Genomic DNA, 57,671 nt, shown 5'->3' with positions numbered 1-57,671 from the left:
CGGAATGGTCTTCGCCGAGCGCGGGTAGATCCCGCCGCCCTCGCTGATCAGCGAGCGGTCGTAGTCGTCCCACGAGGACCGCGGCAGGTCGAACAGCCGGCGCCGCTCGGCGAACGAGGTGGCCGCGTCCGGGTCCGGGTCGAGGAACACGTGCATGTGGTTGAACGCGGCGACCAGCCGGATGTGCTCGGACAGCAGCATCCCGTTGCCGAAGACGTCGCCCATCATGTCGCCGATGCCGACCACGGTGAAGTCCTCGGTCTGGGTGTCCTTGCCCAGCTCGCGGAAGTGCCGTTTCACGCTCTCCCACGCGCCCTTGGCGGTGATGCCCATGGCCTTGTGGTCGTAGCCGACCGAACCGCCGGAGGCGAACGCGTCACCGAGCCAGAATCCGTACTGCGCCGAGACTTCGTTGGCGAGGTCGGAGAACTTCGCGGTGCCCTTGTCCGCGGCCACCACGAGGTAGCTGTCGTCGGCGTCGTGGCGCACCACGTCCGGCGCCGGCACGGTGGCACCCTCGACCCGGTTGTCGGTCAGGTCCAGCAGGCCGGAGATGAACATCCGGTAGCAGGCGATGCCCTCGTTCAGCTGCGCCTCGCGGTCCAGCCCGGCGTCGCCGGTCGGCGCCGGCGGCCGCTTCACCACGAAACCGCCCTTCGCGCCCACCGGGACGATCACCGCGTTCTTCACCGCCTGCGCCTTGACCAGGCCCAGAATCTCGGTGCGGAAGTCCTCCCGCCGGTCCGACCAGCGCAGGCCGCCGCGGGCGACCTCGCCGAAGCGCAGGTGCACGCCCTCGACGCGCGGCGAGTACACGAAGATCTCGAACTTCGGACGCGGTTCGGGCAGCTCCGGCACCCCGCTCGGATCGAGCTTGAAGGCCAGGAACGCCCGCGGGTTCCCGTCCGCGCCGCGCACGCGGTAGTTCGTCCGCAGGGTCGCGTTGACGACCGCCATCAGCCTGCGCAGGATGCGGTCCTCGTCGAGGCTGGTGACCTCGTCGATCATCGAGCCGATCTCGGCGACCAGCGATTCCTCGTGACTCGCGCGGTCCACATCGGACAGTTGCGGATCGCAGCGGGTCTCGAACAACCGCACCAGGCAGGTGGCCACCCGGGTGTGCCGGACCACGGTGTTTTCGATGTAGGACTGGGAGAACGGGCTGCGGGCCTGCTGCAGGTACCGCGAATAGGCGCGCAGCACGGCGACCTGCCGCCAGGTGAGCCCGGCCCGCAGCACGAGCGCGTTGAGCCCGTCGACCTCGGCGTCGCCGTGCCAGGAGGCGTGGAAGGCCTCCTGGAAGCGTTCCCGCAGCCGGTCCACCACCGCGTCGTCCGGCTTCTCCAGGCTTTTGCCGTCGATGCGCAGGCCGAAGTCGTAGATCCAGCTGGCGCCACCGTCCGCGCGGAACAACTCGTACGGGCGCTCGTCGACCACCTCGACGCCCATCGCCTGCAGCACCGGCAGCACCTTCGACAGGGTGACGCCTTCTCCGCGCAGGTACAGCTTGAAGCGCCGCTCCCCCGGCTCGGCGTCGGCCGGCAGGTAGAACGACTGCGCGAGATCGCCCTCGTCCACCAGCGTCTCCAGCTGGCGGAGGTCGGCCAGCGCCTCCTCGGCGGTGAAGTCCTCCTTGTAGGCCTCCGGGAACACCGCGGCGAACCGCAGGCCCTGATCGACCGCGGACTCCTCGCCCACCCCGCCTGCTCCGCCGTCACCGTCCCGCTCACGGCGTTCGGCGAGGATCGCCTCCACCAGCCGGTCCTCCCAGCTGCGCACGACCGTGTTCAGCCGCTCCTGGATGCGCAGGATGTCCGGCTCGACCCGGTTCGCCGGATCGGTGTGCACCATGAAGTGCACCTGCGCGAGCGGCGTTTCCCCGATCCGCGCGCTGTACTCCAGCTGCGTGCCCTCCAGCTCCTGAAGCAGCACCTCTTGCATGGCCAGCCGGGAGCGCGTGGTGTAGCGGTCGCCGGGCAGGTAGACCAGGCACGAGAAGAACCGGCTGTAGGGGTCGCGGCGCAGGAACAGCCGCAGCCTGCGCCGGTCCGACAGGGTGATCGCGCCGGTGGTGGTGGCGTACAGCGAATCGGAGTCGGCGGAGAACAGGTCGGCGCGCGGCCAGTTCTGCAGCACCTCCAGCATCCGCTGGCCGGAGAAGGACTCCATCGGGAAGCCGGCGCGGTGGATCACCTCGCGCACCCGCTTGCTCACGACCGGGATGTCGAGCACGTTCTCGTGCAGCGCGGTCGTGGTGAACATGCCCAGGAACCGGTGCTCACCGGTCACCGTGCCCTGGTCGTCGAACGTCTTCACCCCGACGTAGTACGGATACACCGGCCGGTGCACCGTGCTCGGCGCGCTCGCCTGGGTCAGTACGAGCAGCGTCGGCGCGAGCGCGTTGGCGGAGCTGTCCGGACCGGCGGTGAGGCTGCGGGCGGCCAGACTGTCCTGGCGCAGCACACCGAGCCCGGACGCCAGCACCGCGCGCAACGCCGGCTCGTCGGTGTCCGGATGCGGGTTCTCGACCAGCTCGTAGCGGCGGTAGCCGAGGAAGGTGAAGTGGCCGTCGGCGAGCCAGCGCAGCAGCCGGGCGCCTTCCCGCAGCTCGCTTTCCGGCAGCTTCGGCGGGTGCTGCTCCAGCTCCTCAGCGAGCCCGCAGGCGGTCTGCCCCATCCGGTCCGCGTCCTCGACGACCTCCCGCACGTCGCCCAGCACCGAGGCCAGCCGGTTGTCCAGCTCGCGCGCCCGGTTCGGGTCGGTGACCCGGTCGATCTCGACGTACATCCACGATTCCGCGGTCGCACCCGCGGGCGGTTCGGCCGCGTCGGCGTCCAGGTGCAGGCCCTCGAGCTCACCGGTGACGCCGCGGCTCACGACGACGATCGGGTGCACGATGCGGTGCACCTGCACGCCGTCCCTGGCGAACTCCGCGGTGACGCTGTCCACGAGGTAGGGCATGTCGTCGGTGACGACCTGCACCACGGTGGCCTCGCGGGTCCAGCCGTCCTCGGCGGTGGTCGGGTTGAGCAGCCGCACCGCCGGCCGTCCCGGCATCCGCTGCTGGGCCAGCTGCAGGTGCGAGCGCACCGCACCGACGAGCGCGGCCGGATCGTCGCCGACGATCTCGTCGGCCGGGATGTGCCGGTAGTAGTGGCGGATCAGCTCTGCGATCTCGGGCGCGCGTGCCGCGGCGGCGTCGATCAACTCGTCCCGGATCTGCTCCGGGCTGGTGCGGCGGCGTGGCGCGCCGGCGGCGGCATCGGTTCCGGACAGGGACGAGACTCCCGTCGAGCTCATTGAGCAACTCTCCAGTGTGCGAGATCGAGACGTGTCCGCCACCACAACGTGCCGGACACCCTCACCCTAATCCGCCCGCCACCCGGCCCGTGCGGCGCGGGGAAAGACTTAAGGTTTCGGTGATTGCCTTGCCCGCCAGGGGATGTGCGGGATCGGTTCAGCTACCGGCGGGTCGGTCGGGATGGCCGCGGCGGAAACCCCCGGCACGGGACCGGATCGTCTCCGCCCGGGCATCGGAACCCGCTTCGGGATCGGTTCAGACCCGGGGCCGGACAGCGGCCAGGCGACACGCCGGGACGAAGCTCAGTCGGTCGTGCGGTGCCGGTCGGCGGTGGCGTGCCCGTTGACCGGGCGCTTCGGCTCGTCCTGCGGGCCCAGTTGCTTCACCAGCGCGGCCGCGCTGGCCGTACCAGCCTGGTGCTCGGCGAGCGCGCGGGCGAGGAGTTCGGCCAGCCCGGCGTCCGCGGCCGGTTCGTCCTCCGCGATGGCCCGCGCGTAGCTCTCCGGGAACGGCTGCGAGGACGGCGTCCAGTCGTCCACGTCCGTCAGCGGATCCAGCGCCGGGGGCATGCGCAACCGCGGCAGCCACGGATCGGCCACCGGTTCCTCCAGCCGCGGCTCGGCGGCCTTCGGGAGGTACTCGACCGTCGTGGCCGCGGGCCTGTTCGCGGGGTCCGCCTCGGCCTCCCCGGAACCGGTCTTGCCGCGTCCGGATTCCGCCGGCTCGGACTCTCCCGGCTCAGTCTGTCCCGGATCGGACTCCGCCGCCCGCGGTCCCGGCTCGTCCGCCCGCCGCCGGCCGCCCCCGCCTTCCCCCGCGGAGATGCCCAGCCGATCCAGCACGGACCGTGCCGCGACCGACCCGTGTTCGGCGTCGTGCCGCGTCGTCCGGCTGCGGACATCCCGGCGCGCCTGCTCCTCCCGCGCCCACTCGTCGCTCTCCCACAACGGAGCGGCGGGCTCGTCGGCAGGCGCCGGTGCCAACGGCAGCTCCGGCAAGATGTCCGAAAGATCCGGCATACGCAACGAAAACCGCGGCGGCTCCTGCGGCACGGACTCCCGGGCACTCTCCCGCGCCACCGCCTCGGCCGGCTTCCCGGCACGCGCAGTTTCCTCGGTCCGCACAGGCTTTTCAGCGCGCGCAGCTTCCTGCGCTCGCGCAACCTTCTCTGCCCACGCAGCCTCCTCGGCGCGCGCGGCGTTCTGTGCCCACGCAGCCTCCTCAGCCTGCGCAGCCTTCTCCGCCCACGCGGCTTCTTCAGCACGAACGGAACTCACGGCAGGTTCATCGACGCGCGCGGCCGGCTTCCCACGCACCGCAGACGTTCCAGCGTCCCGCGGCGCGGTCTGAGCCGGCGCCGACTCAACCGTGTGCACCTCCGCCGCTTCGCGCGCGCGACGTCGCTCGGTCGCACGCGAAGCGGGTTTCTCGACCTCCGTGGCCGACGGCGTCTGATGCGTACGTCGCGTCTCGCCCGTACGCCGAGACTGCGCGTCGTCACGGCGGAACGGCCGCCCCCACGCGGGCAACGCGGCCGGCTTCCGCGCACGCGGCGCGGCTTCCGGCTGCGAGGACACAGCCGGCAACACCGCAGTCTGCTCGATCTCCTCCGTGGGCCGCCCGAACGACCACGCCGGTGCCTTCTCCGCTTTCTCCGCCGGCGGCTCGTCACGGATCGCCGGCATCACCGACGTGACCTCCGCTTCGACCCGCGGTTCGACCGCCATCGGCACCGCACGGCTGTCCCGGGGACCAGATGCCGCGAGCACCTCGTCGAGATCGAACGAAGCCAGCTCGCTCGCCCCGAACTCCCCGGCCAGCAGACCGCAGGCCTGCCGCCGCGCGCGGGCGTGCACGTGCTCGGCTGCCCGCGACCGGTGCAGGCAGGCGATGGCTTCCTCGGCGCTGCCGAAGCGCTCCTCGATCTGTGACAGCTCCAGCCACAGCCGCGAGGTGACCGCGGGCAGGCCGTGCCGGTCGGTGGCGGCGACTGCTTCGCGCACCAGCTCCGCGGCGGCCTCGCCGGACCCGGCCGGCAGGTGCACCCGCGTCGCCACGGCCAGCCGCAGCCAGGCCGACGGCGCCACCCCCGCGGCCCGCACCGGCGCACGCAGCACCGGCTCCGCGATGTCGTAGGCCATGTCCGCGTCGCCGCGGTCCAGCAGCGTGCTCACCAGCTGCAGCACGAGCCGGGTCCGGACGAGCCCGCCGTCGTCGCCGGGACGGTCCAGCTTCTCCAGGAACCCGAGGCCGGTACGGGCGGCGTCGGCGGCCGCGGTGAGGTCACCGTGCCGGCGCCGGTGCGCGGCGGTCCCGTTGCGCAGCAACGCCCGCAGCAGCAGCCGGGTGTCCGCGTCCAGTGCGTCGTCGGCCACAAGGAGCTTGTCCGCTTCCACCAGCACGCGGTCCAGCTCCGGCTTGCGGCCGAACTGGGCGAGGCAGCCCACGAGGTGGCAGAACGCTTCGGCACGCAACGACGGCAGCACGTCCTTCGAAAGCGCCGGACGCAACGCGGCCAGCCCCATCAGCGGCACGCCGAGGCTGCGCGCGCACACCGCGAGGTCGATGCGCAGCCGCGCCGCGGTGCTCACGTACCCGGCGTGCTCGGCCGCGCGCAGGGCCGCCACCGCACGGCCGACCGTGCCGGTGCGGTCACCGACCCGTACGCGGGCGGACACGACCAGGCTTTCCGCCCGGACCCAGTGCCCGTCCGCGCCGGCCGCCTCGGCGAGTGCCGCCGCACGTTCCCCGAGCACCAGAGCGAGCTCGGGGGCACGCAGGTGCAGCGCCTCCGCCCGGGCGATCAGCCGCCCGAGATCGGCGAGGGTCCCGCCACCGGCAACGGCGGGCCGCCCGTCCGCGGGTGCGGACGGGCCGGGCCGGTTGTGCCTGCTGGTTTCCACTCTCCGACCCCCGCGCCGGTCAGTCGCGCTTCAGCTTGCGGTGGGTGACCCGGTGCGGGCGGGCGGCCTCGGCGCCCATCCGGTCGATCTTGTTCTTCTCGTAGCCCTCGAAGTTGCCCTCGAACCAGAACCAGCGGGCCGGGTCCTCGTCCGTGCCCTCCCAGGCGAGGATGTGCGTGGCGACCCGGTCGAGGAACCACCGGTCGTGCGAGATCACCACGGCGCAGCCGGGGAACTGCTCGAGCGCGTTCTCCAGCGAGCCCAGCGTCTCCACGTCCAGGTCGTTCGTCGGCTCGTCCAGCAGGATCAGGTTGCCGCCCTGTTTGAGCGTGAGCGCCAGGTTGAGCCGGTTGCGCTCGCCGCCGGAGAGCACCCCGGCCGGCTTCTGCTGGTCCGGGCCCTTGAAGCCGAACGCGCTCACGTAGGCGCGCGAGGGCATCTCGGTCTGCCCGACGTGGATGTAGTCGAGCTTGTCCGACACGACCTCCCACACCGTCTTGTCCGGATCGATGCCACCCCGGTTCTGGTCCACATAGGACAGCTTGACCGTCTCGCCGATCTTGACCGTGCCGCCGTCCGGCTCCTCGAGCCCGACGATGGTCTTGAACAGCGTGGTCTTGCCGACGCCGTTCGGGCCGATCACGCCGACGATGCCGTTGCGCGGCAGGTCGAACGACAGCCCGTCGATGAGCACCCGGTCGTCGAAACCCTTGCGCAGCTTCTCGACCTCGACCACGACGTTGCCCAGCCGCGGACCCGGCGGGATCTGGATCTCCTCGAAGTCGAGCTTGCGGTGCTTGTCCGCCTCCGCGGCCATCTCCTCGTAGCGGTCCAGCCGCGAACGGGACTTCGTCTGGCGTGCCTTGGCGTTGGACCGCACCCAGTCCAGTTCGGTCTTGAGCCGCTTGGCCAGCTTCGCGTCCTTCTTGCCCTGGACCTCGAGCCGTTCGCGCTTCTTCTCCAGGTACGTGGAGTAGTTGCCCTCGTAACCGACGACGTGGCCGCGGTCGAGCTCCATGATCCACTGCGCGACGTTGTCCAGGAAGTACCGGTCGTGGGTCACCGCCAGCACGGCCCCGGCGTAGCGGGCCAGGAACTGCTCCAGCCACAGCACGCTTTCGGCGTCCAGGTGGTTGGTGGGCTCGTCGAGCAGCAGCAGGTCGGGCGCGGACAGCAGGAGCTTGCACAGCGCGACCCGGCGCCGCTCTCCCCCGGACAGGTGGGTCACCGGCTCGTCCGGCGGCGGGCAGCGCAGCGCGTCCATCGCCTGCTCCACGGTGGAGTCGAGTTCCCAGGCGTCGGCGTGGTCCAGGTCCTCCTGGAGCTTGCCCATCTCGTCCATCAGCTCGTCGCTGTAGTCGGTCGCCATCTGCTCGGCGATCTCGTTGTAGCGGTCGAGCTTGCGCTTGGTCTCGCCGAGGCCCTCCTCGACGTTCTGCCGCACGGTCTTGCCCTCGTCCAGCTCCGGCTCCTGCATGAGGATGCCCACCGACGCGCCCGGCTGCAGGAACGCCTCGCCGTTGCTGGCCTGCTCGATCCCCGCCATGATCTTCAGCACGGTGGACTTACCGGCGCCGTTCGGGCCCACCACGCCGATCTTGGCGCCGGGGTAGAACGCGGTGCTGACGTCGTCGAGAATGACCTTGTCCCCGACGGTCTTGCGCACCTTCTTCATGGTGTAGATGAACTCGGCCATGCCAGCGATCGTAGAGTGGCCTCTCCGGCGCCCTGACGGCGGTCACCACCGACCTACCGAGGGTCACCCCCGGGTCACGCGGACGACATCACTTTCGGGTCGTCCTCACTCGCTCCGCTTGCCCTGCGCGAGGTTCTTCAGCATCGCGTTGTAGGCGGTCAGCTCCTCGTCGCCGGTGCTCGCCTCCCGCCGATCGCGCCGCTTCGCCTCGCGTTCGTCCGCGCGTGCCCACTGCACCAGCAGCGCGATCAGCACCAGCAGCACCGGCACCTCGCCGGACGCCCACGCGATGCCGCCACCGAGGCGCTGGTCGCTGAGCAGGTCACCGACCCAGGGCAGGCGCAGTGAGGTGTAGAACTCGCGTCCGATCACGGTCTGCATGTTCATCAGGATCACGCCGAAGAACGCGTGGAACGGCATCGCGCCGAACATCATGCCGAGGCGGCCGATCGGGGGCAGCCGCCGCGGTGCCGGGTCGACGCCGATCACCGGCCAGTAGAAGACGTAGCCGACCAGCAAGAAGTGCGCGTTCATCGCCAGGTGCGCCCAGTGGTAGTCGAGCGCGGAATCGAACAGGCCGGAGAAGTACAGCGCGTAGAACGACCCGACGAACAGCAGCAGCGCGACGATCGGGTTCGTCAGGAACCGCGACACCGGCGAGTGCACGGCGGCCAGCAGCCACTCCCGCGGGCCGGGCGCCGCATCGCGCCCGGCCGGCGGAAGCGCGCGCAGCGCGAGGGTGACCGGCCCGCCGAGCACCAGCAGCACCGGCGCCACCATCGACAGGAGCATGTGGTTGCCCATGTGCACGCTGAACATCGCGGGCGCGTACCGGCCGATGCCCGACGACGTGGCCAGCAGGATCACCAGGCAGCCGGCGAGCCAGGCGACGGTCCGGCCGACCGGCCACTGGTCGCCGCGCAGGCGCAGGCGCCGCACACCGGCGAGGTAGACCACCGCGAGAACGATCGCGACGGTGCCGTAGACGAGATCGAACCGCCAGTCGGTGAACAGCCGCCCGAACGTGGGCGAGCCGTCGAGGTTGTAGCCGATGAGCAGTTCGACGGTGGAGGGCTGAGTGACGGCGTCCGCCGGCGGCGACGTACGGGCGAGCCCGGACGCGATGCCGATCGTGACGAACATGATCAGCAGCTCGACCGCGGCGAGCCGCAGCAGCTGGCTGCCGCCCTTGCCGTCGACGAGGTTCGCGACACCGCGCTGCCGTTGCTGGTGACCGAAGACACCCAGCAGCAACAGTGCCACCACCTTGGCGACCACGAGCAGGCCGTAGTCGGTGGTGAACAGGTCACCGAGGTTGATCCGCACCAGTGCGTTGATCACCCCGGAAACGGCCATCACGATCCAGCACACCAGCGCGAGCCGCGAGAACCGCTGCGCCGCGAGCGAAAGATGCTTGCCGCGGCGCCAGCCGAGCGCGAGCAACGCCAACAGCCCGCCGACCCACAGCGCCGCCGCGACGAGGTGATACAGGAGGCTGTTGGTCGCCATGTCGTGCGAACCGCCGCTCGCCGAGTGGCCGGTGACAGCCACCGGCACGAGGCCGGCGACAGCGACGAAGAACAGCACCGCAGTCCAGCCCCAGCTGAGGACGAGACGGCAGCCGAGCGCGAGCAGGACCGCGATCAGCGCCGTCCACAGCCACGCTTTCGGCTGTTCGATCGCGTCGATCAGGTCCAGCAACGTCTGCGGCGAAAGGACTTCCGCGAAAGGCTTTCCCGCGCTGTCCGCGGCGGTGAAGGCGACCGAGAGGATCGAAGCGGCGAACCAGCCCCACGCCGCGATCCCGGCGGCGCGCACCGCGGCGTAGCCCTCGGGCGCGAGCGTGCCGTTCTGTTGCGGCGGAACCAGGAACGCGGCCAGCAGCAGTGAGCCGACACACACCACCGACGCCGCTTCGGCGAGCACCCGCACGACTGTGACGCCGTAACGCGTGACGAGGCCCGGATCGGGTAGCCCCGCGATGACGTAACCGGCACCCCCGGTGAGCGCGACAAGCCCGACCGCGATGACCGCGGCGAGCACGACCCCGACCGCGAGCAACGGCAGCACACTCGTCCGCCGGCGCGCGGGCGCTTCCGGCTTCGACACTTGTTCCGAGGTCACCTGTCGAGACTAGGACGGACTTGCGGGACACGGCACACGGGTCTAGCTCACCGGCGCGTGGTCGCGGCCTGCCGCGCGCGCCGCGCCGAGTGCGGCAGGCACGATCAACGCGGCGATGAGACAGACTATGAGGAAGGACACGGACAACGACGTCGCCTGCGCGATCCCGCCGATCAACGGTGGCCCGGCAAGGAACCCGGAGTAGGCGATCGTCGACACGAAGGCGAGCTCTCGCTCACCGCCACCGCCGTCGGCGCGTTTCCCGGCGTTGCCGGCCAAGCTGAGCGCCAGCGGGAACGCCGCGGCGAGCCCGGCCCCGGCGAGCGCGAAGCCCGCGTACGCGAAGCCTTCCGGCGCCAACGCCGCGACGACGAGGCCGAGTGCGGCGAGCCCGGCGCCACAGGCGAGCGAACGCGTAGCGCCGAACCGTTCCTGAATCCACGCACCCGCCGTCCGCGCGAGCGCCATCGCGAGTGCGAAGCCCGAATAGGCGAGCGCGGCCGGGCCTTCCCCGACGCCGTGCACGGTGACCATGAGCAATGCCGACCAGTCCGAACTCGCGCCTTCGGCGATCGCTGAACACAGCGCGACCGACGCCAGCAACCACAGCACAGGCCGTCTGATCGGCGCGCGCGAAGGCGCCTGTTGCCTCGCTTCGTGCGCCGGCCGTCCACCAGGAACCGCGCGCAGTACGACGGTCAACACGACCAGCGTCACGGCTGCTGCGGCACTCAGATGCCTCGCCGGCGACCATTCCTGCCCAGCCGCCAGCCCGGCGAGCAGCGAGCCGGCGAGCGCGCCGAAACTGAACCCCGCGTGCAACGTCGGCATCACCGCGCGCGCCATGCGCCGTTCGACGAGCACGCCTGCCACGTTCATCGCCACATCCAGCGCACCGACGCTCGCCCCGAGCACCAGCAACGCTCCCGCGAGCAGCGGAACCGACGGCGCGAACCCGACGAGCGCGAGCGCAACCGCCGCCACGACCGTGCTTCCGGCCACTGCCGCGCGTGCCCCGAACCGTTCAGTGAGACGACCGGCGATCGGCGCGCCACACAGCATCCCGACACTCGCACCGAGCAACGCGAGCCCGAAGATGCCCGGCGACGCGTCGACCTGTGCGGCGATGGCAGGCGTACGGGGCGCCCACGAGCCCAGCGCCGCACCGTTGAGCGCGAAGATCGTGAAGACCGCCGTCCGATCGCGCACCGCACCTGCCCTTTCCGCTTGTCGACCCAGCATGACTTAAGCGCTTCAGGAAATCCAGGCCGCGCTATGCTCCGCCGATGAGCAGCACCCGGCGCCGCCGCCCGACGCTCGACGACGTCGCGGAGGCAGTCGGGGTCTCACGCGCCACTGTGTCGAACGCCTACAACCGTCCGGACCAGCTGTCGGCGAAGCTGCGGGAGGAGATCCTGCGCACGGCGGGGGAACTCGGCTACCCCGGCCCGAACCCGACCGCGCGCAGCCTGGCCACGAGCCGTACCGGCGCCATCGCGTTCCTGCTGGACCAGTCCCTGTCCGCCGCGTTCTCCGACCCGGCCCTGTCGATCACCCTGGACGCACTGGCGAAGGCCGTCGATCCCACCGGCCACGCACTGCTGCTGCTCCCCGGCCGCGAAGCCCAGGACGGCCCGCCCGCCGAGCGCGTACTGGCCGCACAGGCGGACATAGCGGTCGCGTACTCCCTGGCCGAAGGCACCGCGGCGCTGGACGCCGTGCACGCCCGCGGACTCCCCCTGGTGATCATCGATCAGCCCCCGCTGCCCGCCACCGCCCGAGTAAGCTGCGACGACCGCGGAGGAGCCGCACTGGCCGCCCGCCACCTGGTGGAACTGGGCCACCGCCGCTTCGGCATCCTCTCCGCACCGCGAGTGCCCCTACCTGCTCCGGCTCCGGCTGTGTCGGCTGGCTCGTCTGTCTCGCCTGGAGCTGCTTTGTCGGCTGGAGCTGTCTCGGCTGGACCTGCTGGATCGGCTGGAGCTGCGGGTCCCGCTTTGTCGGCTGGACCCGCTGGAGCTGCCGGACCGCCTGAACCCTCCTTGCCGACTGGATCCGCTGGGCCGGCCGTACCCGCTGAATCCGCTGAATCCGCTGTATCGGCTGCCCCCGCGGAACCCGCTGTATCGACTGAATCCGCTTTGCCCGCTGTATCGACTGAATCCGCTTTGCCCGCTGTATCGACTGAATCTGCTTTGCCCGCTGGCCCCGCTGGGCCGGCGATGTCCGGGACTGGCGACCTCGCGGATTCGCTCTCCGCGCGCCCGACGCCACCCACCACCGCACAGCCCGATCCAGCTTCTTCGGACCCCGCTGCTTCCAGCCACTCAGCTTCCAGCCCCACGTCTTCCGACCGCGCTACTCCAGGTTCCCCTTCACCGAACATTGCTTTCTCCAGCTCTGCTTGGTCCGGTCCCACGTCGTACAGCGCCACTTCTTCCGGCCGCGAGTCGCCCGCCTCCGCTCCCGCCGACCCCGACGCGACCAGCCCCCCGTCGTCCAGCACCACCCAGCCCGGCACCAGCCTGTCCGGCACCATCCCGCCCGGCACCACGTCCGGCCCTGCCGCGTCCGACTCCGCTCCTGCCAACCCCAACTCGGCCGCCTCCGCATCGTCCGACGCCGCACCTTCGGGCCCCGCCACGCGCAACCCTGCTCCACGCGACTCCGCCACCACCGCCTCCTCCCCCACCCACGCCTCGCCCGACACCGCCCCGTCCGACACCGCCCCGTCCGACACTGCCCCGCCCGACCGTGACTCGCCCACCCCTTCGTCCCCCTCCACCGGACGTACTCCGTCGTCAGAACGCTCCGGCCTCGAATCCGCGCAGGCCAGCGCCTTCCACGGCACTCGCGAACGGCTGGCCGGCTACCTCGGCGTCCTGTCGTCAGCCGGAATCACCGACGTCACCGTCTCCGAGGCCCCTTGGCTCGCCGCGTCGACTGCCCGCGCCAGCGCCACCGAACTGCTCACCGCGCAACCGCGTCCGACCGCCCTGCTGTGCATGTCGGACCAGCTGGCCTTCGCCGCCATCGCCGCCGCGCGCAAGCTGGGCCTCCGCGTTCCGGAAGACGTGTCGATCGTCGGCTTCGACGACACCCCGCAGGCCTCCTGGTCCGACCCACCGCTCACCACCGTCCGCCAGGACCTGGCCGGCAAGGGCCGCACCGCGGGAGATCTCGTCCTGCGCCTGCTCGACGGCGACGCCCCTCCGGCGCCCGTCGAACTGCCGGTGTCCCTCGTCGTCCGGGAGAGCACCGCCGCGATTTAGAGCGTGTCTCACTTGGTTGTTGGTTGAGGTGTGGGCATGATCATGAGCTGTGATGGACGAGTTGTCGCGACGGCTGGTGCCCGACGAGTTGTGGGCGCTGGTCGAACCGTTGATCCCGCCGGGAAAGACGCGCCCGCAGGGTGGCGGCATGTCACGAGTGGGCGACCGGGCGGTGTTCACCGCGATCGTGTTCGTGCTGACCAGCGGCTGCGCCTGGCGACATCTGCCGCCCAGCTTCGGGGTCACCGTGCCGACAGCGCATCGGCGGTTCACCGAGTGGACCAAGGTCGGCCTGTGGCGCGATGTGCACCGGGCGGTGCTGGACGAACTTGGCGGCAAGGGCATGATCGACTGGTCGCGTGCGGTCCTGGACGGAGCATCCGTCAGGGCCAAAAGGGGGGCGGTCTGACCGGTCGGAGCCCGGTCGATCGCGGCAAGCCCGGCTCGAAGATCCATGTGCTGTCCGACCGGGCCGGACTTCCGTTAACCGTTGGGATCTCCGCGGCCAACACTCACGACAGTCACGCGCTCAGACCCTTGGTCAACGCGCTGCCGCCGATCCGGTCTCGCCGCGGACCGCGCCGCCGGAAACCGGCCAAGCTCCACGCCGACAAGGCCTACGACATCCCAGCCCTACGCGACTGGCTCCGCCGGCGCGGGATCATCCCGCGCATCGCCCGCAAGGGCATCGAATCCACCGAGAAACTCGGAAGACACCGGTGGGTGATCGAACGGTCCATCGCCTGGCTGACCAGCTACCGGCGCCTGACCATCCGCTACGAACGCAAACCCAGCCACTACCTCGCCTTCCTCACCCTCGCCGCCACCATCACCTGTTACAAGAAACTCGCCAAATGAGACACGCTCTTAGCAAGACCGTTCACCGATCTGTGGACAACTCGTTCCCATTCGAGTTAAGCACGACTACTTGTCCACAGAAGTAGTATTCCCTGCAGACAAACCCCCTTCCACCCGCCATCGTGGAACCCACACCGATTTCCACCGCGGCCACCCCGGCCGCGCCCAGAGGGGGAGTTATCACGATGTTGCGACGCCTGCGCTCAGCCATTCCCGCGTTCCCCGGCCACCCGGCGATCCCATCGCACCGCACAATGCCCTCGCGCATGCCGCAAATTCTTTCCGTGGTGACCGCCGGACTCCTCGCGAGCGGCGGCATTCTCGCCGGCGCGGGAGCGGCCCAAGCCACCCCGCGCCATCCAGCTGCCGCGTCCAGCCAGCCCACCCCACCCAGCACCGCACCGTCGTGCGCTGTCGGCGAATTCTGCCTATGGGGAGACGAGAACTATTCCGGAACCGCCCAGAACTACGACCTGCGCACCGCCAACCCCGGTGACTGCATTCCCCTTCCGGACGGCTTCGCGGCTCATTCGTTCGGCAACCGGATGAGCCGTGACGTCACGATCTATCAAGGCCCGGACTGTTCGACCGAGGGTGACTTCACCACCTATCCGGGTGGCGGTACGTATGTTCCGCAGGCCCCGTTCGTGGTCCGCGCCGTGAAGATCTGGGAGTAGTCCGAGACCGGGACCGCCGAACCGCCCCGCTCCAGGCCGAGTCGACTCGCGGCCGTTCGCCGGGCCCGGGGGCCGCGCCCCCGAGCGGCCCCAGCCCGTGGGCGCGCTTCCCGCCCCCGCCGCACCCACGGGCACCCAACCCCTCGCCTCTCGGGCCCCGGCCCCCGACCCAGGGCCCGAGAGGCGAGGCCCAGACCACATCCGGCGCGCACCCCGGCTTCACAAGGCTGACTTCCACACGCCGGGCACCGGCAACACCCATACCTTCGCGACCTCACCAAGCCCCTACACCTCGACACCTCACGCCACTCAGCACCCGACGCCGTAGCCGCCCCACCCTCCCTCCAGCACCGGCCCACACCGCCCGGCCAGCCTGCAGCAGTTAGCCGGTCAACCATCGCTCCCCTCAGAAGCCCACGATCCAACCCACTCGAACGAGTACTCAAGCCGACCAGACCACACCGCCGAAGCGCCCACCACGTTCCTTTCGGTCAGCCGCCGGGCACACGTGGTCACCACAGCCCGTCCCAGCCGCTCAGAGGAGGCACCCAGTGCGACCGACCCGCCACTCACTGCACGACACGGCACATTCCCGCGCAGCCGTCGCCCCCGGGTCCACAGCGCGCCACGCACCGGCGCGGCCACGATCTCCCGCGCGAACCGCGAATCCGAAGGCACGAACCTGAAACGATCCGAAGGTGTCAAACGATCGAGAGAATGGCGATGACTAAGCTGGTACAGAGCAGCCGTCGCCAGCCGGGCCCTCGTAGCTCAGCTGGACAGAGCAAGAGCCTTCTAATCTCTAGGTCGCAGGTTCGAGTCCTGCCGGGGGCACAAAGCCCCTGGTCAGAGCAATCTGACCAGGGGCGAACTCGGGCGGCGACGGCCTGCCGGTCCGGATACGGTCCACATTCGGCGACGGCAGCGAAGGCCCCACCCTCTTGGGTCGGACAAGCCCTCGGGTGTACGCCCGATCCGGCGAACGCAGCGTGGTCACCAGCGGAAACGTCGAGCTGCAACGACGGCCACCACCTCGTCACCGCACCAGCTCCCGCTCACCGGGAGGGCGCGACCTGGTGAACATCCCGCGCGATCATCCGCCGGCCCACAGTGGACATCCGCGAGCAGACATCCGCGGACAGAGCCGGAGCAGAAACTCGCCGAGCCCCCCGAACAGTTGAGCGCCACCAGACCGATCTCCACTTGAGACACAGCCGTTATCTCACGTTCCTCAAGCCCCGCAACGGTGCCGCGCCGGTCAGCCCCCAGCAAGGGCCCGGCGTCGGCCATCGAAGCCGGTTGCTCCAGGCAAAGGATCTCGCATGAATCACCCGCAACCACCAGCCGGCCGCCGAGCCCGCAATCGCGCGGCAAGGGCACTCTTCGACGGAGCCCGCCGCGCCGGTCTGGTGCGCCGCCATCTGCTCAAGCGGCAGCACTTCGCCCTGCACCCACCCGCGGTGGCGCACCGAGCACCGCTGCGGTCCGCCGAAAACTCAACGGAAGTCGGTTCGCGACACGACGTCGAGCGCGCAGGCGTCCGTCGCGCACGAGTCCGCCGAAAGGTCGAGCAGCTGCCCCTCGACTTCTCCTGTCCGCAGGATTCGCCCCGGCAGCGGCTGGACGAGGTAGCGTGAGATGCCCGTCATTCGGAAGAAGCACAAACGAATTCGTTGCCGCGCCATGATTTCTGCGTTGGAAGTGCGACCGGGCCCAGGGCGCGGACTGCACCACTCCGGAGACTGTCCCTCAACGCAGAAAGTGCCGTCGCAGCAGGAAACTGCCGCGACGGCACCAGAAGAGAACGGACGTCAGGACTTGGGGTCAAGCACGAACACCGGAATCAACCGGTCGGTCTTGGCCTCGTACTCGGCATACGGCGGGAACGCCGCAACGGAACGCTCCCACCATTCCGCGCGCTCGTCGCCCTCGACCTCGCGGGCCACGTAAGTTTTGGTGACCGTCCCGTCCTGGAGCGGGAACTCCGGGTTGGCCTTGATGTTGTAGTACCAGACCGGGTGCGTGTCCGCGCCGCCTTTGGAAGCGACCACCGCGTAGCTGCCATTGTGCTCCACCCGCATCACCGGGGTGTAGCGCAGTTTGCCGGACTTCGCACCCTTCAAGGTCAGCAGCACGATGGGCAAACCCCCCACGTCGACGCCCTCGGTCGTGCCCTTCTCGAGGATCTTCTTCGTCTGGTCCTGCACCCACTCGGTCGGGCTGAGCTCCACAGAGTTGTCAGTCATGCCGATGGACAACCCACTTCCGGCCGTGAATATTCCACCGATTCGGATGATGTTCGTCTCGTCAGCGACACAGTCCCGACAGCGACGGAGCACCCCACCGACCACCGGCAGGGCCGGAGGAGGCGTTCGTCCACAAGGGACAACTCGGGCCACCGGGGTGTACCGGCCGGCCGGTACACTCCGGTGGCCCGCGCCCCTGTGGCCAGGTCTCCCCTTTCGTGACCACACCTGTCGCGGCAATCTCGTCCTCGCTCGACAATCGGTCTTCGCAATGCGGAAATCGACTTGTCGCTGACCTCGACGAGCCACGGCGAGGCCTTCATCTCCACACGGTCCGTTGCGGCCTGGACATCGTCTCTGTCCGTGGCCTACCGGCCGATCGCGCCGAACCGGCCGGTAGGGTCGGACGCCGAGGAGGTGTCCTGGTGACCGACGATCGGTGGTTACGGCGTTACCACCCGGCAGACGATGCCCTGGTCCGGCTGGTCTGCCTGCCGCATGCGGGCGGCGGGGCATCCTTTTTCCATTCCCTGTCGAAGGAGGTCGCCCCGGCGGCTGACGTCACCGTGGTGCAGTACCCCGGCCGCCAGGACCGATTGTCCGAACCACCGTTGCTGACGGTGCGGGAGCTTGCCGACGGGGCCACCCAGGCGCTGCTGCCCTGGCTCGACCTTCCCGTCGTGCTCTTCGGGCACAGCATGGGCGCCACGATCGCTTATGAGGTCGCTCTGCGCCTGGAAGCCCGCGGAACCGGCCCGAGCGCACTCGTCGTATCCGGTCGCCGGGCGCCGTCCCGGCAAGTTGAGGCCAACGTGCACCTGCAGGACGACGACCGGCTGCTCGCCGAGGTGGAGCAGCTCGACGGAACCGACCCACAGGTGCTGCGGGACGCCGACCTGCGCAGCCTCATCCTTCCCGCCCTGCGCGCCGACTACACCGCCATCGAGACCTACCGGCCGGACGGCGGCGGCCCGCTCAGCACGCCCATCCACGCGCACACCGGCGCAGATGACCAGCATGCCCCGCTCGACGATGTACGCGCCTGGGCAGACCACACCACCGGGACATTCACCATGGAAACCTACCCAGGTGGGCACTTTTACCTGACGCAGCAGACCACCGCGCTGGCCACCTCGCTGCGCCGGCTGATCACCGGCCTGTGACACGCACGGCCGCGGTTCCCCCAGGAAAAGCCAGGAACTCCGCACTCGCCCCGGGCGATCTGGTCATGCCGCACTTCACGATCCCGATCCACGAACGCGTCTCCGGAGCCTCGCCGACCTTCCGCCCGAGGCCTGACCGCACGCTGACAGTTCAGATCCCGGACCGCCGTATCCAGCGAAACACTGGTAACGGACTTCGCCACCCGCCCGTCTACCGACGCCAGCACCCTTCGCGACCGCAAGGCCCACCGACGCTTGTTCGCGACCAGCGACGAGGCACTGGCCGGCCCCTGATCGCGGATGCCCGCGACCTCGCTCACGCAGGACACATAGCCTGCTGCGTTCCATTTTCGATGGAGGCGTCGAAGTAAGCCCACTCGTCGCAACTAAGCCCCCGAACCCGACGGACCCGAAGCCGCCACAGCACGGATCACAAGCCACACGGACCCATCAAGAGCCGATCGCTCCCTCCTGCAAGTCAAGTGCGGAACGCACTCTCTACAAATCAGGCGCGGAACGCACTCCCCGCACTCCCGATGACAGCCAGAGTCCGGCAAACACCCAAGCGGCCGCCCCCGCCCGACTTCAGACCGCGCCGAGTCCCGCCGCCCATCACCGCCTTCCGGCGGTGCAGGCCGCCGCGCCCCGCCGGCAGCCCTTTCACCTCCACACGGCCTTTCACCTCCACACGGGGCACGTCCGCAAAACCGAGTCGAGCCCGAAAATTTCACCACCTCGGACGATCCACGTACCTCGCTGCTGACCGTGGCCACGTAACGGACGAGCATCTTCCGGACATTGGTACCTCGAGCCGACCGGTCACCACCGGCACGCCGCCGTGCACACGCACCACCGCGCTGCCGCCCTGCGGTCCAGAGCACCCAGCGCCTGCGTGTTGACCACCTCCCCAGGAACGCGCGGACCTTCGCGACGTCCCCACACCCGCCCATCACCGACCGCCCGGCCTTCCGGTCCTACCCTCCCCTCCATCCGGGTACATCGTCATCGCCAGCAGCACCTCCGCTTCACCCTCGCCAAGGGACCAGGTTCACCCTCGCCAAGGAGCCAGCTGCCCGACCTACTGCAGCCGAGCCGCGATCCCGTCGAGCAGACAGTCGAGCCCGAGTTCGAACTGCGCATCTTCGGGTGACTCGGCCGGCCATGTGCTGTCCGCTGCCAGTACCACTTCGAGGACCCGGCCGAGCAGCGGGTACGGCCCGGGATCACGTACGACGTCGCCGAACCAGGACTGCGCGAGCTGCTGCGCGTCGTCCGGACTGCCGAAGTCGTCGCGTTGCCACATCGCTCGTTCCTCGGCGCGCTGCAGGGCCTGGCCCGTGACGTAACCCTCGATCAACCGCGTGTACCCCAGCGCCGACGGCAGATCCTGACCCAGCCGATCGAAGGTCGTCAGCACGAACTCGCTGCGCCGGCTCGCGTGCGGACCGGCCGGCGGGCGCTGATGCACCAGCCGGGCGAACCACGGATGTCGTTTGGTCATCTCCCACATCTCCAGCGCCAGCGTGGTGAGTTCGGCGCGCCAGTCGGCGCCCGGCACCTCGGGCGTCGAGACCTCAGCGTTCGCTAGGTCGAGCATCAGGTCGACCAAGCCGTCCTTGCTGTACACGTAGCGGTAGAGCGACATCGGCGTGCCAGCGCCGAGTTCTTTCGCCACGGCACGCATGGTGAGCGCGTCCGCGCCTCCCACATCGGCCAGCCGCACCGCCGCGTTCACGATGTCGATCCGCCCGAGACCCCAGCTGCGCTCCGGCGGCTCGGGCAACAGCCAGATCGGCGGGCTCGGCTCCGCGTCTCCCATGGTCTCCTCCTCGTCGGTTGCCCCACGTCCCGAGTACAGTGTATAAAAAAAATGTACGACGTACAACCGGCGTCGGCGGACCCATGAAGGAGCAGTCGTGACCACTCGAATCCCGGTTCTGATCTGCGGGGGAGGCATCGCAGGACTCACGGCCGCGCTGCTGCTGCACCGTGAGGGAGTGCAGTCGATGGTCGTCGAGCGGCACCCGACCACGTCCCCGCAGCCGAAAGCACGCCGGTTCAACTCGCGCAGCACCGAGGTGTTCCGCCTGCTCGGGCTGGAGCAGGAAGTCGCGAAGGCCAGTGCGCCGCTCGCCGCATTCACCGGAATGCTGACCGGCCCAACGCTCGCCGAGGCAACCTGGCCGGAGATCTCCGAAGGCGCCCGCGCACACGCAGCGCAGCACGAGAAGCTGAGAGAACTGAGTCCGGCGCCCAGCGTGCTGTGTCCCCAGGACGCACTGGAGCCAGTGCTGCGTCACGCTGCCGAAGAGCGGGGCGTCCTCGTCCGATTCTCCACCGAGCTGGTGTCCTTCACCCAGGACAGCACAGGGGTGATCGCCACCCTGCGACAGACGACGGGCGATTCCTACGAGGTGACTGCCGACTATCTCATCGGAGCCGACGGTGCGCGCAGCCCTGTCCGCACCGCGCTCGGCGTGCTGCGCAGTGGCCACGGGCATCTGGCCGACAACCTCGATCTGTGTTTTCGCGCGGATCTGACCGAACTCGTCCGCGACAAGCCGTTCAACCTCTGCCAGATCACCAACCCGGTCGCATCCGGCGCATTCGTCTCCGTCAACGGCACCGACCGCTGGCTGTTCTCCACCTCCGATTTCGCCGGTTCCGACACGCTCGACGCCGTTGCGTGGCGTGAACTGCTACGCACCGTCGTCGGAGTGCCGGACCTGGAGGTCGAGCTCCTCAGCCGGATGCACTGGGAATCGGCCATGCACGTCGCGGACCGGTACCGCGCGGGGCGGGTCCTGCTCGCCGGCGACGCCGCCCACGTCATGCCGCCCCTCGCTGCCGCCGGAGCCAACACCGCGGTCGGAGACGTCGCCAACCTCGCCTGGAAACTCGCCGCGGTCCTCGGCGGAACCGCCGATCCCGCGCTCCTCGACACCTACCACGCCGAACGATACCCGGTCGGCTACGCGACCGCGGAGTTCTCGAGCATGATCAGCGGCCATCTCGGCACCATGGTCGCCTCGGTGACCAGTGACGACGGACCCCGCTTCGACCCGTCGACCACCCTCTTCGGCCTGCAGTACGACGAAGGTGCGTTCGTCCCGGACGGGCGCGAACCCGCGCCCGTGGATCACTACGCCCCGGCGGGACGGCCGGGCACCCGGATCCCGCACGCATGGCTCGGCCCCACCACGTCCCCCCTCGATCTCGCCGGACCCGGCCTGGTCCTGCTGGCCGGCCCCGCCTGCACCGAGTGGACCGCGCAAGCCGAGCGGCTGGGCATCAAGCACCGGACCATCGCAGATCCTCACTGGCTCTCCGAAACCGGACTCCCGGCCGACGGAGCGCTCCTGCTCCGTCCCGACGCCATCGTCGCCTGGCACTCGCGGGCGGACGTGTCCCTCGCCGAAGCCATGGGTCGAGTCCTCTGCACGACCGCGCCGGCTCCGGTATGAACAGCCCTCCCCTGGTCCTCGGAGACCGGACATGTCGTGGTGCCCGACAGGCCGTCGCCGTGGCCTTCCGGATCGGTTCCCCGCCGCGACCAGACCAGGTCCGGCACAGCCAACACACAACAGCCCAGAGAGGTCCTCACACGAGACCCGATCGGCCCGGGCGATCGACCCGTACCTTCACCACCGGGGACGGAGCGGATTGCGACCTGACCAGGCCACCGTGGCGTCCCCGGGGAGGCGGCCGGGCCGGACACAGGCCGACGCGAAAGTCATTCGAACCGCGACGTGTCACCAGCGCCGTGGCGGACGACTTCAGGTTCGCCGGAGGAGAAGTCGATCACCGTGGTCGGTTCCACGCCGCAGTCGCCGGAATCAACCACCGCGTCCAGGACGTGATCGAGTTCCTCCTTGATCTCCCAGCCCTGGGTCAGGGGTTCGCCGGAACCGGGCAGCAGCAGCGTGCTCGAAAGGATCGGCTCGCCCAGCTCGGTGAGCAGGGCCTGGGTGACCAGGTGATCGGGGATCCGTGCGCCGACGGTCTTCTTCTTGGCGTGCAGCAGCCGGCGCGGCACTTCCTTGGTGGCCGGCAGGATGAAGGTGTACGGGCCGGGCGTGCTGGCCTTGACCGCGCGGAACACCGTGTTGTCGATGTGCACGAACTGGCCGAGCTGCGCGAAGTCCTGGCAGACGAGCGTGAAGTGATGCCGGTGGTCCAGCCGGCGGATGCTGCGGATGCGCTCCATGCCCCGCTGGTTCCCGAGCCGGCAGCCCAGTGCGAAGCACGAGTCCGTGGGATAGGCGATCAGCCCGTCCGCTCGCAGCAGGTCGACCACCTGGCCAAGAGCGCGGCGCTGCGGGTTCTGCGGGTGCACGTCGAAGTACCGGGCCATGGACCGAGTTTAGGCGCGTACATCCACCCGGGCGCGCGGACAGGCCGGGCACCGGGCACAGTGACGACCGAGGAGGTACGTCGTGCACGCACTGTGGTCCACCAGCGACCAGTGGTCGCTGCTCCTGCCGGTCCTGGTCGCACTGGTGCTGAGCACCGTGATCGGCCTGGAGCGCGAGGCCGGGAACAAGCAGGCAGGGTTGCGCACACACACCCTGGTCGGCGTCGGGTCAGCGGTGTTCATGCTCGTGTCGAAGTACGGGTTCGCGGATCTCCTCGGACTTGATCACGTCGCGCTCGATCCGTCGCGGATCGCCGCGCAGATCGTGTCCGGGATCGGGTTCGTCGGCGGCGGGCTGATCTTCGTGCGCCGTGACGCGGTACGCGGTCTCACCACGGCGGCCACGGTCTGGCTCGCCGCGGCGGTCGGGGTCGCCTGCGGCGCCGGCCTGCCAGTGCTCGGTGTCGCGACCACCGCCGGGCTCGTCGTGATCACTCGGGGATTCCCGCTGCTGTCCCGCTTCGTGGCGCGGCACCGGCGCCAGCCGCCGATCCTCCGGCTGAGTTACGCCGACGGTCACGGCGTCCTGCGTGCTGTGCTGACCGCGTGTACCGATCGTGGCTGGGCCGTGCACCGGGTCGCCGTCGACCGCGAGACAGTTTCCGAAGAGGGGCAACGAATCGCGGTCGTCACGCTGCTCCTCCAAGGCCGCGGCGACCTCGCCGACCTCACCGCGGAACTGGCTGAATTGCCCGGCGTCCGCAGCACCGCGACCGGCGCGGAGGATCCGCTCGAAGATTGATCGGCCCCCGTTCCCCACTCACGGCCCGACTTCGGGCACACTGGAGGCAGGCGAAAATTCCCCGTGCGGCAAGAAAAACAAGCCGCCGAGGAGAAACCATCCAAATGGGAGGTGAGCGCATGGCCCCCGGCGGTGGCGAGGACCTGATGCCCGCACGACCGGCTTTCGACCGGACGTGGCGCGGCTACCACCGTGGCCAGGTCGAGGAATTCGTGGCCTGGGTCGAAGCGGAGTTTCGACGACTGGCGGCTGAGCGCGACGCCGCGACCCACCATGCGGCCGGACTTGTGGAGCAGAACCACAAGCTGCGCGCGGCGATCGACCGGATCAGCCGCACTCCCATCGAAGCGGATGCACTGCAGGAACGTTCGCGCCGGATGATCGAGCTGACACGTGAGGAAGCCGGCGAGATCACTGCGAAGGCGGAAGCGACGGCAGCACGGATCGTTGCCGACGCGGAGGCGGAAGCGGTGCGGCTCACCGAAAAGGAACGCACCCTGGCCGAGGCGGTCGAGCAGGACCGCGAGCGGCAACAACGGGAGCACGAGGAACTCATGCGCAGCGCGGCCGAAAAGCGCGCAGCTGCTGACGAAGCCGCGGCGAAGGAGAGGCGCCGGATGGACCAAGACGTCACTCGCACGCTCGCCGACCGCCGCACGGAAGCGCTCGCCGAAATCGCCGAACGCACCGCCACCGCACGAGCCGAGGCCGACAACATCATCGCGCAAGCCACCGACAAGGCCGACCGCACCGTCACACAAGCCACTGACCACGCCGACCGGATCGTCAAGCAAGCCACCGACCACGCCGACCGGATCGTCAAGCAAGCCACCGACCACGCCGACCGGATCGTCAAGCAAGCCACCGACAAGGGCGACCGGATCATCACACAGGCCACCGACCACGCCACCAGCACCGTCACCCAGGCCAACGATCGCGCCGCCCGGGTCGTCACGGACGCCGAGCGCCGAGTCGGTGAACTCGCCGCCGTCCGGGAACAGTTGACCGCCGCGTTGCGAGGCACCCGCGAGCTCCTGGCCACCGCGAATGCCGAACTGGACCCGGAAGGCACCCCCGTACCGAGCCAACGCCGCACGTCTGCGCTGACCGAGCCCACTCCCACCGGCTGACGCCCGCGGCCGATACGCCAGGAGGGTATGCTGGAGGTCGAGCGACAGGCCGATGAAGGGGACAGCACACGATGACCGGTTACGGCAGTGAACGAGAGGCCTACCTCAAACGTCTCCGCCGAATCGAAGGCCAGGTGCGCGGCCTGCAGCGCATGGTCGAACAGGACAAGTACTGCATCGACATCCTGACCCAGGTCTCCGCGGCGACGAAGGCACTGCAGTCGTTCTCCCTGGAACTGCTCGACGAGCACCTGGCGACCTGCGTGGTCGAAGCCGCCGCCGCGGGCGGCGAGGAAGCGGAACTGAAGGTCCGGGAAGCCTCCGACGCGATCGCCCGGCTCGTCCGTTCCTGACCTCACGCCCCGACTCATCTGGATAACCAGGCCACCACCCCAGCCACCAGGCCACCCCAGCCACCTCGACCTCCCGCACCGGCAACGGCAACGGCAACGGCAACGGCAACGGCAACGGCAACGGCAACGGCAACGGCAAAACCCCGTGGGCGCTGGCTGGCGAAGGCGCGGTGGTCCTGGCCAAACCACACGCCGGTCCACTGAAGCGATCAAGGTATCCCAGAAACGCGAACTTGAGCCCAGACCACCCAGAACACCCAGCAACCTGCGGCACCAATCTCCGGCATCGGCATCGGCATCGGCCAGGCAAACTCCGCGGGCGCTGGCTGGCCAAGCCGCCGCGGTTGAGGTCAAGCCACACACCGGGCCGCCGAAGCGATCATGGTGCTTGTCTTCGGTGCGTCCTTTCCGTCCGGCCTTCTCTCCCACTGGCTGGCGAACACAGCCCAGACAGCCAACTTCGCCCCGGAGCCAGCGAGACACCTCCCGCACTGACCAGCCGAATTCCTGCAGGCACTGGCTGACCGAGGCGGCCAGTCCGACTCATTGCGCGCATTGCACCGGTGGACTATCCAGCCCGTTTCAGCCCACACGACCACACACACCGCACCGAACCACGTGGCGCTGTCAGGTCGACACGCCACCCCGGACACCGGCTGCTCAAGACGCCGCGGCGAACTCCGCCTGGGCACCTCGGCCTCCGGTGGCGTGCGGTGGCGTGCGGTCGCACGCCACCGGATCGACGCTGTGAGCGCGGGGTCGACCTCGGTCCGGACCACTTCAGCCCGGACCACCCCAGACCGGGCCACCCCAGACCGAGCCACCCCAGACCGAGCCACCCCAGACTGGGCCACCTCGGTCCGGGCCACCTCGGTCCGGGCCGCTGGGCCATCCACCCGGCCCCGCTCACATCCGGGCACCGGGCGGCCGCAGGGCATCGGGCGGGGAAAGCCGGCAAGCCGGCCTGGCCAACCCCCGGGCTGTCGTCGCACCGCGAGCCCACTGTTTCGGTCGCGAGCGCGACGCCTACGCATCCACAGCGTGGGCGGAGTAAGTGCGCTCGACCGTTGGCGGCCCGGTCAGAGAGGCGGGGCGCCGAGGCAAACCGCGCACTCGGTGGTCAACCGAGCGCGACGGCAACCACCCGGTGACCGAGGCACGTCGTCGACGAGCTGGGTTACGCCGCGCTGCGGAAGCGGCGCAGGCGCAGGCTGTTCGAGACGACGAAGACCGAGGAGAAGGCCATCGCCGCACCGGCGATCATGGGGTTGAGCAGGCCGAACGCGGCCAGCGGCAGAGCTGCGACGTTGTAGGCGAAGGCCCAGAACACGTTGCCCCGGATGATGCTCAGGGTGCGGCGGGCGAGGCGGATCGCGTCGGCGGCCGCACGGAGGTCACCGCGGACCAGGGTCAGGTCGCCGGCTTCGATGGCCGCGTCGGTGCCCGTGCCCATGGCCAGGCCGAGGTCGGCCTGGGCGAGCGCGGCCGCGTCGTTGACGCCATCGCCGACCATCGCGACGACCTGTCCTTCGCCCTGCAGGCGCTTCACCACGGCCACCTTGTCCTCGGGCAGCACCTCGGCGATGACCTCGGTGGTTCCCGCGGCGGCCGCGACCGCGTGTGCCGCGCCTTCGTTGTCGCCGGTCAGCAGGACCGGGCGCAGACCGAGCTCACGCAGCTCCGCGACAGCTTGCGCCGACGTCGGCTTGATCGTGTCGGCCACCACCAGCACGCCCTGGGCGGCTCCGTCCCAGGCGACGAAGACCGCGGTGGCGCCCTGCTTCTCGGCAGCGGCCTTGGTGAGTGCGAGCTGATCGTCAACGGGGACGCCCCAGTCCGCCAGGAACGCCTTTCGCCCGGCGCGTACGGCGGTCCCCTCCACGAGGCCGGACACGCCGAGGCCCGCGGTGTTGCGAAACTCCGTGACTGCGGGCAGGTCACCGACACGGTCGCGCGCGCCGTTCGCGATGGCCTTCGCGATGGGGTGCTCCGACAGGTGTTCGACGGCACCCGCATAGCGCAGCACGTCGGCCTCGGTGGTCCCGTTCGCGACGTACACCTCAGCCAGGCTCATCCGTCCCGTCGTGACGGTTCCGGTCTTGTCCAGCACGATCGTGTCGACGCGCCGAGTGGATTCGAGCACTTCCGGGCCCTTGATCAGGATCCCCAGCTGCGCGCCCCGGCCCGTGCCTACCAGCAGCGCGGTCGGAGTGGCGAGCCCGAGCGCACACGGGCAGGCGATGATCAGCACCGCGACCGCCGCGGTGAACGCCTCGGTCGCGTCGCCGCCGGCCGCGAGCCACCCGGCCAGCGTGCCCAGTGCCAGTACCAGCACGACCGGCACGAACACCGCTGAGATCCGATCGGCCAGCCGCTGGACGGCGGCCTTGCCGTTCTGCGCTTGCTCGACGAGCCGCGCCATCTGCGCGAGCCGGGTGTCGGCGCCGACGCGGGTCGCGCGCACGATAATGCGGCCGCCGATGTTCATCGTCGCGCCGGTCACGCTGTCACCCACCGCGACCTCGACCGGAACGGATTCGCCGGTGATCATGCTGACGTCGACCGCGGAGCCACCCTCGGTGACGGTGCCGTCGGTGGCGATCTTCTCTCCGGGCCGGACGAGGAACAGGTCCCCGACCCGCAGGTCACCCACCGGAACGCGCTGCTCACGGCTGTCGCGCAGCACGGCGACGTCTTTCGCTCCAATTTCCAGCAACGCACGCAGCGCGGCACCGGACCGTCGCTTGGACCGGGCTTCGAAGTAGCGGCCCGCGAGGATGAACGTGGTGACGCCGGAGGCGACCTCGAGATAGATGTTTCCGGTGCCGTCGCCCGCGGAGACCGTGAACTCGAAGCCGTGACGAAGCCCGGGCATCCCGGCCATGCCGAAGAACAGCGAGTACAGCGACCACAGTGTGGCTGCGAGAACACCGAGCGAGATCAGGGTGTCCATGGTCGCAGCGCCGTGGCGGACGTTGGTCCAGGCCGCGCGGTGGAACGGCCAGGCGCCCCAGACCACGACGGGTGCGGCGAGCGTGAGGGACAGCCACTGCCAGTTGTCGAACTGCGCCGCCGGCACCATCGCGAGGACGATCACCGGCAGGGTCAGCGCGGCGGAGTAGATCAAACGGTCACGCAGCGCACGGGTTTCGGTGACCTCGGGCTCCCCTTCCGCCGGCGCGGCTGCGCGCGGCTTTGGCGCCTGCGCGGTGTAGCCGGTGGCCTCGACGACACCCAGCAGGTCGTCGACCGAAACGGTGACGGGGTATTCGACGTGCGCCTTCTCCGTCGCATAGTTGACGCTCGCCAGAACGCCCTCGACCTTGTTCAGCTTCCGTTCGACGCGGGCCGCGCACGAGGCACACGTCATCCCGCCGATGACGAGTTCGACCGTCTGCGCGGTGTCGTGTGCCGTCGTGCTCATCTCTGCTCCCTAGGCGACGAGCCGGTAGCCGGCTTCGGTGACCGCGCCGGCGACCGCCTCTCGCGGCAGCGGCTGCTCGCTGGTCACCTTCACGGCACCCGTTTCGAGGTCCACCTCGACCGCGTCGACCCCGGCGAGCTCGCCGACCTCCTCCTTCACCGCCCCCACGCAGTGCGCGCAGGTCATCCCTTCGACGGTGTAGGTCGCCTCTGTCATCGCCGTCCTCCTCTTCAGGCTTCCCGTCCGATACCACTGTTTATACCCCTCGGGGGTAGGGTGTGCCATGCGGCCCACCTGTGGGACGGGTTACCCGCCGAGGCAGACTGCCGGTATGCGGAAGATCTACGCGATCGGGATCGGCGCCGGCGACCCGGAGCACCTGACTGTCCAGGCGATCGACCGGCTCAACCGGGCCGATGTGTTCTTCGTCCTCGACAAGGGGGCCGCGAAGGCCGATCTGGTCCGGTTGCGCAGGCAGATCCTGGACCGCTTCGTGACCGGGCCAGGGTATCGCGTGGTGAGCCCGCAGGATCCGGAGCGTGACCGGAAGCCACTGGATTACCGCGCCGCGGTCGCGGACTGGCACCGCCTGCGCGCGGATGTGTACGAACGGCTGATCCGTGACGAGCTCGGCGAGGACGAGACCGGCGCTTTCCTCGTGTGGGGTGATCCGTCGTTGTACGACAGCACGATCGCCCTCATCGAAGCGGTGCTGGCGCGGGGGACGGTGACCTTCGACTACGAGGTGGTGCCCGGTGTGAGCAGCGCTTCGGCACTGGTCGCACGGCACCGCACGACGATGAACCAGATCGGGCGCGCGGTGCAGTTCACCACCGGCCGCCGGCTCGCCGACGGCTGGCCCACCGACGCCGACGACGTCTTCGTGCTGCTCGACGCGCACACGACGTTCGATCAGTTCGTCGACCAAGGAATGTGGATCTACTGGGGCGCGTATGTCGGAACGCCGGAGGAGATTCTGCTGTCCGGTCCGCTGGACGAGGCGCTGGCCGAGCGCATCCGGACGACGCGGACGGAGGCGCGGGAGCGGAACGGCTGGATCATGGACACCTACCTTCTGCGGCGCCCGCAGTGAGGGAAGCGGTCGGCCACCCGTCTCCGGGCAGCGGTGACGAAGGTCGTCGGCCGGCTTGGGTCGGGCGCGGGGAGTAACCCAGCTGGGTCAGGGGAGCGCGGGCATGACTCGGCTTGGGTCAGGCGCGAGGCACGACTCGGCTCGGGACAGGCGCGGGGCACGACCTGGCTTGGGTCAGGGGGCGCAGGCTCGGCTTGGGTCAGGGGCCTCGCGCATGGCCCTGAGGGACTGGTTTCCGCGGTGGCGCTGCCCGGATGAGGCCGGTTGACGCCGACCGCGGTCGTTGCCCAGCACCGGCTCGTGGGCCTGCGTCCTAACGTCGGCGGGTGAATGTTGCCGCCGGGGGGCGTGTTTCAGCGCCGGCCAGCGGATGTTGCCGTCGGCGGGTGTCTCAGTGTTGGCAGGCGTGCCCGGGGCGGGGGGGGTGCTCGGGCGTTGGCTCGTCGGCGCTGTCCCAGCGGTCAACTCGTGTGCCAGTGCCAGTGCGGCGGGTCGGTGCAGCGGCGTCGGCTCAGGCATCGGCGAGCGTTGCCTGGCGCGGGCGGGCCCTCGGCGCATCCGCGAGTGGTTCCCCACCATCGACAGGGGCGGGCTGCGGGAACAGGGACGCGCGGAGGCAGGCGGTTCCGCGTGTAGGGGGTGCTCGGGTGTCTGGCGTTGGCTTGTGGGTGTGTCGGCGGTGGTGTGCGCGCAGTATTCCGGTGTCGCCCGCCTTTCTGTGCCGGCGTACGTTTCCGTGCCGCTTGGGTGTGTGTGTCGGGGCGGGTGGGGTGCAGGGTGACGTCCGGGCTGTCTCGAGAGACGAGCGTCTTGATGGAAGGGGGTGTGCCGGGGGAGGGTCTGTCGTGAGCGAGGACTGCATCGAGGGCGGGTCCGTGTCGGGGGGCAGGTTTGCTGTGTGCGAGGGGGCGCGCGCTGCGGAAGGAGTGCGTCTCGAGGGAGGGACGCGCCGTGGGAGGGGCGTCCCGTGGAAGGAGCGCGTCCCCGTGGGAGGGGGCCACTTGGGGGTGGATAGCAGGAGGGGCCCCGGGAGAACCCGTTGTGTTGGGTTCTCGGACCGGGGCCCCTGCTACTTCATGTTGGGTTCGGCGGTGTCCTACTCTCCCACAACCCTTCGGTTGCAGTACCATCGGCGCTGTCAGGCTTAGCTTCCGGGTTCGGAATGGGACCGGGCGTTTCCCTGACGCTGTAACCACCGAAACACTCCGAAACAACACCCACCCACCACGCCCCGGGGTGAACCCCGGGAACCTGGGTGGTGGTGTGGTGTTTCAGAACCGTAGAGTGGATGCGTAGCCTCTTCGTGGGCAAGTCCTCGGCCTATTAGTACCAGTCAACTCGACAACACATTACTGTGCTTCCATATCTGGCCTATCAACCCAATCGTCTCTTGGGGGCCTTAACCCACAGGGGGTGGGATACCTCATCTTGGAACAGGCTTCCCGCTTAGATGCCTTCAGCGGTTATCCCTTCCGAACATAGCCAACCAGCCATGCCACTGGCGTGACAACTGGCACACCAGAGGTCCGTCCGTCCCGGTCCTCTCGTACTAGGGACAGCCTTCCTCAAGTATCCTACGCGCGCGGCGGATAGGGACCGAACTGTCTCACGACGTTCTAAACCCAGCTCGCGTGCCGCTTTAATGGGCGAACAGCCCAACCCTTGGGACCTACTCCGGCCCCAGGATGCGACGAGCCGACATCGAGGTGCCAAACCATGCCGTCGATATGGACTCTTGGGCAAGATCAGCCTGTTATCCCCGGGGTACCTTTTATCCGTTGAGCGACACCCCTTCCACCAGGAGGTGCCGGATCACTAGTCCCGACTTTCGTCCCTGCTCGACCTGTCAGTCTCACAGTCAAGCCCCCTTGTGCACTTGCACTCAACACCTGATTGCCAACCAGGCTGAGGGAACCTTTGGGCGCCTCCGTTACCCTTTAGGAGGCAACCGCCCCAGTTAAACTACCCATCAGGCACTGTCCCTCACCCAGATCATGGGCGTAGGTTCAGATTCCCAATCCGACCAGAGTGGTATTTCAACAACGACTCCACCACCACTAGCGTGACGGCTTCACAGTCTCCCACCTATCCTACACAAGCCGAACCGAAAACCAATACCAAACTATAGTAAAGGTCCCGGGGTCTTTCCGTCCTGCCGCGCGTAACGAGCATCTTTACTCGTAATGCAATTTCGCCGGGCCTGTGGTCGAGACAGCCGGAAAGTCGTTACGCCATTCGTGCAGGTCGGAACTTACCCGACAAGGAATTTCGCTACCTTAGGATGGTTATAGTTACCACCGCCGTTTACTGGCGCTTAAATTCTCAGCTTCACCCCCCGAAGGAGGTTAACCGGTCCTCTTAACGTTCCAGCACCGGGCAGGCGTCAGTCCATATACATCGTCTTGCGACTTCGCATGGACCTGTGTTTTTAGTAAACAGTCGCTTTCCGCTGGTCTCTGCGGCCACCCACCCCTGAACCCGCATGGGGCATCAAGGCGTGTGGCCCCCCTTCTCCCGAAGTTACGGGGGCATTTTGCCGAGTTCCTTAACCACAGTTCACCCGATCGCCTCAGTATTCTCTACCTGACCACCTGTGTTGGTTTGGGGTACGGGCCGTGCATGCACTCACTAGAGGCTTTTCTCGACAGCATAGGATCACCCACTTCACCTCAAACGGCTACGCATCACGTCTCAGCCTGTTCAGCGGCGGATTTGCCTACCACTCGGCCTACACGCTTACACCAGTACAACCACTCACTGGCGGAGCTACCTTCCTGCGTCACCCCATCGCTTGACTACTACGGAATCAGATCCCACGCTCCACAACACCCACCCCGTCCGAAGACGACGAAGATGCGCTTCGGGTGGTTAGTATCAACCGCCTCGCCATGGGCGCACATGCTCGGGTACGGGAATATCAACCCGTTGTCCATCGACTACGCCTGTCGGCCTCGCCTTAGGTCCCGACTTACCCTGGGCGGATTAGCCTGGCCCAGGAACCCTTGGTCATCCGGCGGCAGAGTTTCTCACTCTGCATTCGCTACTCATGCCTGCATTCTCACTCCCACACCCTCCACCACTCGCTTCCGCGGCAGCTTCACCGGATGCAGGACGCTCCCCTACCCACCCACACCACTAGACACAACCCCGAAAGGCTGAGCCGATGTATTGTGTGAGTGACACAGCTTCGGCGGTGTGCTTAAGCCCCGCTACATTGTCGGCGCAGGACCACTTGACCAGTGAGCTATTACGCACTCTTTCAAGGATGGCTGCTTCTAAGCCAACCTCCTGGTTGTCTGGGCAATCCCACATCCTTTCCCACTGAGCACACACTTAGGGGCCTTAGCTGGTGTTCTGGGCTGTTTCCCTCTCGACGACGAAGCTTATCCCCCGCCGTCTCACTGCCACACTCTCACACCACGGTATTCGGAGTTTGGTTGATTTCGGTAACCCGGTAAGGCCCCTAGACCATCCAGTAGCTCTACCCCCGTAGTGAAACATGCGACGCTGCACCTAAATGCATTTCGGGGAGAACCAGCTATCACGGAGTTTGATTGGCCTTTCACCCCTACCCACAGCTCATCCCCTCAGTTTTCAACCTAAGTGGGTTCGGCCCTCCACACGGTCTTACCCGCGCTTCAGCCTGGCCATGGGTAGATCACTCCGCTTCGGGTCTAGACCACGCGACTCACACGCCCTCTTCGGACTCGCTTTCGCTACGGCTACCCCACCCGGGTTAACCTCGCCACGCAGCACTAACTCGCAGGCTCATTCTTCAAAAGGCACGCCATCACCCCATCCCCAAAGGGGAACTCAGGCTCTGACGGCTTGTAGGCACACGGTTTCAGGTACTCTTTCACTCCCCTCCCGGGGTACTTTTCATCTTTCCCTCACGGTACTCGTCCGCTATCGGTCTCCAGGAAGTATTTAGGCTTACCGGGTGGTCCCGGCAGATTCACAGCAAATTCCACGAGCTCGCTGCTACTCGGGAACACCACCAAGACCTACAACGACAGCTTTCGCGTACGGGGCTCTCACCCACTCCGGCCGCCCATCCCAAAGCGTTCCACTAACCATCGCGTACATCCGGAGAAATGTCAGTCTCTCCAAGGTGGATCCCACAACACCGCCCACACAACCCCTGACAGGTATCACATGCAAACGGTTTAGCCTCATCCGCTTTCGCTCGCCACTACTCACGGAATCACTCTTGTTTTCTCTTCCTACGGGTACTGAGATGTTTCACTTCCCCGCGTTCCCTCCACACACCCTATATATTCAGATGCGGGTGACACCACATCACTGGTGCCGGGTTTCCCCATTCGGAAATCCTCGGATCACAGCTCGGTTGACAGCTCCCCGAGGCATATCGCAGCCTCCCACGTCCTTCATCGGCTCCTGAAGCCAAGACATCCACCATGTGCCCTTAACAACTTGACCACAAAGATGCTCGCATCCACTCTACAGTTCTCAAACACCACACCAGAAACAACAATGTGTTGCCTCAGAACCCAACAGCATGCCAGGAACATGACTCTCGCCCGACCCCGCACACCCGGCGTTCCACGACCCCGAAAGATCAGTACTAACCGGCGGCAACGCCACCACGAGTCCACATAAACCAGTAGCTCCACAATTCCTTGAGCAACCCAGACAGAAACACAATCGGTCCCTCAGCCTGAGCCACCCCACGCCCGTGATCCGGGTATCCCGGGGAACGTGGATGTGTTGTGCTCCTTAGAAAGGAGGTGATCCAGCCGCACCTTCCGGTACGGCTACCTTGTTACGACTTCGTCCCAATCGCCAGTCCCACCTTCGACCACTCCCCCCCTGACGGGTTGGGCCATGGGCTTCGGGTGTTACCGACTTTCATGACGTGACGGGCGGTGTGTACAAGGCCCGGGAACGTATTCACCGCAGCGTTGCTGATCTGCGATTACTAGCGACTCCGACTTCACGCAGTCGAGTTGCAGACTGCGATCCGAACTGAGACCGGCTTTAAGGGATTCGCTCCACCTCACGATATCGCAACCCTCTGTACCAGCCATTGTAGCATGTGTGAAGCCCTGGACATAAGGGGCATGATGACTTGACGTCATCCCCACCTTCCTCCGAGTTGACCCCGGCAGTCTCCCACGAGTCCCCGCCATCACGCGCTGGCAACATAGGATAAGGGTTGCGCTCGTTGCGGGACTTAACCCAACATCTCACGACACGAGCTGACGACAGCCATGCACCACCTGTACACCAACCACAAGGGAAACCACATCTCTGCAGCTGTCTGGCGCATGTCAAGCCCAGGTAAGGTTCTTCGCGTTGCATCGAATTAATCCACATGCTCCGCCGCTTGTGCGGGCCCCCGTCAATTCCTTTGAGTTTTAGCCTTGCGGCCGTACTCCCCAGGCGGGGCGCTTAATGCGTTAGCTACGGCACGGACAACGTGGATGTCGCCCACACCTAGCGCCCAACGTTTACAGCGTGGACTACCAGGGTATCTAATCCTGTTCGCTCCCCACGCTTTCGCTCCTCAGCGTCAGTATCGGCCCAGAGACCCGCCTTCGCCACCGGTGTTCCTCCTGATATCTGCGCATTTCACCGCTACACCAGGAATTCCAGTCTCCCCTACCGAACTCAAGTCTGCCCGTATCGACCGCACGCTGAAGGTTAAGCCTCCAGATTTCACGGCCGACGCGACAAACCGCCTACGAGCTCTTTACGCCCAATAATTCCGGACAACGCTCGCACCCTACGTATTACCGCGGCTGCTGGCACGTAGTTAGCCGGTGCTTCTTATCCAGGTACCGTCAGTCACCCTTCGTCCCTGGCGAAAGAGGTTTACAACCCGAAGGCCGTCATCCCTCACGCGGCGTCGCTGCATCAGGCTTCCGCCCATTGTGCAATATTCCCCACTGCTGCCTCCCGTAGGAGTCTGGGCCGTGTCTCAGTCCCAGTGTGGCCGGTCACCCTCTCAGGCCGGCTACCCGTCGTCGCCTTGGTAGGCCATCACCCCACCAACAAGCTGATAGGCCGCGGGTTCATCCCATACCGCCGAAACTTTCCACCCACCACCATGCGATGACAGGTCATATCCGGTATTAGACCCAGTTTCCCAGGCTTATCCCAGAGTACAAGGCAGATTACCCACGTGTTACTCACCCGTTCGCCACTCATCCACCACCGAAATGGCTTCAGCGTTCGACTTGCATGTGTTAAGCACGCCGCCAGCGTTCGTCCTGAGCCAGGATCAAACTCTCCAACAATGAACAGTTCCATCCAGACTACAAATGTAATCTCAAAGAAAACCCCACGAGGAGGGGTTCATACAAAAAAGCTCTACTGGCTTAGTTCACTAGCACACTGTTGAGTTCTCAAGCAACACACCCACAACCAACCCGCATCACACGAGCCAACCATCGGCGCTGTTCCAAGCAATTTTGTAGCAGGCCACCCACTCAATCACCCTCAGGGCGAGAGCTTGGTTCGTGTCCCTGCAGCCACCCGGTCTCCCTGGCGACTCGAGAAACTTTACACGCCCCCCAACCACCCGAAACAGGGGGGTACCTTAAGTGGATCTTCGCAGGTCAGCACCGGTGAATCGCGGCTTCCACACAGCAGTGCGCCGGGGTGGCCAGCCTTCCCGCGGACATCGGCTCGGGCCGGGCACCTAATCTGAATCCCGGCGGCCGGGACCGGCCGGGGCTTGGACGGTGGTCCGGCGGAGGCCGGGCCTGTGGTGGAAGAGCGGTGACCGATCGATGAAGACCGTGTTCGTGACCGGGGCCAGTGCGGGGTTCGGGGCGGCGATCGCGCGGCGGTTCGTGGCGGAGGGGGCCCGGGTCGTCGCGGCGGCGCGCAGTGCCGAGCGGCTGACTGAGCTCGCCGGGGAGCTCGGCGACGCTGTGCTGCCGCTGGCCCTCGACGTGCGGGACAGCGACGCCGTCGCGCAGGCGGTGGCCGGGCTGCCCGACGCCTGGAGTGACATCGACGTCCTGGTCAACAACGCGGGACTGGCCAAGGGGCTCGAACCCGCGCACGAGGCGAAACTCGCGGACTGGGACCAGATGATCGAAACCAACGTGACCGGTCTCGTGCACCTCACGCGTGCGGTGCTGCCGCGGATGGTCGAGCGCGGCCGCGGGCACGTGATCAACCTCGGCTCGATCGCCGGCACCTACCCCTACCCCGGGGGCAACGTCTACGGCGCGACCAAGGCGTTCGTGCATCAGTTCAGCCTCAACCTGCGCAGCGACCTGCACGGTACCGGCGTGCGCGTGACGAACGTGGAGCCCGGGCTGTCCGGCGGCACCGAGTTCTCCGCCGTCCGGTTCGGCGACCGGGCGAAGGCGGACCAGGTCTACGCGGGCACGACTCCACTGACCGCGGACGACATCGCGGAGTCGGTGTACTGGGCGGCGAGCCAACCTGCGCACGTGAACGTCAACGTGATCGAGCTGATGCCGGTCGTGCAGAGCTTCTCCGCCCTGCAGGTGGACCGCGAGGGCTAAGCCGGGGCGTAGCGCTCGAGGCCGAACAGCTCGTACAGCGCCTGCTGCCGCGGCGTGCGGTCCGACAGGATCCGGCGGGTGCGCGGGCGGCCGCCGGTCGAGCGGTGCCTCAGCACCGTCTCGCCGATGCCGCACAGCTGGTCGAGCAGCTCGGCCACGGACAGGTTCATCCCGGCCCGGTCGGCCTCGCGCCGCATCAGGTGGGTGACCGTGGCGGCGAGGACCGACACCAGCGTGTGCACCGCGATCCGGTGCGGTGTCCACTCCGCGCGCGCGGACGGGCCCGCGCCGGTCAGCCAGCGGAACGTCGATTCGAGGTGGGTTCGCGCGCGGTAGGCGGTGACCACCTCGGCGACCGGCCAGTCCCGGTCGGTGACCAGTACCTGTTTGCCGAAGAACTCGTCACCGAGCCGGGCGACGGCGGCGTCGTCGACCCGCCGGGTCAGCCGGATCTCGCCCGCGCGGGTGCCCTCGAGGGTGGTGCCGAGGACGCGTTCCACCCGGCGGCCGCGGATGATCCGCGAGATCTCCGCGCGGACCTGGGTACGGTCGCCTCGATGGGTGCCGGCGGCGAGGGCGGCGGCCAGCCCGTCGAGTTCCCGCACCGCGGTGCTCAGCTCGTCGGTGAACGCGCGTTGCTGCGCGGCGTGCAACGTGTCGGAATGGGTGACGATGACGCGACGGCGGACGCCGTCCACAATCGCCCGGGTGTCGAGCGCGGTCAGCCCGGCGAACCGTTCCGGATCGACCCGCCGGTGGCCCGCAGCCGGGCGCGCCAGCAGCTCCGGGTGGTCGGCCAGCGGCAGTGCGCCGACGAATCCGCTTCGCGCGCCGAGGTCCAGCTGCGCGGCCTGACCGGCGTGGAAGACCAGCGTGACGTCGGCGTCCGGGTAACGGCCGCCCAGTTCGCCGGCCAGCGCGCCGAACGTGGGCGCGGCGCTGCGCCGGTAGACGCGCGAGGCGAGCGGGATGGCACCGTCGCGGGTCACCACCAGGCCGAGTCCGGCCAAGACGTCCCTGCCGACGAGTGTGCAGTCCGCGGCGGTGAACGCGGCGAACTGCGCGACGTCGACAGCCAGCGCTTCCGTACCGTCGTCGCCAAGCAGCCCGCGGACCGCCTCGGCCACGGCGGCCTCGACGCCGGTGATCCGCTCGGCCGAGAGCCTCCTCAGCGCACGCTGGTGGTTCGCCGCGGTGATCGCGCCCTTGGGCGGGCGGGGGCGGACCAGGTCCTGGGCCGCGCAACCGGACCACCACTGCTCGAACTCGGTGTCCGGGGCGGTCGCCCGGTGCAGCACGGCGAGCGCCACGTGGAACCCGAGGGTCGGCCGCGCCCGTTGCGCACCGGCGACCACGTCGACCCGGCGGATCAGGTCGAGCCGCTGCAACGTTCCCCACACCGCGGCCACATCGCCGAACGACCGGTGCCGCGCGCCGGCCGCCGCGGGTGCGCTGCCGGACATCGCCGCGGCGATGTCCTCGGCCGTGCCGAGGTAGCGCTGGCCGACCACGCGGGGTTTGCCGTCCACCCGCGCGGACTCGGCCAGGTAGTAGTAGACCCGGCCGCCGATCCGCTTCCCGACCACTGACGCCACCCTTTAGGTAATACCGGCCGGCAACGCGTGGGGCAACCGGCACGCCGTGCTGACCTGCGCCGATGATCGGCGGTCCTCGAACGGGTGAGGGCCGGGCGCACGACGCACTGGCCGGTGGCGGCGCAGCGGTCCTAGCGTGGCCGGAATGGGACCCGATCCTGACGACACCGCCCCCACCGCCTCCGCGATGCGCCGTGCGCTCGCCCGCGCACGGGACGGCAAGACGCTCGACGTGGCCGAGGCGACGGTGCTGCTGCACGCCCGCGGCGACGACCTCAAGACGCTGTCCGACCACGCGTCCCGCATCCGCGACGCCGGTCTGGAAGAAGCCGGCCGCGCGGGAGTGATCACCTACAGCCGCAAGGTGTTCATCCCGCTGACCCGGTTGTGCCGGGACCGGTGCGGCTACTGCACGTTCGTGACCGTGCCCGGCCGGCTCGAATCGCCGTTCCTCTCCCCCGACGAAGTCCTCGAGATCGCCCGCAAGGGTGCGGAAATGGGCTGCAAGGAAGCCCTGTTCACGCTCGGCGACCGGCCCGAGGACCGGTGGAGCGCCGCGCGGGAATGGCTCGACGCGCACGGCTACGACGACACGCTCTCCTACGTCCGCGCGATGGCGATCCGGGTGCTGGAGGAGACCGGGCTGCTGCCGCATCTCAACCCGGGGGTGCTGAGCTGGCAGGACTTCCAGCGGCTCAAGCCGGTCGCGCCGTCGATGGGCATGATGCTGGAGACCACCGCGCGGCGGCTGTGGAGTGAGAAGGGCGGGCCGCACTACGGCTCGCCGGACAAGGATCCGGAAGTCCGGCTGCGGGTGCTCGACGACGCCGGGCGCAGTTCGGTGCCGTTCACCACCGGCGTGCTCATCGGCATCGGCGAGACGCACACCGAACGCGCCGAGGCGATGTTCGCCATCCGCAAGACCGCCAGGGAGTACGGCGGCATCCAGGAAGTCATCGTGCAGAACTTCCGGGCCAAGCCGGACACGAAGATGCGCGCGACCCCGGACGCCGACCTGGAGGAGCTGGCCGCGAACATCGCGGTGGCCCGGCTCGTGCTCGGCCCGCGGATGCGGATCCAGGCGCCGCCGAACCTGATCGGCAACCAGTACGACCTGATGATCCGCGCGGGCATCGACGACTGGGGTGGCGTCTCGCCGCTCACCCCGGACCACGTGAACCCGGAACGCGCGTGGCCGCAGATCGACCAGCTGGCCCGGCAGACGGAGAAGGCCGGGTACGCGCTGCGCGAACGACTCACCATCTACCCCGAGTACATCCAGCGGGGCGAGCCGTGGCTCGATCCGCGCGTCACGCGGCACGTCGCCGCGCTGGTGGATCCCGAAACCGGGCTGGCCCGCGAAGGCGCGATGCCGGTGGGCATCCCGTGGCAGGAGCCCGACGGCGGCTGGGAGGAGTCCGGGCGCACCGATCTGCACACCGAGATCGACACCACCGGCCGCACCGGCGACCGGCGCGGCGACTTCGACTCGGTGTACGGCGACTGGAACGAGCTGGCCGGCAAGATCAAGGCGGGTCCGCAGAAGTTCGACACCGACATTCTGGAGGCCCTGCGCAGCGCGGAAAAGGACCCGGCCGGGCTGTCCGACGACGCCGCGCTGGCGTTGCTGCACGCGGACGGCCCGGAGCTGGACGCGCTGACCGGGCTGGCCGACGACCTGCGGCGCGAGGTCAACGGCGACGACGTCACGTTCGTCGTCACGCGCAACATCAACTTCACCAACGTCTGCTACACCGGCTGCCGGTTCTGCGCGTTCGCGCAGCGGCGCACCGACGCCGACGCGTTCACGCTTTCCCTCGAGCAGGTGGGCGATCGGGTCGACGAGGCGTGGGCCGCGGGGGCGACCGAGATCTGCATGCAGGGCGGGATCCACCCGGATCTGCCCGGTACCGCGTACTTCGACCTCGCGGCCGAGGTGAAACGGCGGCAGCCGGACATCCACCTGCACTCGTTCAGCCCGATGGAGGTGCTCAACGGGGCGTCGCGCACGAACCTGTCCATCCGGGACTGGCTGGTGCGGGCGAAGGAGTCCGGTGTGGACTCGCTGCCGGGTACCGCGGCGGAGATCCTGGACGACGACGTGCGGTGGGTGCTCACCAAGGGCAAGCTGCCGACGTCGGAGTGGATCAAGGTGGTCACCACCGCGCACGAGATCGGGCTGCCGACCACGTCGACCATGATGTACGGCCACGTGGACAACCCGGCGCACTGGGTCGGGCACCTGAAACTGCTCGCCCGGCTGCAGCGGGAAGGGCTGGAGCGGCACGGGAAGCGGGGGTTCAGCGAGTTCGTGCTGCTGCCGTTCATCCACCAGAACGCGCCGATCTACCTGGCCGGCCTGGCGCGCGCGGGCACCACGCTGCGCGAGAACCGCGCGGTGCACGCGCTGGCGCGGCTGTTGCTGCACGGGATGATCGACAACATCCAGAGCTCCTGGGTGAAGCTCGGTGAGGAAGGCAGCCGGGCGGTCCTGCGTGGCGGGGTCAACGACATCGGCGGCACGCTGATGGAGGAGACGATCAGCCGGATGGCGGGCGCGGCGAACGGCTCGTACAAAACGATCAGCGACATGCGCGCGATGGTCGAGCCGCTCGGCCGGCCGCTGCGGCAGCGCACGACGTCCTACGGGGTTCCGTCGGACGAGCGGGTCGCGGCGGCGGCCGCCTCGGACGGGGTGGCGACCGCGGTACGGAAGCCGCTCCTGCCATTGCTCACGCCCTGACGCGTCAGGCCATGGACGAGGCCGGCCACGACGTGCGCGTGGCCGGCCTTGTCCGGTTACCGGATCAGTTCGCGGCGATGGTGACCTTCGCCGTCTTGCTGCCCTGGTCCGGCGTGATCTGCACGGAGAACAGGTGCGTCGCCGGGTCGTAGCCGACCTGTCCGGCCTGTCCGCCCTGCGCGGTCACCGACACCGCGGACGGCGAGTATCCGTGCAGGGTGACCGGCCCGTCCCCGGGACTGAACGCGACGGACGCGTGCACCGTGCCGTCGTCGGACAGCTCGGTGATGCGCTGCTTCCCGAGTGAGACGTACTTGCCCGCGTCACCGAGGAAACCGATGCCGGACTTGCCCACCGGCACCACCTGGAAGAACGACCCGTCGCGGGTCACGCCAGCGGTGTCGGTGCCGCCCGCCTCGACGAGGTGGCCGGTGCCCGCGAAGTAGTCGTACACGTACGCCTGGCCGGGCACGCCGACGTCGGCCGGGCGGAACGACGCGGGTGCCTGGGACCGGACTCCGGCGCTGACGCCGAGGTTGTCCAGGTTCGGGCCGTCGTGCCCGGTCGAAGCGGCCCGCACGGTGTGCTTGCCGGCGGTCAGCGAGACCACGACCGGTTGCACCTCCCAGGAATCCCAGTCGGCGGTGGGCATGAACGGCTCGTTCGATGCCGTGCCGCCGTCCACCGAAACCGCCATCGGACGGTCGTCGCCGGTCGGCCGACCGGCGGCGGTGCTGTTGGCGAACCGGAACTGCAGGGTGTACGTGCCGTCCTTGGGCACGTCGACGGTCCACTCGACCGAGTCTCCGTCGGTGTGCTGGAAGTCGGCGAACCCGCTGCCGGTGTAGCCCTTGTGGTCCTTCGCCGCCACGGCGCCGGTCAGCTTGGCGTTCTCCGCCTCGTACACCTTGTCCGGCTCGGAGTCCGGCGAGTTGCGGGCGTACTCGTAGACGTAGCCCGCGGTCATCGGACCGTGCCGGCTGGCCGTCGTGGCGACCATCGGAGCCTGCTTGCCGCCGGCGTCGCGGACGTAGCTGGCGGTGTCGGCGACGAGCGGAGTGTCCGGTTTGACGATCGCGCCGTCCGCCATGGCCACCCGGTGCAGATTGTCCGCGTTCTCCTCACCGATCTTGTCGCCGACCCCGACCGGGCCGGCGGTGAGATTCTGCAGCAGCAGGTTCCGGGTCTCGAAACTCATCGCCACGTCCGCGAACGGCCAGGTGCCGACCGCGTTGGCCAGCCGCGAGGTGTAGAGCAGCCGGTCCCACTTCGTCCGTTCGAACCGGTCGTCGGTGACCCGGGTGTTGGTGACCTCGTTGTACAGCGTGCTCTGCAGGAAGTCCTGTACGAGCGGCATGCAGTACTGGATGTCCATCCCGTTCGCGGCCGCGGACTTGGCCATGTTGCCGAGGAAGTCCGCGCGGTCGGTCAGATTGAAGTCCGGCTGCGCGTGCGAACAGAGCCAGTCCTGCTCGTAGGTCTGCACACCGTTCTGCTTGAGGTAGCTCATCCGGTCATTCCAGTACGCCGGGTCGGTGACCACCGCGCCGGACATCTTGTACTCCTGGTGGTACGGACTGGACGGATCGATCCACCGCCCGTGCGTGATCATCGGGAGCCCGACGTCCTGCTGGAAGTCCTTCATCCCCTGCGGGAACAGCTTCGGGTCCGCTTCGTAGCGGTAGGCGCCGTCGCCGACCGCCTTCCAGTCCTGGTTCGGGCCCTTGGGGTAGAACCAGCTGTCCAGCTGCATGTTGCCGACCGGGAGGCCGTTGTCCTGCCAGTGCTTCCGCACGGCTTGCAGGGTGCCGGTGTAGCCGAGCTTGTCGTCGTACTTGTAGTAGTACTTCGCGCCGTTGTCGGTCCAGTAGCCGAGCTTGGCGAGGGTGTTCGTGGCGTCCTGGTCGGGCCGGTGCTTGCCGGAAAGGCCGGTGAGCGCGTTGCCCCAGTCCCGGTAGATGTCGTTCACGTCGCGGCCGAAGGTGAGCACGGTGCGCTGGGTGAACCCGGCGTCGAGCTTTCCGATCTTCGAGGAGACGCCGCTGGTCAGCTTCCCGTTGCCGGCAGTCGTGACCGCGGCGGAGAAGTTCGTGGCGGGCGAGACCAGGTAGCCGCCACCGGCGTCGTCGAAGGTCAGGTACGGACCGAAGACTTCATCGACTGCCTGGTTGAACGCGTGCTTGCCGAAACAGCCGTTGTAGGTCTGGTTGTTCGGCAGCGCGGGTACGGTCGTCAGCGAGGGGAACGCCGCGGTGTTCGCCGACGCCTGCTGGTAGGTGGTGCTGAACAGCACCACCGGACTTCCGCCGTAGGTCCGGATGCCGCTACTGCGGGCGACGCCGCCGGCGGTGTAGTCGAAGTTGATTTCCCGGTAGGTGCCGACGCCGTCCTTGCCGGTGCTGCTCTTGATGTTGCTCGCCGCGGCACCGACCGAGCCGGCGAAGTGGTAGTCCGGTGCGTGGGTGTCGACCGAGTAGCTGCCGTCCGGCTCCACCTTCACCGTCACCTTCGAGGTTCCGGACGTCTCGGCGCTCGCCGAAGCCGCACCGAAGGTGACGCTCAAGGGCGCAGCGGTCGCGACGACGCAGACGAGCGCCAATCGCCTCCGGAGTCGTCCGCGCGGGTTCCTGAATCTCTTTAAGTTGTTCACGTATGTGTACACCCTTCGAGTACTGGAACACTCTGCAAGTGGATGATGGTGAAGTTGATTTACCTGAGTTGTCAACAGAATCCGAGCGGGACAGTTTTTGACACCCGTGCGGCCTATTTGCCAACAAAGTTGTCGAAGCCGGCCGCAAGGGAAAGACAATGCGGGTTGTGCGGAGTGGCCCGGCTGATCGCGAATTGATGCCCTTACGGCATCTCTGGTTCCCCGGCCGGTGATGCGCGGCCGGTTCGGTCCCCCGGCGGTGCGCTGCCGCCGTCGCTCAATCCGTGACGTGCAGCGCGGCGGTGCGATGCAGCCGCCACAGCGCCAGGGCCACCTGCAGCCGCAGCTTTCCGGACGGCTCGCGCAGCGGCCAGCCGAGCAGCTGCTCGGCGTGCCCGAGGCGGCCCTGCAGCGTGGAGTGGTGCAGGACCAGCGCCGTGGCGGCCGCTCGCAGGCTTGCCGTCTTGGCGACGGCGGCAAGCGTGGGCAGGACCCAGGTCGCCGTCGTGCGGGCGGATTCCACCGCACGCACATCGGCGACCGGGGCCGTATCCGGCCCGATCGCGGTGGCGAGCACGGCGAGTCCGCCGAGGTCCGCGTAGTCGACGACACGCGCGCCGGGATCGTCCTCCGCCGCGGTGAAGCGGTAGGCGACGCGCGCCTGTGCCCAGGATCGCGGCAGGTCGGCCACGGCGACGGCCGGGCCGAGGCCGGCGCGGGCGCGCTCCGGCGGCATCCAGTCCGGCGGGACGGCCAGTGGCCCTGGCGTCGCCACGGCGCGGGCACGGGCGCCCAGTCCGAGCCGGCGGGCGGCGAGGAGCCGGGTCTTCTCGTCGGCCCCGGCGTCGAGGACCACCTCGACCGACGCCGGATCGGCCGCGCGACCGCGGGTACGGTCCAGTACGCCGCGCGCCGCCGCGGACGCCCGCTCCAGCACCATCGCGTCGACCGGACCGGGCGGGCCGGGGCGCTCCAGCCACAACGCGGGCGGCCCTCCTTTCCGCACCGGCACGGCGGACCAGTCCGGTTCGGGTGGCTGCGCGGCGGGCACGACCCGGCCGTCCGGCTCCACGCGGAGACGCACGCGGCGTTCGTCGTCGGCCAGCCGTGCCGGGCATCCGGCCAGCACCGCAGCACCGCGCACGATCGGCTCCAGCCCGGCGCCGCCTTCCACGAGACGGTCGAAATAGGCGATGACCTTCACTGTGGCGGCAGCGCCAGGGTCGAGCGCGCTGAGGTGCGAGACGAGATCCCTCATCGGTGCATCATCCCGCGCCGGTGCCTCAGCCGAGCAGGCGCCGAAGCCACCGCAGGCGGGCCTCCCCCGCCTCCAGCGACAGCCCCGCCTGCGGAGCCGAATGGTCGAAGCCGTGGTAGGCCCCCGGCCACAGGTGCAGTTCGGACTGCACACCGCTGCGGCACAGCCGGGTCGCGTAGTCGAGCACCTCGTCGCGGAACGTCTCGGCCGTCCCGACGTCGAGGAACGCCGGTGGCAGACCGGACAGATCGGTGGCTCGCGCGGGCGCGGCGTAGGGCGAGACGTCCGGTCCGCCGCGCGCGTCGCCGAGCAGTGCGGTCCAGCCGATCTCGTTGGCGGCGCGGTCCCACACGCCGAGACCCGCCATCTGCTCCGCGGACGGGCTGTCGTTGCGGTCGTCGATCATCGGGTAGACGAGCAGCTGCCCGAACAGCTCGGGTCCCTTGCGGTCACGGGCGAGCAGGGCGGTCCCGGCGGCGAGGCCGCCGCCCGCGCTCGCTCCCCCGACCAGCACGCGGGAGGTGTCGAAGCCGTGTTCCGCGGCGTGCGCGACCGTCCACTGCAGAGCGGCGTAGCAGTCCTCGACCGGTGCCGGATGCGGATTCTCCGGGGCCACCCGGTAGTCCACCGCGACGAAACCCAGCCCCAGCTCGAGTGCGTATTCCTTGAGCACCACCAGGTCCCGGCCTTTGTGCCCGTGCAGGACCATGCCGCCGCCGTGCAGCCAGAGCAGCACCGGCACGTCGGTGGTGGCCCCGGCCGGACGGCCGATCACCGCAGGAATCGGGCCCCGTGGACCCTCGATGTCCACTTCGGACACCGTCAGCGCGCCGTCGGCCGTCAACACTGACAACTCGATCTGCCGGGCCATCATGCTCGCGCGCATGGCGGGGATCTTCTCGGGCGAGTCGAGCGCGATCCGCTCTTCCCTGCTCAGCTCCAGCGCCGCGGCGAGTTCCGGATCGATCGGCAGCGGCGGGTAGCGGACGGCCATCGGGCACCTTTTTCTCTCGGTGATCAGCAGCGAACCCGATCCTCTCCGGTGCGGGCGCAGTACGCCTCAGCCGGTCGGCGGGAATCACCCGCCAGCTGGCGGGCATGACGGTACTTGTCGGTAATTTGCGTAAGTCAGTCCGACTATTGCGAATTTCCGTCGACAGTACGTATGATCCAGCTCACACGATGTCCCCACCCGTGCATTCGACTCCCGGAGTACCGCTGTGTCCCTTCGTGTCTTCACCCTGCCCGGAAAACGATCGGCGGCCCTCGCGGCCGTCTCGGCGCTGTTGCTCACCGCCGGATTCGCCACCACGCCGGCGGCCGCCGCGGCACCGGAGCGAGGGGCGAGCGTGCCCTTCGTGGAACAGGAGGCGGAGAACGCCGCCACGAACGCCACCGTGCTCGGCCCGGACCGCACTGCCCGCACGCTCGCGGGCGAGGCATCCGGGCGGAAAGCGGTCACCTTGGCCGGGCCGGGGCAGTACGTGGAATTCACGCTGACTGTCGCAGCGAATTCTCTCGACGTCCGCTACAGCATTCCCGACAACGCCCAGGGCACCGGCACCGACGGAACCCTCTCCGTCCACATCGACGGCAAGGACGTTCGCGACCTCGATCTGACCTCGCGGTACGCCTGGTACTACGGCAGCTACCCGTTCACCAACGATCCGGCGCAGGGCAAGGGCCATCACTTCTACGACGAGACCCGCGCACTGTTCGACACCAGCTATCCGGTGGGCACGAAGATCCGGCTGCAGGTCGACGCCGGTGACGTGACTCCGGTGACCGTCGACCTGGCCGACTTCGAACAGGTCGCGCCGGCCGCGGAACAGCCGGCCGACGCCTTGGCGGTCACCGATTTCGGCGCGACCGCGGGCGATACGACCGACGACGCGAACGCCTTCGACGACGCGGTCGCCGCGGCCCGCGAACAAGGCAGGGAAGTCTGGATCCCCACCGGGACGTTCACCCTCGGCCACCACGTCACCGTCGACCAGGTCACCGTCCGCGGCGCCGGGCCGTGGTATTCGGTGCTGACCGGCCCGCGCGCGGGCATCTTCGGCAAGGGTGAGCCGGCGAGCTGCTCGACACCGACTTACCCGGGCAACGCCGCGGTTCCCGGCAGCAGCACCGGGGTGACGTTGTCCGGGTTCGCGATCATCGGGCAGGTCGACGCCCGGGTGGACTGCGATCAGGCCAACGGGATCGGCGGCGCGCTGGGCGGCGGCTCGGTCGTGGAAAACCTCTGGATCCAGCACACCAAGGTCGGGCTGTGGCTGGACGGGCCGTTCGACGGGCTGACCGTGCGCGGCAACCGGATCCTCGACCAGACCGCGGACGGGCTGAACCTGCACCAGGGCATCAGCGACGTGCTGGTGACGAACAACTTCCTGCGCAACACCGGCGACGACGGCCTGGCCATGTGGTCGGAGAAGGATGCCGACCACGACAACACTTTCTCGTTCAACACCGTGCTGTTGCCCATTCTGGCCAACAACATCGCGATCTACGGCGGGCGGGACAACACCGTCTCGGACAACGTGGTGGCCGACAACCAGGACCAGGGCGGCGGGCTGCACGTGGCCAACCGATTCACCGCGGTCCCGCTGGCCGGCACCACGACACTGGCGCGCAACACCGCGATCCGCACCGGCGTACTCGATTCGAACTGGCAGTTCGGGGTGGGCGCGCTGTGGTTCGACGGACGCGATTCGGCCATCACCGGCCGGATCGAGGTGACCGACACCGACTTGCTGGACAACAACTACGAGGCGATCCAGTTCATCGACGGCGCCACGAACGACGTGCACTTCGACGGCGTGCGGATCACCGGTGCCGGCACGTTCGCCTGGCAGCTGCAGTCCAAACCGAGCGGTTCGGTTTCCGGAGTGGTGGCCACCGGCGTGGGCCGCGCGGGGCTCTACAACTGCCTCGGCCCGGACGCGTTGAGCGGCCTCGCCGACGAAGGCGGCAACTCCGGCTGGACCAGCACCTACTGCGGCGAGTGGCCGGAGCCAGTCTACGCCGAGCAGACCCAACCCCGGAAAATCACGGAAAGGTGAGTGCGACGACGATGTTCCCCACCTCAGCACGACTGCGCATCAAGGCGGTCCTGGCCGCCGCGGCGCTGGCCTCGTCCGGAATGGCCGTGTTCGCGGCCGGTCCGGCCGTGGCGGCCGCGACCTGCCCACCCACCGCGTCCGGCGGCGCCGACACGCCCTTCCAGACCGTGGAAGCGGAATGCTCGGAAAGCACCGGCACCGCGGTCGGTCCTGACTACACACAGGCGACCGTCGCCTCCGAAGCCTCCGGCAGGCAGGCGGTGAAACTCGGCCAGGGACAGTCGGTGGAATTCACCCTGCCCGCAGCGGCGAACGCGGTCAACGTGCACTACAACCTGCCCGATGGCAGTTCGGGCCGGATCTCGGTGTACGTCGACGGAACCAAGCTCGCCGACGGCCTGGCGGTGACCTCGCAGTACACCTACACCGATACATCCTGGATCGCCGGAGCGAAGACGCACCACTTCTTCGACGATTCCCGCCTGATGTTCGGCAAGGACGCGGACCAGGGCGCGAAAGTGAAGCTGCAGCTGGATTCCGGCGACGTAGGCGAAGCGACCATCGACCTCGCCGATTTCGAACAGGTCGGCGCGCCGGGCGAACAGCCTTCGGGCTCCCTGTCCGTCACCGACTACGGTGCTACCGTAGACGATTCTTCGGACGACTCGCAGGCGTTCCGGGAAGCGCTGACGGACGGGCAGGCGCAGGGCAAAGAAGTATGGATTCCGGCCGGGCGGTTCGAGATCGGCACCGCGCTGCAGATCGACCGGACCACGCTGCGCGGCGCCGGGCAGTGGTACACGGTCTTGCATGGCAACAACATCTTCAACAACAACAGCGCGACCGGGAACATCGAACTCCGTGACTTCGCGGTGTTCGGCTCGGTCTCCGAACGCAACGACAGCAGTCCGGACAACGCTTTCCACGGCGTGCTGGGCGCGGACTCGGTGGTGTCCGGGTTGTGGATCCAGGACACCAAATGCGGGCTGTGGCTGATGAACGGTGCCTCGTCGAACCTGACGATCGAGAACAACCGCATCCTCGACACCCAGGCCGACGGCGTGAACTTCGACGGCGGAGTCACCCAGTCCAAGCTGCACAACAACTATCTGCGCAACAACGGTGACGACGCGCTGGCCCTGTGGTCCAACGGGCAGGCCGACGCGGGGAACACCATCTCGGCCAACACCGTGGTGCAGCCCAACCTGGCGAACGGGATCGCGCTCTACGGCGGTTCGGACAACACCGTGACCGGGAACCTGGTGCAGGACACCAACCCGCTCGGCGGTGGCTACCTGGTCGCGAACCGGTTCAACTCGGTTCCGCTGGCGGGCACGATCACGTTGTCCGGCAACACCGCGTTGCGGGCCGGCGCGCTCGATCCGAACTGGCAGTTCGGCGTGGGCGCGCTGTGGTTCGACGCGCGGGACCAGGCGATCAGCGGGGTGGACATCCAGGTCAGCGACTTCACCGCGACCGACAGCCCGTACGAGGCGATCCAGTTCATCGACGGAAACGGCGCCGGCAAGCAGATCAGCGGCATCACCATCGACGGGGTCACCGTCGAGGGCACCGGCACGTTCGTGGCGCAGTCGCAGACGCAGGGCACCGTGTCGATCAGCAACCTGACCGCCTCCGGGGTCGGCGTCACCGGCACCTACAACTGCTCGTACCCGTCCTCGACGCCGGAAATGACCTTCACCGGCTCCGGCAACACCGGCTGGACAGGCACTTGGAACGACTGCTCGACCTGGCCCGAACCGAACTCGGGACCGCCGCAGCCGCCGCAGGCGGGCACGAACGTCGCCCGCGGCAAGGTGACCACCGCCAGCGGATCGCAGGGTGGCTTCCCGCCGGCCAACGCCGTGGACGGCGATGCGAGTACCTACTGGGAAGGCACGGACAACGCGTTCCCGCAGTCGCTCACCGTCGACCTCGGCGAGACCTACTCGGTCGACAAGGTGACGCTGAAGCTGCCGCCGGCCGCGGAGTGGGCGGCGCGTAGCGAAACGCTGGCCGTCGAAGGCAGCACGGACGGTGCCGAGTGGTCGCCTCTCGTGGACTCGCGGGACTGGACCTTCGACCCGGCGACCGGGAACACGGCCTCGGCCGGCTTCACCGCCGCGGCACTGCGGTCCGTGCGCGTGACGGTCACCGGGAACACCGGCTGGCCGGCCGCGCAGCTGTCCGAGGTGGAGGTCGCTGTCGCCTGACCCGGCGTGCCCTGCCGTCACCCCGTATCCGGGTGACGGCAGGGCATCGGTCCATGTGGATCACGCTTTTGCAAGTGGTTGCGCTAAAATTGCGGGCATGACACGTCGACTTGCCGAAGTGGCTCGCCAGGTGGGGGTCAGCGAAGCCACGGTCAGCCGGGTCCTCAACGGCCGGCCGGGGGTGTCCGCGGCGACCCGCGCCACCGTGCTCACCGCACTGGACGTGATGGGATATGAACGGCCCACCCAGCTGCGTGGCGACCGGGCGCGGCTGGTCGGGCTGGTGCTGCCCGAACTGCAGAACCCGATCTTCCCCGCACTCGCCGAGATCATGGGCAACGCGCTGGCACAGCAGGGTTTCACGCCGGTGCTGTGCACCCGTACCGCGGGCGGGGTGTCCGAGGCCGAGTACGTGGAACTGCTGCTGCAGCAACAGGTTTCCGGGGTGGTGTTCGCCGGCGGGCTGTTCGCGCAGGCCGAGGCCGTGCACACGCACTACCACCACCTCGTGGAGCGCAAGCTGCCCACGGTGCTGATCAACGCCGCGGTGGATCACCTCGGCCTGCCCCAGGTGTCCTGCGACGACGCGGTGGCCGTGGAGCAGGCCGTGGGCCACCTCGCCTCGCTCGGGCACGAGCGGATCGGCCTCGTGCTGGGCCCGGCCGACCACGTGCCCTCCCGCCGCAAGCTCGCGGCGTTCCGGTCCTATGCGCGCCAGCAGGGCCTGCCGGTGCACGACGAGCTGGTGGAGCACGGGATGTTCTCCATCGAAGGCGGGCACGCGGCCGCCGCCCGGCTCTACCCGCGCGGCGCGACCGCGGTCGTGTGCGCGAGCGACCTGCTGGCGCTTGGCGCCGTCCGCGCGGCCCGCCGCCAGGGGCTTTCGGTGCCGGAGGACGTCTCGGTGGTCGGCTACGACGATTCGGCGCTGATGAACTGCACCGACCCGCCGCTGACCACCACCCGCCAGCCCATCGAGGCCATGGGCCGCGCGGTGGTGGAGATGCTGGTCAAGCGGATCAACGGCAGCGAAGTCGCGGCGGAGGAACTGCTGTTCGCCCCGGAACTGGTGGTCAGGGGCTCCACCGCACGTCACTGACCCGCTCCGCCCCCACCAGCTCACCCCCAGCAACTCAATCCCCAGCTCGTGAGGGGCTGCGCCGGTTCTCACCGCGTAGCCACTCACGAGCTTTGTCCCGCACGGATGCGGATCTGTTCGGAAGTTGCGGAAAGCTGTTTCCTTCTTGCGGTTGTTCGTCTCACACTTTAGAGTGACCGGCATCACGATCCTGTCGGCGCCACCGTGGAGAAGAGGCTTGAGATGAGCAGTTCCCGGGCATGGGGATCCGGACGTGCGTTGCGCACCGCGCTCGCGGTGGCCGGGGTGGGCACCCTGATCGCCGGGGCCGCGGCGTGCGGGAGCTCCGGCAGCGAGGCGAGCGGGGGCCGGGTGCAGATCACCGTGACCGGACAGCCGCCCTCGACGCAGCCGTTCGAGCGGAAGGTCTTCGACGCCGACGTGGCGGAGTTCGAGAAGACGCACCCGGACATCGACGTGGTACCGCACGAGGGCTTCATGGACCCGAAGACGTTCTCCGCCAAGCTCGCCGGCGGGCAGCTCGAGGACGTCTACTACGTCTACTTCACCGATCCGGCACAGATCATCGCCCGGCACCAGGCCGCGGACATCACCGAAGCGGTCAAGGCGGTGCCGCAGCTGGCCGACCTGCAGCCCCGGCTGCTCGACACCTTCCGCGGGGAGAACGGCAAGCTCTACGGCCTGCCGACGGCGAACTACACGATGGGCCTGGTCTACAACCGCGAACTCTTCCGCCGCGCCGGGCTCGATCCGGACCGGCCCCCGGCCACCTGGGACGAGGTCCGTGCGGACGCGAAGAAGATCGCCGCACTCGGCAACGGTGTCGTGGGCTACGCCGACTACAGCAAGAACAACCAGGGTGGCTGGCATCTGGCCGGCTGGGTCTACTCGATGGGCGGGGAGGTCGCGCGCAAGGACGGGGACAAGTGGGTCGCCGCCTTCGACGACGACAAGGGCCGCGCCGCGCTGCGTCAGCTGCACGCCATGCGCTTCGACGACGACTCGATGGGCAGCAAGCAGCTGCTGCAGGACGCCGACGTGCAGCGGATGATGGGCGCAGGACAGCTCGGCATGTACATGGCCGCGCCGGACAACGTGCCGGTGCTGGTCAAGCAGTTCGACGGCAAGTACGCCGACTACGGCATCGCCGGGATGCCGGGCGGGCAGGGCACGCTGCTCGGCGGTGAGGGGTACATGCTCAACCCGAAGGCCACCCCCGCGAAGATCAAGGCCGGCCTCACCTGGATCCAGTGGAAGTACCTGAACCCGGAGCGGTTCGAAAAGCACGTGAAGCAGTACGCCGACGGCGAGCAGCCGGTCGGCCTGCCCACCGAACCGACCCCGGACATCTGGCAAGGCGCGGTCCGCGACCGGCAGCTTGCGGTGAAGCAGAAGTACGCCAACGTACCCGCGGAGAACTATCAGTCCTATGTGGATACCGCGACCCGGATCCAGGGGCACGTCGAGCCGCCGAGCGCGCAGCAGATCTACGCCGCGCTGGACAGCGTGATGCAGGCGGTTCTGACCGACCGCAACGCGAACATCGACCAGCTGCTCTCCTCCGCCGCCTCGAAGGTCAACGGTGTCCTCGCCCAGGTCCGGTAGCGTGCTCGACTGGCCCGCTGTGTCCACAAGGGCCGGTCGGCGGACGCCGACGGAAGCGGAGCGCCGGCGCTCCCGGCTACGGCGCAAAATCCGGGACAACATCACCGCGTACGGGCTGCTGTGCGCCGCACTCGTGGTGTTCGCGATGTTCTCCTGGTACCCCATCGTGCGCGGGGTGCTGCTGAGTTTCCAGCAGGTCGACTTCGTGAACCCGCCGACCTGGGTGGGATTCGACAACTTCACCCGGCTGTTCGAGGATCCGCTGTTCGGCGTCGCGTGGCGCAACACCGTGTTGTTCACCGGTTTCGCGCTCGTGTTCGGCTTCCTGGTGCCGTTTCTCACCGCGGTGCTGCTCAACGAACTCCGCCACGCACGCGCGTTCTTCCGGCTCGCGGTGTACCTGCCGGTGATGCTGCCACCGGTGGTCACCGCCCTGCTGTGGAAGTGGTTCTACGACCCGGGTCCCGGCCTGTTCAACTCGGCGCTGCACGCACTCGGCCTGCCCGGCCCGCAGTGGCTGGACTCCAGCGGCACCGCGATGCTGTCGCTGGTTTTCGTGTCCACCTGGGCCAACATGGGCAGCACCACGCTGATCTACCTGGCCGCGCTGCAGACCATACCTGGTGAGCTGTACGAGGCCGCGGAGCTCGACGGTGCGGGCATGTGGCGGCGGCTGCGGCACGTGACGTTCCCGCAGACCCGGTTCGTCCTGCTGGTCCTGCTGCTGTTGCAGATCGTGGCGACCATGCAGGTGTTCACCGAGCCGTACGTGATGACCGGTGGTGGTCCGGACGACTCGACCGTGACCGTGCTCCTGCTGCTCTACCGCTACGCCTTCGTCTACAACGACTTCGGCTCGGCGAGCGCGATGAGCCTGCTGCTGTTCGTGGCGCTCGGCGTGTTCTCCGCGATGTACGTGCGGCTGACGAGGAGGGCGGACGCATGAGAACGCTCGTCTCCCCCGGCGCGCTGCGCAGCAGGCGCGGCAAGATCGTCTACGGCGTCGTCTTCACCTGCACCCTCGTGGTGTTCACGCTCGCCTTCCTGTTCCCGCTCTACTGGGCGGTGACCGGCGCGATGAAGAGCCCCGCCGAACTGGCCCGGACGCCGGCGACGCTCGTCCCGCGCGAATGGCATCCCGAATCCTTCGGCGCGGCGTGGGAGCAGCTGGACCTCGGCAAGTACTTCCTCAACACGGTGCTGGTCGCCGGAGGTGCCTGGCTGCTGCAGCTGGCGGTCGACGTGCCCGCCGCGTTCGCGTTGTCGAAGCTGCGACCCAAGTTCGGGAACGTGGTGCTGGGGCTGATGCTCGGCACGCTGATGCTGCCCGCCGCGGCGCTGCTGGTGCCGACCTACGTGACGGTGACCGATCTGCCGCTGCTGCACCTCAACCTGATCAACTCGCCGGCCGCGATCTGGCTGCCCGCGGCCGCCAACGCGTTCAACATCTACCTGCTCAAACGGTTCTTCGACCAGATCCCGGACGAGCTGGTGGAGGCCGCGCGACTGGACGGCGCCGGTCCGGTGCGGACGCTGTGGAAGATCATCCTGCCGATCTCGCGGCCGATTCTCGCGGTGGTCTCGATCCTGGCGATCGTGGCCGCGTGGAAGGACTTCATCTGGCCGCTGCTGGTGTTTCCTGACCCCGCCAAGCAGACGCTCAGTGTCATGCTGCAGCGAGTGGTCATCGATCTGCCGCTCAATCTGCTGGTGGCCGGCATGGTGCTGGCGAGCCTACCGTTGATCGTGCTGTTCCTCGTGTTCCAGCGGCAGATCCTGGCCGGCCTGAGTGCCGGTTCGGTCAAGGGCTGATCCGCACCATCCACAAAGGAGGAAGAACGCAGTGACCACTTCGGGGAATCCGGCCTGGTGGCGCGGTGCGTCGATCTACCAGGTCTACATCCGCAGTTTCGCCGACGGCGACGGGGACGGCGTCGGCGACCTCGCCGGCGTACGGTCCCGGCTCGGCCATCTCGCCGCGCTGGGCGTGGACGCGCTCTGGCTGACCCCGTGGTACCCGTCGCCGATGCACGACGGGGGCTACGACGTCGCCGACTTCCGGGCCATCGAACCGCTCTTCGGCAGCCTCGCCGACGCCGAGGGGCTGATCGCCGACGCGCACGAGCGCGGTATCCGGGTGCTCATCGACGTGGTGCCGAACCATGCCTCCGACGAGCACCGGTGGTTCCGCGCTGCACTGGCGGCCGAGCCGGGATCCCCGGAGCGGCACCGGTTCTGGTTCCGCCCCGGCCGCGGCCCGGAAGGTGCGCAGCCGCCGAACAACTGGCAGTCCCGCTTCGGCGGCCCGGCGTGGACCCGGGTGACCGAGGCGGACGGCACGCCCGGCGAGTGGTACCTGCACCTCTACAGCCCGCACCAGCCGGACTTCAACTGGGACAACGCCGACGTCCGCGCCGAGTTCGAGGACGTGCTGCGGTTCTGGTTCGACCGCGGCGTCGACGGGTTCCGCATCGACGTCGCGGACGGCCTGGTCAAGGACCCGGCGCTGCCGGACGTCGAGGCGGGCGACGAGACCCCGTTCTCCGGCCGCGAAGGACTGCACGACATCTACCGCGCGTGGCGCAAGATCGCGGATTCCTATCCGGGCGAGAAGGTGCTGGTCGGCGAACTGTGGCTGCCCGACCAATCGCACACCGCGAGCTACCTGCGCCACGACGAGCTGCACTCGGCCTTCAACTTCGACTTCCTCACCTGCCCGTGGGACGCCGGGCGGTTCCGCGAGGTCATCACCCACACGCTGAGCAGCCACGACGAGGTGGGCGCACCGGCGGCGTGGGTGCTGTCGAACCACGACGTGACCCGGCACGTGACCCGCTACGGCCGCGCCGGCGACACGGGTTTCGCCTTCGCCGACCGGTTGCACGGCACTCCCGTGGATCGCGCGCTGGGCACCCGGCGAGCGCGTGCGGCCGCCTTGCTGACGCTGTCGCTGCCCGGCTGCGTCTACCTGTACCAAGGAGAGGAACTGGGGCTGTGGGAGGTCGAGGACATCCCCGACGCCTTGCGACAGGACCCGGTTTTCGCTCGGACCCACGGGAAGGATCCCGGCCGCGACGGCTGCCGGATCCCGTTGCCGTGGTCGGGTTCGGCACCGCCGTTCGGCTTCGGCGCGGGCGAACCGTGGCTGCCACAGCCTGCCGAGTGGGCGGCGTACACCGCAGAAGCAGCCGCCGCGGACCCGTCTTCGATGCTCACGCTGTACCGCGAGGGTCTGCGCCTGCGCGCGAACCTGAACGGCGAGCTGTCCTGGCTTGAGCTGGGCCCGGAGGTGCTGGCCTTCCGCCGGGAGGCCGGATTCATCTTCGCCCTGAACTTCTCGGCGACGCCTGTTCCGCTGCCCGTCGGGGAGGTACTGCTGGCGAGCGGCCCGCTGGCGGACGGTGCGCTGCCCGCGGACACCGCGGTCTGGCTGAAACCCGCCGCTACGCCGTGAGCTTGAGGATGTCCACCCCGCGGGCGTTGTCGGCGACGTAGACGTAGCCGTCGTGCCAGTACGGCGCCCAGGAGGACGCGTCCGCGGGGCGGAACCAGGCGATCTGACGCGGGTTCGTCGGATCGCTCACGTCCAGGAAGCGGGTGCCCTGTGCGTAGAACGACTGCACCAGCACGTGCCCGCGCAGGTCGAAGTAGTGCGCCGAGCAGTCGTCCGACACCGGGTCGCTGCCTTCCTGGCCGGCGACTGTCCAGGTGCCGATGCTGCGCAGCCGGAACGGGTCTTCCGGACTCGAGCGCCAGCCCTCGCCGTGGTAGGAGCCGTCCAGCGCGGAAATGGTGAGCACGCCGTCGCCGGCGCAGCCGTCGAGGAAGCTTTCCTCGGTGGCGTACACCAGGTCGTGCCCACGCCAGGCACCGTCGGCGACCGGGCCGACCGGGTGGAAGCTGTTGTGCAGGAACTTCGACGGAGCCGCGGTCTCGTCCACGCCACCACCGGCGTACGGGACCGGGTCGAGCGCGCTCGCCCGCCGGATCCGGCCTTCCACCGGGTCCCGGTGCACGCCGCTGGTCCAGTAGCCCCGCACACCGCCCGCGCCGGACACCCACGCCACGCCCGCGGTGTCCACCTGCACGTCGTGCACGTAGTCGGTCTTGCCGTCGTTGCGGGCCAGGTCGATCGGGTCCGGGTGCACCTTCGGATGCCGCGGATCGCGCACGTCGGTGACCCAGATCGGCCGCCCGCCCCAGTCCGCGGGCTGGTCGTCGGCCTTCGCCGGACCGCCGGTCCACAGGAAGCGGCAGCCGTCCACGCAGCTGGTCGTGTGCCCGGCGGGGACCCGCACGTAGCTGAGGATCGCCGGCGCCTCCGGCTTCGACACGTCGACCACATAGACGCCCGACTCACCGGTGTGCGTGTTGCCCTCGAACGCACGCGGGTCCCGGGAGAGGAACACCAGCTTGCGCTGCGCGTCCACCTCGGTGTCCTCGGTCTCCCACAGCCCGGGCAGGCTCAGCTCGCCGATCGCGCGCGGCCGCGCCGGATCCCGCGTGAGGTCGTAGACCTTCAATCCGAACTCGCCGGACACGACC

At 68.6% G+C, this 57,671-nt stretch carries 34 protein-coding genes, 1 tRNA gene, 3 rRNA genes and 1 pseudogene (2 of these 39 running past the window's edge); 20 read left to right on the top strand and 19 right to left on the bottom strand.

The genetic code is table 11. The features are described from left to right. The 5 genes from BJY18_RS34350 to BJY18_RS34330 all read right to left on the bottom strand — a co-directional run. A protein-coding gene (locus BJY18_RS34350) for an NAD-glutamate dehydrogenase (protein WP_184783991.1) crosses the window boundary here: on the bottom strand, window positions 1-3,300 show its 5' portion. The gene continues 1,674 nt to the left of window position 1, outside the view; only the first 3,300 of its 4,974 coding nucleotides appear in the window; the start codon lies at window positions 3,298-3,300; its stop codon lies off the left edge, out of view. A gap of 303 nt (window positions 3,301-3,603) precedes the next feature. After that, window positions 3,604-6,204, bottom strand: a complete 2,601-nt coding sequence (locus BJY18_RS34345; RefSeq protein ID WP_184783990.1) for a hypothetical protein — start codon at window positions 6,202-6,204, stop codon at window positions 3,604-3,606. 19 nt (window positions 6,205-6,223) lie between these two features. Then, window positions 6,224-7,900 carry an energy-dependent translational throttle protein EttA gene (gene ettA / locus BJY18_RS34340; protein ID WP_184783989.1) on the bottom strand — a complete coding sequence of 559 codons (1,677 nt, stop codon included), beginning with the start codon at window positions 7,898-7,900 and terminating at the stop codon, window positions 6,224-6,226. 105 nt (window positions 7,901-8,005) lie between these two features. Continuing rightward, window positions 8,006-10,024, bottom strand: coding sequence for a bifunctional copper resistance protein CopD/cytochrome c oxidase assembly protein (locus tag BJY18_RS34335; protein WP_184783988.1), 2,019 nt, complete (start codon window positions 10,022-10,024; stop codon window positions 8,006-8,008). Window positions 10,025-10,066: 42 nt separating this feature from the next. Then, window positions 10,067-11,233, bottom strand: coding sequence for an MFS transporter (locus BJY18_RS34330; protein WP_184783987.1), 1,167 nt, complete (start codon window positions 11,231-11,233; stop codon window positions 10,067-10,069). A 77-nt stretch (window positions 11,234-11,310) separates the two neighbouring features. Between BJY18_RS34330 and BJY18_RS34325 the strand changes: the two are divergent. The 5 genes and pseudogenes from BJY18_RS34325 to BJY18_RS34305 all read left to right on the top strand — a co-directional run. After that, a pseudogene (locus BJY18_RS34325) lies at window positions 11,311-11,922 on the top strand (LacI family DNA-binding transcriptional regulator); the annotation flags it as partial. A gap of 324 nt (window positions 11,923-12,246) precedes the next feature. Continuing rightward, a complete protein-coding gene (locus BJY18_RS38175) occupies window positions 12,247-13,296 on the top strand; it encodes a substrate-binding domain-containing protein (RefSeq protein ID WP_376774778.1) in 1,050 nt (349 codons plus the stop codon). A gap of 52 nt (window positions 13,297-13,348) precedes the next feature. After that, window positions 13,349-14,154 (top strand): IS5 family transposase gene (locus BJY18_RS34315; protein WP_184779869.1). Its coding sequence is split into 2 segments (ribosomal slippage): window positions 13,349-13,688 and window positions 13,688-14,154, totalling 807 coding nucleotides; the frame shifts between segments, so codons are not numbered across the junction. A 266-nt stretch (window positions 14,155-14,420) separates the two neighbouring features. Beyond that, on the top strand, window positions 14,421-14,831 hold the full coding sequence (locus tag BJY18_RS34310; protein WP_246459059.1) for a peptidase inhibitor family I36 protein: 411 nt from the start codon (window positions 14,421-14,423) through the stop codon (window positions 14,829-14,831). A 760-nt stretch (window positions 14,832-15,591) separates the two neighbouring features. Beyond that, window positions 15,592-15,665: transfer RNA gene (locus tag BJY18_RS34305), tRNA-Arg, on the top strand. A 662-nt stretch (window positions 15,666-16,327) separates the two neighbouring features. Here BJY18_RS34305 and BJY18_RS34300 read toward each other — a convergent pair. Continuing rightward, complete coding sequence (locus tag BJY18_RS34300; protein WP_184783986.1) at window positions 16,328-16,480, bottom strand: hypothetical protein; 153 nt, start codon at window positions 16,478-16,480, stop codon at window positions 16,328-16,330. Window positions 16,481-16,642: 162 nt separating this feature from the next. Beyond that, window positions 16,643-17,077: a nitroreductase family deazaflavin-dependent oxidoreductase gene (locus tag BJY18_RS34295; RefSeq protein ID WP_184783985.1), complete on the bottom strand. Its 435-nt coding sequence runs from the start codon at window positions 17,075-17,077 to the stop codon at window positions 16,643-16,645. Between the two features lie 425 nt (window positions 17,078-17,502). Here BJY18_RS34295 and BJY18_RS34290 point away from each other — a divergent pair, with 425 nt between their 5' ends. Further along, window positions 17,503-18,240: a thioesterase II family protein gene (locus tag BJY18_RS34290; RefSeq protein ID WP_312874061.1), complete on the top strand. Its 738-nt coding sequence runs from the start codon at window positions 17,503-17,505 to the stop codon at window positions 18,238-18,240. 1,078 nt (window positions 18,241-19,318) lie between these two features. Here the strand turns inward: BJY18_RS34290 and BJY18_RS34285 are convergent. Then, the gene (locus BJY18_RS34285) at window positions 19,319-20,059 is read right to left on the bottom strand and encodes a TetR/AcrR family transcriptional regulator (RefSeq protein WP_184783984.1); all 741 of its coding nucleotides are present in this window, start codon (window positions 20,057-20,059) and stop codon (window positions 19,319-19,321) included. Between the two features lie 97 nt (window positions 20,060-20,156). Between BJY18_RS34285 and BJY18_RS34280 the strand changes: the two genes are divergently transcribed. Further along, complete coding sequence (locus BJY18_RS34280; protein ID WP_184783983.1) at window positions 20,157-21,704, top strand: FAD-dependent monooxygenase; 1,548 nt, start codon at window positions 20,157-20,159, stop codon at window positions 21,702-21,704. 269 nt (window positions 21,705-21,973) lie between these two features. Here the strand turns inward: BJY18_RS34280 and BJY18_RS34275 are convergent, their stop codons facing one another. Beyond that, on the bottom strand, window positions 21,974-22,594 hold the full coding sequence (locus tag BJY18_RS34275) for an L-threonylcarbamoyladenylate synthase (protein ID WP_184783982.1): 621 nt from the start codon (window positions 22,592-22,594) through the stop codon (window positions 21,974-21,976). An 82-nt stretch (window positions 22,595-22,676) separates the two neighbouring features. Here BJY18_RS34275 and BJY18_RS34270 point away from each other — a divergent pair, with 82 nt between their 5' ends. From BJY18_RS34270 to BJY18_RS34260, 3 genes are all read left to right on the top strand, one after another. Next, on the top strand, window positions 22,677-23,396 hold the full coding sequence (locus tag BJY18_RS34270; protein ID WP_184783981.1) for an MgtC/SapB family protein: 720 nt from the start codon (window positions 22,677-22,679) through the stop codon (window positions 23,394-23,396). A 104-nt stretch (window positions 23,397-23,500) separates the two neighbouring features. Next, window positions 23,501-24,526, top strand: coding sequence for a DivIVA domain-containing protein (locus BJY18_RS37615; protein WP_312874131.1), 1,026 nt, complete (start codon window positions 23,501-23,503; stop codon window positions 24,524-24,526). A 71-nt stretch (window positions 24,527-24,597) separates the two neighbouring features. After that, the gene (locus BJY18_RS34260; protein WP_184783980.1) at window positions 24,598-24,879 is read left to right on the top strand and encodes a metal-sensitive transcriptional regulator; all 282 of its coding nucleotides are present in this window, start codon (window positions 24,598-24,600) and stop codon (window positions 24,877-24,879) included. 1,177 nt (window positions 24,880-26,056) lie between these two features. On the opposite strand, the gene BJY18_RS34255 is transcribed toward BJY18_RS34260, so the two are convergent. After that, entirely contained in the window at window positions 26,057-28,303 is a 2,247-nt protein-coding gene (locus BJY18_RS34255; RefSeq protein WP_184783979.1) for a heavy metal translocating P-type ATPase, read from the bottom strand. Window positions 28,304-28,312: 9 nt separating this feature from the next. Beyond that, window positions 28,313-28,519, bottom strand: coding sequence for a heavy-metal-associated domain-containing protein (locus BJY18_RS34250; protein ID WP_184783978.1), 207 nt, complete (start codon window positions 28,517-28,519; stop codon window positions 28,313-28,315). 115 nt (window positions 28,520-28,634) lie between these two features. On the opposite strand from BJY18_RS34250, the gene cobF reads away from it, so the two are divergent. Beyond that, window positions 28,635-29,396 (top strand): precorrin-6A synthase (deacetylating), encoded by a 762-nt coding sequence (gene cobF / locus BJY18_RS34245; protein ID WP_184783977.1) that lies wholly within the window; start codon window positions 28,635-28,637, stop codon window positions 29,394-29,396. A gap of 1,083 nt (window positions 29,397-30,479) precedes the next feature. Here the strand turns inward: cobF and rrf are convergent. The 3 genes from rrf to BJY18_RS34230 all read right to left on the bottom strand — a co-directional run bounded on the left by rrf (window position 30,480) and on the right by BJY18_RS34230 (window position 35,656). After that, window positions 30,480-30,596 (bottom strand): 5S ribosomal RNA (gene rrf / locus BJY18_RS34240). 103 nt (window positions 30,597-30,699) lie between these two features. Next, window positions 30,700-33,836 (bottom strand): 23S ribosomal RNA (locus BJY18_RS34235). Window positions 33,837-34,137: 301 nt separating this feature from the next. After that, window positions 34,138-35,656: ribosomal RNA gene (locus BJY18_RS34230) — 16S ribosomal RNA — on the bottom strand. The 16S, 23S and 5S rRNA genes sit together here, the layout of an rRNA operon. A 495-nt stretch (window positions 35,657-36,151) precedes the next feature. Here BJY18_RS34230 and BJY18_RS34225 point away from each other — a divergent pair. Further along, on the top strand, window positions 36,152-36,901 hold the full coding sequence (locus tag BJY18_RS34225) for an SDR family NAD(P)-dependent oxidoreductase (protein ID WP_184783976.1): 750 nt from the start codon (window positions 36,152-36,154) through the stop codon (window positions 36,899-36,901). On the opposite strand, the gene BJY18_RS34220 is transcribed toward BJY18_RS34225, so the two are convergent. Then, complete coding sequence (locus BJY18_RS34220; RefSeq protein WP_446680356.1) at window positions 36,898-38,496, bottom strand: IS1634 family transposase; 1,599 nt, start codon at window positions 38,494-38,496, stop codon at window positions 36,898-36,900. The genes BJY18_RS34225 and BJY18_RS34220 overlap by 4 nt on opposite strands. Window positions 38,497-38,683: 187 nt before the next feature. Between BJY18_RS34220 and BJY18_RS34215 the strand changes: the two genes are divergently transcribed. After that, window positions 38,684-41,239 carry a bifunctional FO biosynthesis protein CofGH gene (locus BJY18_RS34215; RefSeq protein WP_246460603.1) on the top strand — a complete coding sequence of 852 codons (2,556 nt, stop codon included), beginning with the start codon at window positions 38,684-38,686 and terminating at the stop codon, window positions 41,237-41,239. A 64-nt stretch (window positions 41,240-41,303) separates the two neighbouring features. Here BJY18_RS34215 and BJY18_RS34210 read toward each other — a convergent pair whose 3' ends face one another. The 3 genes from BJY18_RS34210 to BJY18_RS34200 all read right to left on the bottom strand — a co-directional run bounded on the left by BJY18_RS34210 (window position 41,304) and on the right by BJY18_RS34200 (window position 46,141). Continuing rightward, window positions 41,304-43,802, bottom strand: coding sequence for a CBM35 domain-containing protein (locus BJY18_RS34210; RefSeq protein WP_184783973.1), 2,499 nt, complete (start codon window positions 43,800-43,802; stop codon window positions 41,304-41,306). Window positions 43,803-44,166: 364 nt separating this feature from the next. Then, a complete protein-coding gene (locus tag BJY18_RS34205) occupies window positions 44,167-45,147 on the bottom strand; it encodes a helix-turn-helix domain-containing protein (RefSeq protein ID WP_184783972.1) in 981 nt (326 codons plus the stop codon). Between the two features lie 25 nt (window positions 45,148-45,172). After that, on the bottom strand, window positions 45,173-46,141 hold the full coding sequence (locus tag BJY18_RS34200) for an alpha/beta hydrolase fold domain-containing protein (RefSeq protein WP_184783971.1): 969 nt from the start codon (window positions 46,139-46,141) through the stop codon (window positions 45,173-45,175). Window positions 46,142-46,367: 226 nt separating this feature from the next. On the opposite strand from BJY18_RS34200, the gene BJY18_RS34195 reads away from it, so the two are divergent. The 7 genes from BJY18_RS34195 to BJY18_RS34165 all read left to right on the top strand — a co-directional run bounded on the left by BJY18_RS34195 (window position 46,368) and on the right by BJY18_RS34165 (window position 56,580). Further along, window positions 46,368-48,209, top strand: a complete 1,842-nt coding sequence (locus tag BJY18_RS34195; RefSeq protein ID WP_312874060.1) for a glycosyl hydrolase family 28-related protein — start codon at window positions 46,368-46,370, stop codon at window positions 48,207-48,209. Window positions 48,210-48,220: 11 nt separating this feature from the next. Next, complete coding sequence (locus tag BJY18_RS34190; protein ID WP_184783970.1) at window positions 48,221-50,422, top strand: discoidin domain-containing protein; 2,202 nt, start codon at window positions 48,221-48,223, stop codon at window positions 50,420-50,422. Window positions 50,423-50,519: 97 nt separating this feature from the next. Then, window positions 50,520-51,521, top strand: a complete 1,002-nt coding sequence (locus tag BJY18_RS34185) for a LacI family DNA-binding transcriptional regulator (protein WP_184783969.1) — start codon at window positions 50,520-50,522, stop codon at window positions 51,519-51,521. A 222-nt stretch (window positions 51,522-51,743) separates the two neighbouring features. Continuing rightward, the gene (locus tag BJY18_RS34180) at window positions 51,744-53,126 is read left to right on the top strand and encodes an ABC transporter substrate-binding protein (RefSeq protein ID WP_184783968.1); all 1,383 of its coding nucleotides are present in this window, start codon (window positions 51,744-51,746) and stop codon (window positions 53,124-53,126) included. Beyond that, window positions 53,104-54,072 carry a carbohydrate ABC transporter permease gene (locus tag BJY18_RS34175; RefSeq protein WP_184783967.1) on the top strand — a complete coding sequence of 323 codons (969 nt, stop codon included), beginning with the start codon at window positions 53,104-53,106 and terminating at the stop codon, window positions 54,070-54,072. Before BJY18_RS34180 ends, BJY18_RS34175 begins: the two co-directional genes overlap by 23 nt. Beyond that, a complete protein-coding gene (locus BJY18_RS34170) occupies window positions 54,069-54,938 on the top strand; it encodes a carbohydrate ABC transporter permease (protein ID WP_184783966.1) in 870 nt (289 codons plus the stop codon). The genes BJY18_RS34175 and BJY18_RS34170 overlap by 4 nt, the downstream gene beginning before the upstream one ends. Window positions 54,939-54,969: 31 nt before the next feature. After that, window positions 54,970-56,580, top strand: coding sequence for a glycoside hydrolase family 13 protein (locus BJY18_RS34165; protein WP_184783965.1), 1,611 nt, complete (start codon window positions 54,970-54,972; stop codon window positions 56,578-56,580). Here the strand turns inward: BJY18_RS34165 and BJY18_RS34160 are convergent. Beyond that, window positions 56,570-57,671 carry the 3' portion of an LVIVD repeat-containing protein gene (locus tag BJY18_RS34160; RefSeq protein ID WP_184783964.1) on the bottom strand. It continues 230 nt past the right edge of the window, so only the last 1,102 of its 1,332 coding nucleotides appear in the window; its start codon lies beyond the right edge, outside the window; the stop codon is at window positions 56,570-56,572. The two genes, BJY18_RS34165 and BJY18_RS34160, sit on opposite strands and share 11 nt — an antisense overlap.

Source organism: Amycolatopsis jiangsuensis (assembly GCF_014204865.1).
Lineage (GTDB): Bacteria > Actinomycetota > Actinomycetes > Mycobacteriales > Pseudonocardiaceae > Amycolatopsis > Amycolatopsis jiangsuensis.
Note: the sequence above shows the minus strand (reverse complement) of the source record. Positions and strands in the feature narration are given on the sequence as shown.

Excerpts from the sequence above, each read along its gene's own strand:
- ettA (WP_184783989.1), bottom strand. The coding sequence starts at position 7,900 with ATGGCCGAGTTCATCTACACCATGAAGAAGGTGCGCAAGACCGTCGGG.
- BJY18_RS38175 (WP_376774778.1), top strand. The coding sequence starts at position 12,247 with ATGTCCGGGACTGGCGACCTCGCGGATTCGCTCTCCGCGCGCCCGACG.
- BJY18_RS34310 (WP_246459059.1), top strand. The coding sequence starts at position 14,421 with ATGCCGCAAATTCTTTCCGTGGTGACCGCCGGACTCCTCGCGAGCGGC.
- BJY18_RS34300 (WP_184783986.1), bottom strand. The coding sequence starts at position 16,480 with ATGACGGGCATCTCACGCTACCTCGTCCAGCCGCTGCCGGGGCGAATC.
- BJY18_RS34295 (WP_184783985.1), bottom strand. The coding sequence starts at position 17,077 with ATGACTGACAACTCTGTGGAGCTCAGCCCGACCGAGTGGGTGCAGGAC.
- BJY18_RS34285 (WP_184783984.1), bottom strand. The coding sequence starts at position 20,059 with ATGGGAGACGCGGAGCCGAGCCCGCCGATCTGGCTGTTGCCCGAGCCG.
- BJY18_RS34275 (WP_184783982.1), bottom strand. The coding sequence starts at position 22,594 with ATGGCCCGGTACTTCGACGTGCACCCGCAGAACCCGCAGCGCCGCGCT.
- BJY18_RS37615 (WP_312874131.1), top strand. The coding sequence starts at position 23,501 with ATGGGAGGTGAGCGCATGGCCCCCGGCGGTGGCGAGGACCTGATGCCC.
- BJY18_RS34260 (WP_184783980.1), top strand. The coding sequence starts at position 24,598 with ATGACCGGTTACGGCAGTGAACGAGAGGCCTACCTCAAACGTCTCCGC.
- BJY18_RS34255 (WP_184783979.1), bottom strand. The coding sequence starts at position 28,303 with ATGAGCACGACGGCACACGACACCGCGCAGACGGTCGAACTCGTCATC.
- BJY18_RS34250 (WP_184783978.1), bottom strand. The coding sequence starts at position 28,519 with ATGACAGAGGCGACCTACACCGTCGAAGGGATGACCTGCGCGCACTGC.
- cobF (WP_184783977.1), top strand. The coding sequence starts at position 28,635 with ATGCGGAAGATCTACGCGATCGGGATCGGCGCCGGCGACCCGGAGCAC.
- BJY18_RS34225 (WP_184783976.1), top strand. The coding sequence starts at position 36,152 with ATGAAGACCGTGTTCGTGACCGGGGCCAGTGCGGGGTTCGGGGCGGCG.
- BJY18_RS34215 (WP_246460603.1), top strand. The coding sequence starts at position 38,684 with ATGCGCCGTGCGCTCGCCCGCGCACGGGACGGCAAGACGCTCGACGTG.
- BJY18_RS34205 (WP_184783972.1), bottom strand. The coding sequence starts at position 45,147 with ATGAGGGATCTCGTCTCGCACCTCAGCGCGCTCGACCCTGGCGCTGCC.
- BJY18_RS34200 (WP_184783971.1), bottom strand. The coding sequence starts at position 46,141 with ATGGCCGTCCGCTACCCGCCGCTGCCGATCGATCCGGAACTCGCCGCG.
- BJY18_RS34190 (WP_184783970.1), top strand. The coding sequence starts at position 48,221 with ATGTTCCCCACCTCAGCACGACTGCGCATCAAGGCGGTCCTGGCCGCC.
- BJY18_RS34185 (WP_184783969.1), top strand. The coding sequence starts at position 50,520 with ATGACACGTCGACTTGCCGAAGTGGCTCGCCAGGTGGGGGTCAGCGAA.
- BJY18_RS34180 (WP_184783968.1), top strand. The coding sequence starts at position 51,744 with ATGAGCAGTTCCCGGGCATGGGGATCCGGACGTGCGTTGCGCACCGCG.
- BJY18_RS34170 (WP_184783966.1), top strand. The coding sequence starts at position 54,069 with ATGAGAACGCTCGTCTCCCCCGGCGCGCTGCGCAGCAGGCGCGGCAAG.